At 34.2% G+C, this 57671-nt stretch carries 55 protein-coding genes; 25 read left to right on the top strand and 30 right to left on the bottom strand.

Features of this window, described 5'->3' with window-relative positions:
• The 3 genes from H601_RS15525 to H601_RS0109025 form a co-directional block, all read right to left on the bottom strand.
• Positions 1 to 1850 (bottom strand): DUF4397 domain-containing protein (locus tag H601_RS15525; RefSeq protein WP_156900377.1); only part of this gene is annotated, 1850 nt, incomplete at its 3' end.
• Positions 1851 to 2138: 288 nt separating this feature from the next.
• Positions 2139 to 2492: a DUF2200 domain-containing protein gene (locus tag H601_RS0109020; protein ID WP_026711210.1), complete on the bottom strand. Its 354-nt coding sequence runs from the start codon at positions 2490 to 2492 to the stop codon at positions 2139 to 2141.
• A gap of 46 nt (positions 2493 to 2538) precedes the next feature.
• The gene (locus H601_RS0109025) at positions 2539 to 3447 is read right to left on the bottom strand and encodes a hypothetical protein (RefSeq protein ID WP_035655794.1); all 909 of its coding nucleotides are present in this window, start codon (positions 3445 to 3447) and stop codon (positions 2539 to 2541) included.
• A gap of 275 nt (positions 3448 to 3722) precedes the next feature.
• Here H601_RS0109025 and gyrB point away from each other — a divergent pair, with 275 nt between their 5' ends.
• The 4 genes from gyrB (at position 3723) to secDF (ending at position 10770) form a co-directional block, all read left to right on the top strand.
• Positions 3723 to 5663, top strand: coding sequence for a DNA topoisomerase (ATP-hydrolyzing) subunit B (gene gyrB / locus H601_RS0109030; protein WP_026711212.1), 1941 nt, complete (start codon positions 3723 to 3725; stop codon positions 5661 to 5663).
• Complete coding sequence (locus tag H601_RS0109035) at positions 5656 to 6660, top strand: DUF6588 family protein (RefSeq protein WP_026711213.1); 1005 nt, start codon at positions 5656 to 5658, stop codon at positions 6658 to 6660. The genes gyrB and H601_RS0109035 overlap by 8 nt, the downstream gene beginning before the upstream one ends.
• Before the next feature lie 20 nt (positions 6661 to 6680).
• Positions 6681 to 7616, top strand: coding sequence for a malate dehydrogenase (gene mdh, locus H601_RS0109040; protein ID WP_026711214.1), 936 nt, complete (start codon positions 6681 to 6683; stop codon positions 7614 to 7616).
• Positions 7617 to 7806: 190 nt separating this feature from the next.
• Positions 7807 to 10770, top strand: a complete 2964-nt coding sequence (gene secDF / locus H601_RS0109045; RefSeq protein WP_026711215.1) for a protein translocase subunit SecDF — start codon at positions 7807 to 7809, stop codon at positions 10768 to 10770.
• 72 nt (positions 10771 to 10842) lie between these two features.
• Here secDF and H601_RS0109050 read toward each other — a convergent pair whose 3' ends face one another.
• Entirely contained in the window at positions 10843 to 11568 is a 726-nt protein-coding gene (locus H601_RS0109050; protein WP_026711216.1) for an LOG family protein, read from the bottom strand.
• A gap of 31 nt (positions 11569 to 11599) precedes the next feature.
• The gene (gene uvrA / locus H601_RS0109055) at positions 11600 to 14431 is read right to left on the bottom strand and encodes an excinuclease ABC subunit UvrA (protein ID WP_026711217.1); all 2832 of its coding nucleotides are present in this window, start codon (positions 14429 to 14431) and stop codon (positions 11600 to 11602) included.
• A gap of 115 nt (positions 14432 to 14546) precedes the next feature.
• On the opposite strand from uvrA, the gene H601_RS0109060 reads away from it, so the two are divergent.
• Entirely contained in the window at positions 14547 to 15068 is a 522-nt protein-coding gene (locus tag H601_RS0109060) for a hypothetical protein (protein WP_026711218.1), read from the top strand.
• 69 nt (positions 15069 to 15137) lie between these two features.
• On the opposite strand, the gene H601_RS0109065 is transcribed toward H601_RS0109060, so the two are convergent.
• The 5 genes from H601_RS0109065 to H601_RS0109085 form a co-directional block, all read right to left on the bottom strand.
• On the bottom strand, positions 15138 to 16094 hold the full coding sequence (locus H601_RS0109065; protein WP_035655797.1) for a Fic family protein: 957 nt from the start codon (positions 16092 to 16094) through the stop codon (positions 15138 to 15140).
• 61 nt (positions 16095 to 16155) lie between these two features.
• On the bottom strand, positions 16156 to 17970 hold the full coding sequence (locus tag H601_RS0109070) for a chloride channel protein (RefSeq protein ID WP_026711220.1): 1815 nt from the start codon (positions 17968 to 17970) through the stop codon (positions 16156 to 16158).
• Positions 17971 to 18000: 30 nt separating this feature from the next.
• Complete coding sequence (locus H601_RS0109075; protein ID WP_026711221.1) at positions 18001 to 18678, bottom strand: DNA alkylation repair protein; 678 nt, start codon at positions 18676 to 18678, stop codon at positions 18001 to 18003.
• 9 nt (positions 18679 to 18687) lie between these two features.
• Entirely contained in the window at positions 18688 to 20370 is a 1683-nt protein-coding gene (gene ggt / locus H601_RS0109080; protein ID WP_026711222.1) for a gamma-glutamyltransferase, read from the bottom strand.
• The gene (locus tag H601_RS0109085; protein WP_026711223.1) at positions 20367 to 20951 is read right to left on the bottom strand and encodes an acyl carrier protein phosphodiesterase; all 585 of its coding nucleotides are present in this window, start codon (positions 20949 to 20951) and stop codon (positions 20367 to 20369) included. The genes ggt and H601_RS0109085 overlap by 4 nt, the downstream gene beginning before the upstream one ends.
• A 117-nt stretch (positions 20952 to 21068) precedes the next feature.
• Between H601_RS0109085 and glmM the strand changes: the two genes are divergently transcribed.
• Positions 21069 to 22469, top strand: a complete 1401-nt coding sequence (gene glmM, locus H601_RS0109090) for a phosphoglucosamine mutase (RefSeq protein ID WP_026711224.1) — start codon at positions 21069 to 21071, stop codon at positions 22467 to 22469.
• Position 22470: 1 nt separating this feature from the next.
• Positions 22471 to 23118, top strand: coding sequence for a peptide deformylase (gene def, locus H601_RS0109095; RefSeq protein WP_026711225.1), 648 nt, complete (start codon positions 22471 to 22473; stop codon positions 23116 to 23118).
• On the opposite strand, the gene H601_RS0109100 is transcribed toward def, so the two are convergent.
• The gene (locus H601_RS0109100) at positions 23115 to 23534 is read right to left on the bottom strand and encodes a 5-fold beta-flower protein (protein WP_026711226.1); all 420 of its coding nucleotides are present in this window, start codon (positions 23532 to 23534) and stop codon (positions 23115 to 23117) included. The genes def and H601_RS0109100 overlap by 4 nt on opposite strands.
• Positions 23535 to 23639: 105 nt before the next feature.
• Between H601_RS0109100 and H601_RS0109105 the strand changes: the two genes are divergently transcribed.
• On the top strand, positions 23640 to 25121 hold the full coding sequence (locus tag H601_RS0109105) for an aminotransferase class V-fold PLP-dependent enzyme (protein WP_026711227.1): 1482 nt from the start codon (positions 23640 to 23642) through the stop codon (positions 25119 to 25121).
• Here the strand turns inward: H601_RS0109105 and H601_RS0109110 are convergent.
• Complete coding sequence (locus H601_RS0109110; protein WP_026711228.1) at positions 25118 to 25993, bottom strand: lysophospholipid acyltransferase family protein; 876 nt, start codon at positions 25991 to 25993, stop codon at positions 25118 to 25120. The two genes, H601_RS0109105 and H601_RS0109110, sit on opposite strands and share 4 nt — an antisense overlap.
• Before the next feature lie 100 nt (positions 25994 to 26093).
• On the opposite strand from H601_RS0109110, the gene H601_RS0109115 reads away from it, so the two are divergent.
• The 5 genes from H601_RS0109115 to H601_RS0109135 all read left to right on the top strand — a co-directional run bounded on the left by H601_RS0109115 (position 26094) and on the right by H601_RS0109135 (position 32708).
• Entirely contained in the window at positions 26094 to 26735 is a 642-nt protein-coding gene (locus H601_RS0109115; RefSeq protein ID WP_026711229.1) for a rhomboid family intramembrane serine protease, read from the top strand.
• 61 nt (positions 26736 to 26796) lie between these two features.
• On the top strand, positions 26797 to 27480 hold the full coding sequence (locus tag H601_RS0109120; protein ID WP_026711230.1) for an SIMPL domain-containing protein: 684 nt from the start codon (positions 26797 to 26799) through the stop codon (positions 27478 to 27480).
• A 170-nt stretch (positions 27481 to 27650) separates the two neighbouring features.
• Positions 27651 to 29507 (top strand): DNA topoisomerase IV subunit B, encoded by a 1857-nt coding sequence (locus H601_RS0109125; RefSeq protein ID WP_026711231.1) that lies wholly within the window; start codon positions 27651 to 27653, stop codon positions 29505 to 29507.
• A gap of 69 nt (positions 29508 to 29576) precedes the next feature.
• Complete coding sequence (locus tag H601_RS0109130) at positions 29577 to 29951, top strand: GxxExxY protein (protein WP_342663350.1); 375 nt, start codon at positions 29577 to 29579, stop codon at positions 29949 to 29951.
• 57 nt (positions 29952 to 30008) lie between these two features.
• Positions 30009 to 32708: a DNA gyrase/topoisomerase IV subunit A gene (locus H601_RS0109135; RefSeq protein ID WP_026711233.1), complete on the top strand. Its 2700-nt coding sequence runs from the start codon at positions 30009 to 30011 to the stop codon at positions 32706 to 32708.
• A 73-nt stretch (positions 32709 to 32781) separates the two neighbouring features.
• Here the strand turns inward: H601_RS0109135 and H601_RS15530 are convergent, their stop codons facing one another.
• The 7 genes from H601_RS15530 to H601_RS0109175 form a co-directional block, all read right to left on the bottom strand.
• Positions 32782 to 33219, bottom strand: a complete 438-nt coding sequence (locus H601_RS15530) for a DUF4252 domain-containing protein (protein ID WP_051220711.1) — start codon at positions 33217 to 33219, stop codon at positions 32782 to 32784.
• 71 nt (positions 33220 to 33290) lie between these two features.
• Positions 33291 to 34070, bottom strand: coding sequence for a TerC family protein (locus tag H601_RS0109145; RefSeq protein ID WP_026711234.1), 780 nt, complete (start codon positions 34068 to 34070; stop codon positions 33291 to 33293).
• 32 nt (positions 34071 to 34102) lie between these two features.
• Positions 34103 to 34471: a hypothetical protein gene (locus tag H601_RS0109150; RefSeq protein WP_026711235.1), complete on the bottom strand. Its 369-nt coding sequence runs from the start codon at positions 34469 to 34471 to the stop codon at positions 34103 to 34105.
• Positions 34472 to 34660: 189 nt separating this feature from the next.
• Complete coding sequence (locus H601_RS0109160; protein WP_026711237.1) at positions 34661 to 34885, bottom strand: DUF6095 family protein; 225 nt, start codon at positions 34883 to 34885, stop codon at positions 34661 to 34663.
• Between the two features lie 53 nt (positions 34886 to 34938).
• Positions 34939 to 35754 (bottom strand): N-acetylmuramic acid 6-phosphate etherase, encoded by an 816-nt coding sequence (gene murQ, locus H601_RS0109165; RefSeq protein WP_026711238.1) that lies wholly within the window; start codon positions 35752 to 35754, stop codon positions 34939 to 34941.
• Between the two features lie 172 nt (positions 35755 to 35926).
• Complete coding sequence (locus H601_RS0109170) at positions 35927 to 36661, bottom strand: ZIP family metal transporter (protein ID WP_026711239.1); 735 nt, start codon at positions 36659 to 36661, stop codon at positions 35927 to 35929.
• Positions 36661 to 37425 carry a class I SAM-dependent methyltransferase gene (locus H601_RS0109175; RefSeq protein WP_051220712.1) on the bottom strand — a complete coding sequence of 255 codons (765 nt, stop codon included), beginning with the start codon at positions 37423 to 37425 and terminating at the stop codon, positions 36661 to 36663. The genes H601_RS0109170 and H601_RS0109175 overlap by 1 nt, the downstream gene beginning before the upstream one ends.
• Before the next feature lie 71 nt (positions 37426 to 37496).
• On the opposite strand from H601_RS0109175, the gene H601_RS0109180 reads away from it, so the two are divergent.
• Together H601_RS0109180 and H601_RS0109185 are read left to right on the top strand one after the other, a co-directional pair.
• The gene (locus H601_RS0109180) at positions 37497 to 38666 is read left to right on the top strand and encodes a THUMP domain-containing class I SAM-dependent RNA methyltransferase (RefSeq protein WP_026711241.1); all 1170 of its coding nucleotides are present in this window, start codon (positions 37497 to 37499) and stop codon (positions 38664 to 38666) included.
• 3 nt (positions 38667 to 38669) lie between these two features.
• Positions 38670 to 38861, top strand: a complete 192-nt coding sequence (locus H601_RS0109185; protein ID WP_026711242.1) for a hypothetical protein — start codon at positions 38670 to 38672, stop codon at positions 38859 to 38861.
• A 153-nt stretch (positions 38862 to 39014) separates the two neighbouring features.
• On the opposite strand, the gene H601_RS0109190 is transcribed toward H601_RS0109185, so the two are convergent.
• From H601_RS0109190 to thrA, 4 genes are all read right to left on the bottom strand, one after another.
• Entirely contained in the window at positions 39015 to 39356 is a 342-nt protein-coding gene (locus tag H601_RS0109190) for a HepT-like ribonuclease domain-containing protein (RefSeq protein WP_026711243.1), read from the bottom strand.
• Positions 39346 to 39633: a nucleotidyltransferase family protein gene (locus H601_RS0109195; RefSeq protein ID WP_026711244.1), complete on the bottom strand. Its 288-nt coding sequence runs from the start codon at positions 39631 to 39633 to the stop codon at positions 39346 to 39348. The genes H601_RS0109190 and H601_RS0109195 overlap by 11 nt, the downstream gene beginning before the upstream one ends.
• A gap of 30 nt (positions 39634 to 39663) precedes the next feature.
• Positions 39664 to 40584: a homoserine kinase gene (locus H601_RS0109200; RefSeq protein ID WP_026711245.1), complete on the bottom strand. Its 921-nt coding sequence runs from the start codon at positions 40582 to 40584 to the stop codon at positions 39664 to 39666.
• Between the two features lie 100 nt (positions 40585 to 40684).
• Positions 40685 to 43132 (bottom strand): bifunctional aspartate kinase/homoserine dehydrogenase I, encoded by a 2448-nt coding sequence (thrA, locus tag H601_RS0109205; protein WP_026711246.1) that lies wholly within the window; start codon positions 43130 to 43132, stop codon positions 40685 to 40687.
• 270 nt (positions 43133 to 43402) lie between these two features.
• Here thrA and H601_RS0109215 point away from each other — a divergent pair, with 270 nt between their 5' ends.
• Positions 43403 to 44899, top strand: coding sequence for a bifunctional ADP-dependent NAD(P)H-hydrate dehydratase/NAD(P)H-hydrate epimerase (locus tag H601_RS0109215; RefSeq protein ID WP_026711247.1), 1497 nt, complete (start codon positions 43403 to 43405; stop codon positions 44897 to 44899).
• Between the two features lie 114 nt (positions 44900 to 45013).
• Here the strand turns inward: H601_RS0109215 and H601_RS0109220 are convergent, their stop codons facing one another.
• From H601_RS0109220 to H601_RS0109245, 6 genes are all read right to left on the bottom strand, one after another.
• Complete coding sequence (locus H601_RS0109220; RefSeq protein ID WP_026711248.1) at positions 45014 to 46543, bottom strand: flotillin family protein; 1530 nt, start codon at positions 46541 to 46543, stop codon at positions 45014 to 45016.
• 11 nt (positions 46544 to 46554) lie between these two features.
• Complete coding sequence (locus tag H601_RS0109225) at positions 46555 to 47118, bottom strand: NfeD family protein (protein WP_026711249.1); 564 nt, start codon at positions 47116 to 47118, stop codon at positions 46555 to 46557.
• A 65-nt stretch (positions 47119 to 47183) separates the two neighbouring features.
• A complete protein-coding gene (locus H601_RS0109230) occupies positions 47184 to 47765 on the bottom strand; it encodes an anthranilate synthase component II (RefSeq protein ID WP_026711250.1) in 582 nt (193 codons plus the stop codon).
• A gap of 100 nt (positions 47766 to 47865) precedes the next feature.
• Positions 47866 to 48435: a YceI family protein gene (locus H601_RS0109235; protein ID WP_026711251.1), complete on the bottom strand. Its 570-nt coding sequence runs from the start codon at positions 48433 to 48435 to the stop codon at positions 47866 to 47868.
• A 25-nt stretch (positions 48436 to 48460) separates the two neighbouring features.
• A complete protein-coding gene (locus H601_RS0109240) occupies positions 48461 to 49093 on the bottom strand; it encodes an NAD(P)H-dependent oxidoreductase (protein ID WP_026711252.1) in 633 nt (210 codons plus the stop codon).
• An 11-nt stretch (positions 49094 to 49104) separates the two neighbouring features.
• The gene (locus H601_RS0109245; RefSeq protein ID WP_026711253.1) at positions 49105 to 49560 is read right to left on the bottom strand and encodes a MarR family winged helix-turn-helix transcriptional regulator; all 456 of its coding nucleotides are present in this window, start codon (positions 49558 to 49560) and stop codon (positions 49105 to 49107) included.
• A 133-nt stretch (positions 49561 to 49693) separates the two neighbouring features.
• Here H601_RS0109245 and H601_RS0109250 point away from each other — a divergent pair, with 133 nt between their 5' ends.
• The 7 genes from H601_RS0109250 (at position 49694) to priA (ending at position 56147) form a co-directional block, all read left to right on the top strand.
• A complete protein-coding gene (locus H601_RS0109250; protein WP_026711254.1) occupies positions 49694 to 50230 on the top strand; it encodes a TlpA disulfide reductase family protein in 537 nt (178 codons plus the stop codon).
• Between the two features lie 11 nt (positions 50231 to 50241).
• Complete coding sequence (locus tag H601_RS0109255; protein ID WP_026711255.1) at positions 50242 to 50850, top strand: thioredoxin family protein; 609 nt, start codon at positions 50242 to 50244, stop codon at positions 50848 to 50850.
• 148 nt (positions 50851 to 50998) lie between these two features.
• Positions 50999 to 51313 (top strand): rhodanese-like domain-containing protein, encoded by a 315-nt coding sequence (locus H601_RS0109260; RefSeq protein WP_026711256.1) that lies wholly within the window; start codon positions 50999 to 51001, stop codon positions 51311 to 51313.
• Positions 51314 to 51382: 69 nt separating this feature from the next.
• On the top strand, positions 51383 to 51598 hold the full coding sequence (locus H601_RS16355) for a YgaP family membrane protein (protein WP_084139965.1): 216 nt from the start codon (positions 51383 to 51385) through the stop codon (positions 51596 to 51598).
• A 113-nt stretch (positions 51599 to 51711) separates the two neighbouring features.
• Positions 51712 to 52569 (top strand): carboxylating nicotinate-nucleotide diphosphorylase, encoded by an 858-nt coding sequence (nadC, locus tag H601_RS0109270; RefSeq protein ID WP_026711258.1) that lies wholly within the window; start codon positions 51712 to 51714, stop codon positions 52567 to 52569.
• 176 nt (positions 52570 to 52745) lie between these two features.
• Entirely contained in the window at positions 52746 to 53672 is a 927-nt protein-coding gene (locus H601_RS0109275) for a YihY/virulence factor BrkB family protein (protein WP_026711259.1), read from the top strand.
• Between the two features lie 24 nt (positions 53673 to 53696).
• Positions 53697 to 56147: a replication restart helicase PriA gene (gene priA / locus H601_RS0109280; protein WP_026711260.1), complete on the top strand. Its 2451-nt coding sequence runs from the start codon at positions 53697 to 53699 to the stop codon at positions 56145 to 56147.
• Here priA and H601_RS0109285 read toward each other — a convergent pair.
• Positions 56144 to 56839: a LytR/AlgR family response regulator transcription factor gene (locus tag H601_RS0109285; protein ID WP_026711261.1), complete on the bottom strand. Its 696-nt coding sequence runs from the start codon at positions 56837 to 56839 to the stop codon at positions 56144 to 56146. The genes priA and H601_RS0109285 overlap by 4 nt on opposite strands.
• A 169-nt stretch (positions 56840 to 57008) precedes the next feature.
• On the opposite strand from H601_RS0109285, the gene rpsF reads away from it, so the two are divergent.
• Positions 57009 to 57347: a 30S ribosomal protein S6 gene (gene rpsF, locus H601_RS0109290; protein WP_026711262.1), complete on the top strand. Its 339-nt coding sequence runs from the start codon at positions 57009 to 57011 to the stop codon at positions 57345 to 57347.
• A gap of 5 nt (positions 57348 to 57352) precedes the next feature.
• Entirely contained in the window at positions 57353 to 57649 is a 297-nt protein-coding gene (gene rpsR, locus H601_RS0109295) for a 30S ribosomal protein S18 (RefSeq protein ID WP_026711263.1), read from the top strand.
• Positions 57650 to 57671: the final 22 nt, after the last annotated feature.

Raw genomic sequence — 57671 nt, forward strand, 5'->3', positions numbered from 1 at the left:
ACAGAAGTTTCAACTACATCCACAGTTGGAGCATCTGGCGAACCATGATTAACCAATACATCTGTGTTAGTCGCAACAGTAGCCGCTTCACGTCCTTGAGCAAATATAGAAAGTGCAAAGTTAGGAGCAGTTGAATAGCCTGTTGGCGATACAATTCCGTTGGCAATAGCAATATAGGTTTCACCCTCAGCTAAAGTAGTAGTTAAGTTATATAAACTCTCAGCAGCAGAAGTACTGTTACCTGGAGCCACATCAATACTTAAGGCCACTCCGGCAGGTACATCCACAAATGGAGTAGCCGTTCTAAAAGCAAAGTCATCTAATAAAATTTCACCGTTTACATATACGTCAACAGTAGTAGCCGCTAAATCAGGTGAATTGTGAATTACTTGTAAACGTGCAGTAGGTGTTTCTATTAAAGGTAGAGGAATTAGTGGACCTCCAACAGCTCTCGCCACCCATAATCCAAAACCGGGACCATCACTGTTTTGTGAAGGGTCTAAAAATCCACTCGCCACAACTGTTACTGCATCAAAATTCAAAAATAAGTCAGCTAAAGGAGCAGAATAGGTAGCCACTGTAGTTGCTCCACTTTCATCTCTAACATCTATTATATAATTTGCAGTAAGTAATTCTAAATAAGAAGAAAAATTACCGTAGGATAAGTTGTTAACTAATGTTCCTGCTGGTACAGAAGTTTCCACTACATCTACAGTAGGTGCATCCGTTGAACCATGAAAAACAATAACATCAGTATTATCTCCGTTGGATGTTCCCTCACGACCACCGGTTAAAATGTTTAAACCAAAAGGAGTATTCGGACTATATCCCGTGGGTGAAATAATACCATTTGCAATGGCAATATACGTTTGAGAAGGTGCTAAAGTGGTTGTTGCAGTAAATAATGTTTCAGCTACTGAACTACTATTACTTGGTGCAATGTCTATGGTAATAGCAACACCCGCAGGAGCATCAATAAAAGGAGTAGCCGTTCTGAAAGTAATATCATTTAACAAAATTTCACCATTAAGATAAACATCTACCGTAGAAGCGGCTAAATCAGGTGAATTGTGAATCACTTGCAAACGTGCTGTAGGGTTGTGAAACAAAGGCAATTCTAAAAGCGGTCCGCCTGAAGCTTTCGCCACCCACAATCCAAAACCGGGACCATCACTGTTTTGTGAAGGGTCTAAAAATCCACTCGCTACAACAGTAACCGCATCAAAATTCAAAAATAAGTCAGCTAAAGGAGCAGAATAGGTAGCAACAGTGTTGGTGCCACTTGCATCACGAATAGCCAAAACATAATTGGCAGTAGTCAACTCTAAATAAGAAGAGAAGTTGCCATAAGCTATATCATTAACAATTGTTCCGGCTGGCACAGACAATTCAACAACATCTACAGCAGGAGCATCAGGTGAACCATGAAAAACAATTACATCTGTATTGTCTCCGTTAGACGTTCCCTCACGGCCTCCAACTAATACATTAATCCCAAAGGGTTGATTCGCAGCATAACCACTGGTCGAAACAATACCGTTCGCAACTAAAATATACGTCTCAAATTCAGTCAACGTAGTGGTTAAATTGTAAAAGCCATCATTTACTGATGAACTTGACGAAGGGGCAACATCTATCGAAATAGGTACACCTGCAGGTACATCAACAAATGGGGTAGCTGTTCTAAAATGAAAGTTATCCAACAATAACTCACCATCCAAATAGACATCTACAGAAGCGGCAGCCAAGTCAGGTGAATTATGGATCACTTGAACCCTCGCTGTTTGTGCCATACTCGTCATACTCACACAGACCAGTAAAAGCCAAATTAAATTAGTAATTCTTTTCATGCTATATTGATTTTTTGTTTAAGATTATAAAGTTAATGATAAACAAAAAAAAGAAGGACTAATTTAACGTTTGTTAGTGGATTTTTAACAATTGTTATTTTTTATAAGTAATTATAAATGAGGAAATAAAAGTGAATAATAGTTGTTAAATTTACCATTTTACAATATATTTAAATAATAATTTTGTTTATTTATTGTTTAATATTATTAAACAAATAATATAAAATTGTGAAATGTAGGCTTTAATGTTTAGCAAAATTGAAGAATCTAAGTTGAATTGAAGCTTTTCTAACTTCTCAAAATCTTGTTCATGGCTTTGCCTTTTGCTAATTCATCAATCAGCTTGTCTAAATAACGTATTTTTTGCATCAACGGATCCGTAATTTCTTCTACACGATACCCACAAATAACACCGGTAATTTTATGAACATTTGGGTGAAGCAGTGGAGCATTTCCAAAAAAATCTTCAAAATTTGTTTGTTCCTCCATCACTTTTTGTAAACTAACTTCATCATAGCCGGTTAACCAAAAAATAATTTCATCTACTTCCGCTTGCGTACGATTTTTTTTAACCGCTTTGTTAACATAGTGCGGATAAACAGAAGCAAAAGACATTTTAAAAACGCGGGTGTTTGGATTCATTATACGATAAAAACGTTACTAAAGAGTAGAGTATAAATTAAATAAATTAAAATTTAAAACTATATTCTAGGTTTGCAATGAAACTTCTTGTTAAGCCATCTGGCCGAGTATCTCTCACCATAAAAGGCATTCCTAAATTTAGTTGAATATCACTTTTGCTATTAATTTTATAATCTAAATAAACATTTCCATTCAATGTGATTCCTTGTGAACCTTTAATTTCTCTTTCAATATTTAATTCATCTTTATATTTATCGTTCGCCAAATGATAAATGGGTAAGATGCTTGGGGTAAGTTTAAGTTTTGAAGTCAAATCAAAAGGATAGGATACTCTTATTAACACATCTCCACTTCTAATAAATCCTCTTGTAGATTGAAAAGAACTAATTTCTGATTGTAATGGAAAATCAGATGCCAAAAATTCATTATCATTTTGCGTCAGAGGTTGTTGAAGTGCAGCAACAAATTGAAATTTTTTAATTTCATAACCAAAACCCAATAACAAGTCAAATGTACCTAAACTCGATTGATAATCCATAGGTAGAGGCAAGTCACCTTCTTTGTTAGTAGAATTATTTAATGGAATTTTAGCTCCAAATGTAACTTTAGCTTTTTCATTTATTTTATAATTAGCATTTACATAGAGGTCTGAAAGACCAAAAGTTGAAATTCCATTTCCGTTTTGTGCCAATGTTGTTAGCTTAGTATTAAGGACAAATCGATTATTCAATTGTCTGTTGTATTCTACATAATTACCATATACCGTAATTGAGTTGTCTGCATTTCCATAAAAAGCTCCAAATTTTACTTGGTTTTTAAATTCATTTATACTGTCTGCACTATTGGGTTTAAAAGTGCTTATTGTACAAAATCCAGCATCACTACAACCTTGACCATAAAAATGATTCCAATTAAAGAGAACCATCAACAATAAAATAATTTTCAAATTTTTCATATCATTTTTTTTAAGAGCTAATTTCGATAATTGAATGTCGATATATTATTTTTTAATTCAATTTTAACGTTTCTCTTTATCAAAAAGTATTTTTTTTTGAAAAAATTTAAATTATAAGAGTATTGATTAAAACTTAAAATAAAACTTTTTTGAGCAATATCAAAAATCAACAGTTTGTTAATAACTTATACACTTTGGAATGAGTTAAGTTTTAAAAATCCTTTCAAAAAACGTATATTTGCGTGTTTTAGTCCAAAATAGATTTACCTTATAATATGAGCGAAGAAAATAAAAAGAATAATTATTCAGCAGACAGTATTCAAGCCTTAGAAGGCATGGAACACGTGAGAATGCGTCCTTCCATGTATATCGGTGACACGGGTGTAAGAGGTTTACATCACTTAGTATATGAAGTTGTCGATAACTCAATCGATGAGGCTTTAGCCGGTCATTGTGACACCATTTCAGTATTTATAAATGAAGACAATTCCGTTACCGTAGAAGATAACGGTCGTGGTATTCCGGTAGATATGCACAAAAAAGAAGGCGTTTCTGCTCTGGAAGTAGTAATGACCAAAATCGGTGCCGGTGGTAAATTCGATAAAGATTCCTATAAAGTTTCCGGTGGTTTGCATGGAGTAGGAGTTTCCTGTGTGAATGCTCTTTCCGACCATTTAAGAGCGACCGTTTTCCGTGAAGGAAAAGTATATGAACAAGAATATGAGCGTGGTAAAGCCATGTATCCGGTAAAACAAATAGGCGAGACGACCAAAAGAGGTACAATGGTGACCTTTAAACCGGATTCAAGTATCTTTACCCAAACAACCGAATATTCGTATGATACGCTAGCCGCACGTATGCGTGAGTTGTCCTTCTTAAACAAAGGAATCACCATTACGTTAACGGATAAACGTAGAACAGACGACAAAGGAGAATTTGTGAGTGAAGTGTTTCATTCCAAAGAAGGTTTGAAAGAGTTCGTTAAATTCTTAGACGGTAACCGTGTGCCAATCATCGCCTCTGTTATCAGCATGGAAAATGAAAAAGGAGAGGTTCCGGTTGAAGTTGCCTTAATTTACAATGAAAGTTATTCTGAAAATATCTTTTCTTATGTAAACAATATTAATACCCACGAAGGTGGAACGCATTTACAAGGTTTCCGTATGGGATTAACCCGTACCTTGAAAAAGTATGCCGATAACTCCGGATTATTAGAAAAATTAAAGTTTGAAATCTCCGGTGATGATTTCCGTGAAGGATTAACAGCCATTATTTCCGTAAAAGTAGCCGAACCACAGTTTGAAGGACAAACCAAAACCAAACTAGGCAACAGAGAAGTAGTTTCTCCGGTGAGTCAAGCAGTGGCAGAAATGTTGGAAAATTATTTAGAAGAAAATCCAAACGATGCCAAAATCATTGTTCAGAAAGTAATTCTTGCCGCTCAAGCCCGTCATGCAGCCAAAAAAGCACGTGAAATGGTGCAACGTAAAACCGTTTTGGGTGGTGGTGGTTTACCGGGTAAATTATCCGATTGTTCTGAACAAGATCCGGCAAAATGTGAAATATTCCTTGTCGAGGGAGATTCTGCGGGTGGAACGGCTAAACAAGGTCGTGACCGTGCTTTCCAAGCCATTTTACCTTTGCGTGGTAAGATTTTAAATGTGGAAAAAGCCATGCACCACAAAGTCTTTGAAAACGAAGAAATCAGAAACATCTTCACTGCTTTGGGGGTAACCATCGGAACAGCAGAAGATTCAAAAGCATTGAACTTAGAAAAACTGCGTTACCATAAAGTAGTCATCATGTGTGATGCCGACGTCGATGGTAGCCATATCTCTACCTTAATTTTGACCTTCTTCTTTAGATTCATGAAAGAATTGATAGAAAACGGTCACGTGTATATTGCAACACCACCTTTATATTTAGTAAAAAAAGGAAACAAAAAAGAGTATGCGTGGAACGATGACCAACGCGATATGATTAATCAACGTTTAGGAGGTTCAGCGGCAATTCAACGCTATAAAGGTTTGGGAGAGATGAATGCAGAACAGCTTTGGGAAACTACCTTAAATCCTGATTTTAGAACATTACGTCAAGTAACCATTGATAGTTTAGCGGAAGCTGATAGAATTTTCTCCATGTTAATGGGTGATGAAGTTCCGCCACGTAGAGAATTTATTGAAAAGAACGCCGTTTATGCCAATATTGATGCGTAAGTTCTTTTCCGCTTTATCGATTATGGTTGTATTGGGTATAACGAATACTCAAGCTCAAACCGCTACACAATTAGAACAAGTTGGGTATCTCTTAGGAGATGCCCTTTTTTATGCTGATAAGTATATTACTCCAATAACAGATGCGGCAGTTTATCAAGCTTCTTCCTCTTGGATGCTATCACCCGAAAAGAAAAAAACAGGAACGGTAACGTTTGGATTACACGCGAATATGTTTTTTGTACCCAAAAGTGATCGAAAATTCAACATTAGCAATGATGATTTTTTGTTTTTCGAAATAGAAAATCAAACGCAAGCTACAGTTCCCTCAGCTTTAGGAAATGATTATACTACACATTTAATTGGTGATTTAGACGGAGAACAAATTCGTATTGAAACTCCCGAAGGTGTTGACATGGAAACAATTGTATATCCGTATTTAACAGCAGCAGTTGCTCTACCATACGGAACAGAATTGGTGGTTCGCTATTCAACCAAAACAAAATTAAAAAGGGGTTACTATCAAGTATATGGACTAGGAATACAACATAACGTAAGTCAGTACTTTTCCAAGTTAAAAGATAAAAATATTGATTTGGCCTATATGTTTATGTATTCCAATGAAGAAGTTAGTTTTGACTTTTTGGATGTAAATACACCTTATGGTAATTTAGGGATTAACAAAATTACCGGATTTGTAAATACGTGGCATTTTCAATGTTCTGCCTCTAAAACATGGGGTAAAACGCAAGTAATGGGTAGTTTAATAGGAAATAGAAGTTTCTTTGAATACAAAGTTTCCGGAAAAAAAGGAGAAATTGAAAACATTTTACCCGTTCAATCAACTATCAATAATTTGTTGACCACCATTTCAGACCCTAAGACTAATATATTAGGAGAAGTGTCGTGTCGATACCAAATTAGCAAAATTTATCTGCAAAGTTCAGTAGCTTTTGGTAAATTTGTAAACGCAAATATTGGAATACATTATCAATTATAAATATTTTAAACTAGAATAAAATGAAAGTTACTATTGTTGGAGCAGGAAATGTGGGAGCCACTTGTGCTGACGCAATTGCTTACAGAAGAATTGCCAGCGAAATTGTATTGTTAGACATCCGTGAAGGTTTTGCAGAAGGTAAAGCACTTGACATCATGCAAACTCAAACAACTTTAGGATTTAATACTAAAGTATCAGGAAGTACAAACGATTATTCAAAAACAGCCGGAAGTGATGTGGTAGTGATAACATCAGGAATCCCAAGAAAACCGGGAATGACTCGTGAAGAATTAATCGGAATTAATGCCGGAATTGTAAAATCTGTAGCCGAAAGTTTATTGCAACATTCTCCAAACGCAATTGTAGTAGTGGTTTCTAATCCAATGGATACCATGACCTATTTAACCTTAAAAGCGACCGGTTTACCAAAAAACAGAATCATCGGAATGGGTGGAGCATTAGATTCATCTCGTTTTAAATGTTACCTGTCAAAAGCATTAGACAAACCGGCAAATGATATTCAAGGGATGGTAATCGGTGGTCATGGTGATACTACAATGATTCCTTTAACTCGTTTAGCCTCTTATAATGGTGTACCTGTATCAGAATTTTTATCGCAAGAAGAATTAGATAAAGTGGCTGCTGATACAATGGTGGGTGGAGCAACATTAACCGCTTTACTAGGAACTTCAGCTTGGTATGCTCCCGGTGCTTCGGTTGCTTATTTAGTTGATAGTATTTTAAATGACCAAAAGAAAATGATTCCTTGTTCAGTGTTTTTAGAAGGTGAATACGGACAAAATGATATTTGTATTGGTGTACCTTGTATTATAGGTAAAAATGGAGTTGAAAAAATTGTTGATATAGCTTTAAATGACGATGAAAAAGCTAAATTCGCCAAAAGTGCAGATGCAGTTAGAGCAATGAACGGTGATTTAAAATCTGTTTTAGCATAACTAAAGTTATAGAATAGTATGAAAAGACTGCTTAGGCAGTCTTTTTTTTTGAGATTATGCCTAAATTAATTGGTTAATCTTATTCAGAATTATATATTTGCACGTTTTATAAAATGGCAAGAAGTCTCAATTTTTCTTTCCATTTGATAATCAAAAACATAACCAACAAAATTAATTAATTCGAGTAATAATGCAGAGTAAAGGACTTATTAAATTTTTCGCAATTTTATTTGCATTGGTATGTATTTACCAACTTTCTTTCACATTTGTGGCCAACAAGGTTAAAGCGGATGCAAAAGCTTTCGCAGGTAATGACCTTACGAAAGAAGTAAAATATTTAGACTCTATCGGTAGAGAAAAAGTATTTAACTTAGGTTTTGCCAGCTACACTTATAATGAAGTAAAAGATAAACAAATTAATAAAGGTCTTGACCTTGAAGGTGGTATTAACGTAATCCTTCAAATTTCTGTGAAAGACATTTTAAAAGGATTATCTAACAATTCTCAAGATCCTGTTTTCAATAAAGCTTTAGCAGATGCAACGGCTAATCAAAAAGGAAATCAAACCTATTTAGATGCCTTTTTTGAGGCTTTTGAAGCAGAATCAAAAGGAAAAGTAAAATTATCTTCTCCTGATATTTTCTTCAATAAAAATTTTGATACTGAAATTACAGGTAAAACATCTGAAAATGAAGTAAAAGCAATCTTAAGAAGAAAAGTAAACGAATCTACATTAAGTGCTTTTGAAGTATTAAGAAAAAGGATAGATAAATTTGGTGTTACGCAACCAAATATCCAACAATTAGGAGAAACAGGTAGAATTTTAGTAGAATTACCAGGAGCAAAAGATGTTGACCGGATTAAGAAATTATTACAAAGTACTGCTCAATTAGAGTTTTGGGAAGCCTATAAATTTGAAGAAGTGGCTCAGTATATCGGTAGTGTAAATGAAGCATTAAAAGCTACTGAAGTAAAAGTTGATGTAAAAGAAACAGAGAAAGCTAAAACAGGAATTGATTCATTGTTAACAGATGTTGCAAAAGATTCTACTGCAACAACAAAAGGAAATAATCCTTTCTTTGATAAAATGATTTCGTATGGTGGCGGACCAATTGTTGGTTATTTTGCTCCTAAAGATACCGCCAAGATTGGTGAGTATTTGAGAAGAGATGCTATGAAAGCAATGTTAACTCCTGAATTGCGTTATGTTAGATTCTTATGGGGAAAACCTACCACAATTACAAATGACAAAAAAGAACAAGTTGAAGCGATTGAATTATATGCTTTAAAAGGAAATCGCTCAAATGAAGCTCCAATCAGTGGAGGAGTAGTAGTTGATGCCAGAGATTCTTTTGACCAATTTGGTAAGCCATCTGTAACCATGCAAATGAATGGAAAAGGAGCTAAACAATGGGAAGATTTAACGGGTAAAGCGTACACTGATAAAAGCAGCATTGCTATTGTTTTAGATAATATCGTATATTCTGCACCAGGTGTTTCTTCTGGTCCAATTGCTGGTGGACGTTCAGAAATTTCAGGTTCTTTTACCATTGATGAAACAAAAGATTTAGCCAACGTATTAAGAGCCGGTAAATTACCTGCTGCTGCTGATATCGTTCAATCAGATGTGGTTGGACCTTCTTTAGGTCAAGAAGCGATTGATAACGGTATGTTATCGTTTATTATCGGAATGTTGTTAGTTGTTGTATGGATGATTCTTTATTATGGTAAAGCGGGTGTTTATGCTAATATTTCTTTACTTGTAAATATTTTATTCATCTTCGGTATTTTAGCCAGTTTAGGAGCTGTACTTACTTTACCAGGTATTGCCGGTATCGTTTTAACTATTGGTATGGCAGTTGATGCTAACGTAATTATCTTTGAAAGAGCTAAAGAAGAACTTGATGCCGGTAAAACGTTGGAGGAATCTGTAAACTATGCATTCACATGGAAAGGGGCTATGTCATCTATCTTTGATGCTAACATTACTACGGCTTTAACAGCAATTATTCTTTTGGTATTCGGAACAGGACCAATTAAAGGTTTTGCAACAACGTTGTTAATTGGTATTGGAACTTCTTTATTTACATCAATTTTCATCACACGATTAATGTTGGATTGGAGTTTAACTAAAAAACAAAATTTGACTTTCTCAACTCCAATGACACATAATTGGTTTAAGAATATGAATGTAGATTTCCTAAGTAAAAAGAAAGTAGCCTACGCAATTTCAAGTGTCTTAGTAATCGTATCCTTAGTATCATTATTCTTTATCAACGGATTAAACCAAGGAGTTGATTTTGTGGGTGGACGTACTTTCCAAATCCGTTTTGCAAATGAAGTTAAAGCAGCCGAAATAAGTTCTGCTTTAACAGAGGCTTTCGGAACGAACGTAGAAGCAAAAACTTTTGGTACTGATAATCAGTTGAAAATTACAACTAAATATAAAGTTAACGAAGAGGGTGAAGGTATTGATACAGAAGTGAACCAAAAATTATATGAAGGTTTAAAATCCTATTTCCCAACTACTTCTTATGAAGAGTTTGTAACAAATTATGATGGTAAAGAAATAGGAGTTTTACAAGCATCTAAAGTAGGGCCAACTATTGCTGAAGATATCAAAACCAACTCTTATTGGGCTGTACTAGGATCTTTATTAGTTGTGTTTTTATATTTATTAATCAGCTTCAGAAAATGGCAATTCTCTCTTGGTGCTGTAGGTGCAGTATTCCATGATGTGATTATTGTTTTAGGGGTTTATTCTTTATTCTGGAAATACTTACCATTTAACATGGAAATTGATCAAGCGTTTATTGCTGCAATTCTAACGGTAATTGGTTATTCTTTGAATGATACAGTAATTGTATTTGACCGTGTTCGTGAATATTTAAATGATCATGAAGGTGGTACTTTCAATCAGGTTGTGAATAAAGCTTTAAATACTACAATCAGTAGAACAATCAATACTTCATTAACAACTTTAATCGTTTTGTTTGCAATATTTATTCTTGGTGGAGAAACCATTAGAGGGTTTGTATTCGCTATTCTAGTAGGTATTTTGGTAGGTACATATTCATCTTTATTCATTGCAACGCCAATTATGGCTGATACAATAAATAAACAAGATAAAAATAAATCAAATCCTGAAGCATAATTTCAGAATTGTTCATAAACAAAAAAAACCAATCGAAAGATTGGTTTTTTTGTTTTTAATGGAAAATATGAATTAGAAATTCGGACTCAAATTGTATTTTTTGTAGAAACGATCTAATTCTTCAACAACTTCTTCTTCCGTATCAACAACTTTTATCAGATTCATGTCTTCCGGACTGGCATTCTTTTGCTTATCAATCATCACATTTTTAATCCAATCAATCAATCCGGACCAATATTCAGTTCCAACCAATATAATTGGGAATTTACCAATCTTTTTTGTTTGAATCAAGGTTACTGCTTCAAATAATTCATCTAAGGTTCCAAATCCACCCGGCATTACTACAAATCCTTGTGAATATTTCACAAACATAACTTTGCGAACAAAGAAATAATCAAAATTCAAATTTTTATCTTTATCAATATACGGATTGAAATGTTGCTCAAATGGCAATTCAATATTCAATCCCACCGAAGTTCCTTCTCCACGATGAGCCCCTTTATTTCCGGCTTCCATAATTCCGGGGCCACCACCGGTAATCACACCATATCCGGCTTTACTGATTTTAAAAGCAATACGTTCAGCTAATTCATAATATTTATCTTCCGGTTTTGTTCTTGCTGAACCAAAAATGGATACACAAGGCCCAATTCTAGACATACTTTCATATCCGTTTACAAACTCGGACATGATTTTAAAAATCGCCCAAGAGTCATTGGTTCGTATTTCATTCCAAGTTTTTTGTTTGAACTTATCTTGGATTCTGTGATCTTCATTTTCGTACTGATCTACTGCCATTTTTCTTTTCTTTTAAAATTAAACAAACGTGCTAAAATAATTCTTTTTTTAAGAATTGAGCGGTTAAACTCTTTTTGTTTTTCACAATTTCCTCCGGCGTTCCTTTACAAACAATTTCGCCACCGCCTTTTCCGCCTTCTAATCCAATATCAATAATATGATCGGCCAATTTTATTACATCCATATTATGTTCAATAACTAGCACGGTATTTCCTTTGTCCACTAGTTTGGTAATAACTTCCATTAACACACGAATGTCTTCAAAATGCAAACCGGTGGTGGGTTCGTCTAAAATGTAAAAGGTGTTTCCCGTATCTTTTTTTGATAATTCGGTAGCCAATTTAATCCGTTGGGCTTCGCCACCCGAAAGGGTTGTGCTTTGTTGTCCTAAGGTTATGTAACCCAAACCAACATCTTGAATCGTTTTTACTTTTCGATAGATTTTTGGAATGTTTTCAAAAAAGTCAACCGCTTCATCCACCGTCATATTCAATACATCCGAAATGGATTTTCCTTTGTAACGAATTTCCAATGTTTCTCGATTAAAACGTTTTCCCATACACGTTTCACATTCCACATAAACATCCGGTAAGAAACTCATTTCGATCGTGCGAACACCCGAACCTTCACAAGTTTCGCATCTTCCGCCGGCCACATTAAAACTGAAACGTCCGGCTTTGTATCCACGTATCATGGCTTCGGGAGTTTGCGTAAACAAACTTCTGATTTCTGAAAAAACATCGGTATAAGTAGCCGGATTACTTCTTGGTGTTCTTCCAATCGGACTTTGGTCAATGTCAATTACCTTATCAATATGCTCTAATCCTTCAATTTTTTTGAACGGTTGTGGCTTTTTCACCGCATTGAAAAAGTGTTCGTTTAGAATAGGATAGAGCGTTTCATTAATCAAAGTCGATTTTCCACTTCCTGAAACTCCGGTCACACAAATGAGTTTTCCCAAAGGAAATTCAACAGTCACATTTTTTAAATTATTTCCGGTAGCTCCTGATAATTTCAATACTTTTCCGTTTCCTTCCCGACGCTTTTTAGGAACTTCAATTTTCATTTTTCCACTCATGTATTGAGCCGTCATGGTGTTTTCTAACAACAATTGTTTTGGCGTTCCTTCACTAATAATTCTTCCACCAAAACGACCTGCTTTCGGACCTATATCGATGACCCAATCCGCTCGTTCAATCATGTCTTTGTCGTGTTCTACAACCAAAACGGAATTGCCAATATCTCGCAAATTTTCTAACGAATTAATCAATCGTTCATTATCGCGTTGGTGTAAACCAATACTCGGTTCATCCAAAATATATAAAACCCCAACTAGTTGCGAACCAATTTGTGTTGCCAATCGAATCCGCTGTGCTTCACCACCCGAAAGCGATTTAGAACTTCGGTTCAACGATAAATAATTCAATCCTACATCCAACAAAAATTGCGAACGAGCTTTGATTTCGTTTGTAATTTCAACTGCAATCGCTTTTTGTTTATCTGACAAATTTTCGTCCAAATTTAAAAACCATTCATTCAATTCCGAAATATCCATTTGCGACAAATCGGCAATATTTTTTTCATGGATTTTAAAATAAAACGCTTCTTTTTTCAAACGAGAACCTTCACATTCGGGACAATCAATTTCATCCATAAATTCTTTCGCCCAACGTTTGATGGAAGTTGAACTGCTTTCGTCAAATTGATTTTTGATGAAATTGGAAATCCCTTCAAACTCAATTTTATATTCTTTGGTAATGCCTAATGTTTTAGATTCGACTGAGAATTTTTCTTTTCCGCCATGCAAAATCATTTCCATTGCCTCTTCCGAAATAGTTTCAACGGCATCAGTCAATTTAAAACCATATTTTTCACCAATCGTTTCCAATTGCTTGAAAATCCAATTCGATTTGTATTCACCTAACGGAGCAAATCCACCCTGTTTGATACTTATTTTTGGATTGGGAATAATTTTTTTCAAATTAATTTGATTGATGTTTCCCAAACCATTACAACATTCACAAGCTCCTTTGGGCGAATTGAATGAAAAATTATTCGGTTCCGGATTTGGATACGAAATACCCGAAGTTGGACACATCAATGTTCTACTGAAATAACGCACCTCTTTACTTTCATGTTCAATCACCATCATCACATCATCGCCGTGATGCATCGCCGTTTTGATGCTTTCAGTTAATCGTTTATCTGTTTCTTCATTGGATTCAATCTGCATCCGATCAATTACAATCTCGATATCGTGGGTTTTATACCGATCTATTTTCATACCGGAAACTATGTCCTGAATCTCGCCATCAACCCGAACTTTCACAAAACCTTGTTTGCCAATTTGCTGAAATAATTCGGCGTAATGACCTTTACGGGAACGAACAACCGGAGCTAAAATATTGATGCGTTTTCCTTTGAAATTTTCAATGATTAAGGCTTTGATTTGCTCATCAGAATAAGAAACCATTTTTTCGCCCGTATTGTAACTATACGCTTCACCGGCTCTGGCAAACAACAAACGTAAGAAATCATAAATTTCGGTAATGGTTCCAACAGTGGAGCGTGGACTTTTGCTGGTTGTTTTTTGTTCGATGGCAATAACAGGTGAAAGTCCGTCAATCTTATCCACATCCGGACGTTCTAATCCGCCCAAAAATTGTCGGGCATAAGCCGAAAAAGTTTCGATGTATCTTCGCTGTCCTTCGGCATAAATGGTATCAAAAGCCAAGGATGACTTTCCCGAACCTGAAAGTCCGGTTATGACCACCAGTTTTTCTCTGGGAATCCGTACGTCAATGTTTTTGAGGTTGTGAGCCCGAGCACCAATTATTTCAATCGTTTCGTCTGAATGTTGCATGATTTTTTCGCAAAACGCAAAGTTACAATTTTAACAGCAAGATTTATATAGACAGATAAGAAGAATTTGTTAAACAATTTCTATTTTTGAAAAAATTAAATGTTAAACTTGAATTATGAAAATACTAGGAATCGGTTCCAGAATTAAACATGCCGAATACGGATTAGGCGTAGTAACCAATGTAACTTCCAAACATTATTGGGTAACTTTTATTGAAAATGGATTAGAAACTATCGACGTTGATAGTGAATTTGAAGTTATAGAAGCATTGGAAGACGAAGTAGATTCGGTAAGTTTTTATGAAGTGGAAAAAACCTTAAAAAATCTATTGCAAAAATGGTCAGATGTTTCCCAAATTGTGCCGATAGCGGATAAATGGAAAGGTGGAAAACTCATTTTAGAACCGGGAACCGCAACGCAAAATAAAGAAGTGCCAATCGATACGTTCTTTCATAAAATCATCATGGTTCGTGACCGTTTAAGAGTAATGGAACAAAAAATTAACGCTAGTAATTTAGATGAAGCCGAAAAAATTGATTTGCAACAATATATTACACGAATTTACGGAAGCTTAACCACATTTAATGTATTGTTCAAAAGTACGAATGATTATTTTGTGGGAGAGAAAACAAAGTAGAGTTCAGTAATCAGTTTTTAGTGTTCAGTTTATAATGCTAACTGAATACTAAAAACTGAATACTGCCAACTATCTCATCCTTTTCCTATTCGCCATATATTCTTCAATGGCTTTCTTGGTTGTAAACCAATTTCTACCTTCTTTGTGAGCATCAATTTTTCCTTGACGTGCTAACAAACTGATGTATTCCTGACCGTAAGGCAATTCATTAGGTTCACTGACAATATTGGAAATTTTCTGAAAATCATAATCATTATCGGGTAAGGAACTAAAGTAAATATTCAACGTTCTTTCCAAAGCCTGACTCATCAATAATATCAATTTTTGATAATTGCCTGAATTGGCTTGATTGAGTGCTTCATAATATTTTTTTCTATCATTTTTTAAAATAATAGCAGGCGGAAATCCTTTTCGCATCAACAATAAATTCATGGCTAAACGAACGGTTCTTCCGTTTCCATCAAAAAAAGGATGAATCCAGACTAACTTATGATGAAAAACAGTTGCCAGTTCAATATCATTCAAATCTAGTGGGTTTGAATTGACAAAATCAATCAACTCATCCAATAAATCAGAAACTTTATTGGCATTTGGCGGAACAAAATTGGCTCCGGTAATTCGCACACCACCATTTCTGATTCGTCCGGCAAATTCATCTTCAATCATTCGCAAAACCAATTCATGCAATGATAAAATATCAATACTTCGTAAAGTATAATTTTCATTCACTATGGAATACAAATATTCAATCGCTTTTTCATGGTTTTTGGCTTCAAAATGTTCCCGAAGTGATTTTCCTTTTACGGTTATTCCTTCTTGTAAAACCATTTGCGTTTCCCTAAGAGTTAACGTGTTTCCTTCAATACTGTTGGAATTATACGTCCATTCGATGGTTAACGATTCTTTGATTTTTTGTAAAGCAATAGAAGGCAATGGTCTGCTTTGTTGTAAAACAGCCAATTTATCATACAATCGTTCAAATGTCGATTGAAATTCGGGTCGGTATGATGTATCAATATTCCACATAATAGAACAAAGATACAATTATCGTTTGGATATAAAAAATATTCTATCCGATATTAAGAAATTATTCGATAATCATATTTTTCAATCGAACACGATAAGCTTCTAAAATTGAGGATTTTGATAACAATCCAATAACTTGATTGTTTTTTAAAACCGGAAGAAATTCTTCCTGCGATCGATCAAATTTTTCCATGATGGTATCCATCGTTTCATCATAATTGATTTGCTCTTTTGGCGGACGCATGATATCCTGAAGTGGTGTGAATTTTACTTTATAACTATTGAATAAATAGGGTCTAATTTCTTCAAAATTGACAATACCAATCAATTCATTAGTATCATTTATAATTGGAAAAACAGATTGATTGTAATTCGATACTTTCTGAACCAATTCTTCTAATGAATTGGATAATTTCAATGTTTGAATATCCATCCTGATTAAATTGGATGGCGTAATTCCGGAGAGGATATTTCGATCTCTGTCTTCGGTAAATACATCTCCTTTGGCAGCCAAATTTTTTATATCAAATGAATACGGTTCATAGCGTTTAGAAATAGCAAAGCTAATAGAAGAAACCACCATTAGTGGGACCATCAAACTATAACCACTCGTAATTTCTGCAATTAGGAAAATAGCAGTAAGCGGAGCATGAAACAAACCACTTAAAATACCAGCCATTCCAACCAAAGTAAAATTACTTACCGGAAGTTTAAACCCAATTTGATTGAAAAATGTGGCCACAACAAAACCCAAATACGAACCCACAAATAGGGAAGGAGCAAAGTTGCCTCCGTTTCCACCACTTCCAATGGTAATACTCGTGGCATATACTTTTATGAGCATAGTAGCTCCCACAAAAAGGAGTAAAATCCAACTGTTTTCTTTGAAATGTTGCAAAACAGTATTGTCTAATATTTGTTGTGGATTGGTGTTGGCTAATATTTTGATACTTTCATATCCTTCACCAAATAAAGTGGGAAAAAAGAAAATGAGTATCGCCAAAAGGAAAGCACCAAATAAAGCTTTACGGATGGGTTTTATTTTTAACTTTTCAAAATAATGTTCAATTTTACGAAAAGTACGAGCATAATTTATCGATACAAATCCGGCAAAAACACCCAATAAAACATAAAAAGGTAAGTTGTGATAGTCAAAACTCAATTGTTTACTGAATGAAAATAAGATTTCATCTTTCAACAAAATTGTGGATACAATCGCACCTGTTGCTGAGGAAATCATAATGGGAATAAAAGCAGTGATGCTCACATCCATTAAAACCACTTCAATGGCAAAAAGCACTCCGGCAATGGGAGCGTTAAAAGCAGCAGCAATTCCGGCAGCCACTCCACACGCCAAAAGCAGCGTTCTGTCTTTGTAACTTAATCGATAATTTTGAGCAAAATTACTGCCAAATGCCGCACCGGTTATGGTAATAGGTGACTCTAATCCGGCCGATCCACCCATACCAACGGTAAGCGAACTCGTAACTATTTGTGCATACATTTGCTTTTTGGGCATGATTCCCGATTTTTTAGCCACCGCATACATGATTTGCGAAGTCCCTTTTTCAATAGAACCATCTAACACTTTTTTAACTACAATTGCAGTAAGAACAATTCCAATGATTGGTAGTGTACTATTACTGTAGGGCAAATGCAAAATCGAATCGATGTATTGAGCAAAAATATAGACCCAGTGGGCAAATGTTTTCAATACAATTACAGCAATTGCGGCTGAAACTCCCACTAAAAAACAAGCCAAATAAATAAATTGTCGAGGAGTAAGAAATGATTTTAAGTAAAAAATAAATACTTCCAGTCTTCTGAAATTTTTTCTGAAGAAGTTTTTGAAAGGCGATTTTTTATGGTTTGTCATTTGTCAATAATGAATTACAAATGTAAATAATTATGTCCATTTTTGTAGGTTTCGAATAGCTTCCTTTCTACTTAATGGTTTTAAATTCGTGCTATTTACGTAAATCGTAACGCCAATTGAGTTATACCTACTGTAATCTCTAAGAGCCCATCCAATGGCTTTTTGAATAAAAAATTCATTTGAATGTTTATGTTTTTCACATTCTGATTTCAACAATTCAAAATCAGTTTTCTTTTTATAATTCAATTGAAATAAAATGGCACTTCTGTTCAGCCACAAATTTTCTGAATTAGAAAATCGCTCAATAACTTTAAATGTTTGTTCCGGAAATTTTAAAAGATAATTTCCCAAAAGGTATTTTGCCAATAAATCAACACTATCCCACCAAGAATGGGTTGTGAGCCATTTTTCAATTAATAAATCGTCTTCTTTTTTATACTGTCTTTTTATTTCTTGAATCAAGATTTCCATTCCACAATAATGAAATTCGCGTTCTTTTTTATTGAAAAGAGACCAACATATTGACCTAAAATCAGATTTTATTTCTGGATGGTTTTTTTTCCATAAATGTTTTAAAATTGCTCTTCTGTTCTCAGTTTTTATTCCCAAAAATGTAAAATTATTTTTCATATACGCTTCCATTTTAGTTGCGTTTTCTGCATTGTAATGAACAAATAATTCCTTTTCAAGTTCTTGAATAAAATTCATTATATTAATTTAAAATCCAACCGCATTATCATCGCCTCTTTTGTCTGCTCCACCTTCATATTTTCCATCAGGCAGCACTAAAATAGCGTCCACTTTTCCGAGAATTGGTGTGGCTTTTTCGTTGATTAGATATTTTTTCATTTTTAACGATTCTAACAAATCAGATGAAAAGCAATTGGGTTCAAAAATGACTTCATCAGGCAACCATTGGTGATGAAAACGAGGAGCGTTTACGGCTTCTTGCATACTCATATTGAATTCGGCCACATTTAAAAACGTCTGCAAAACCGAAGTGATAATGGTTGAACCACCTGGAGTTCCCAAAATCATAAAAAGCTTTCCTTCTTTTTCCACAATTGTAGGTGTCATCGAACTCAACATTCTTTTTTGAGGAGCAATACTATTGGCTTCAGAACCCGTTAGTCCAAACATATTAGGTTCACCGGGTTTTGCTGAGAAATCATCCATTTCATTGTTTAAAAAGAATCCTAATTCGTCACAATATAATTTTGAACCATAGGCATCATTAATAGTGGTAGTAGCAGAAACAGCATTCCCAAATTGATCTACAATTGAATAATGAGTTGTTTCCGTACTTTCGGAAAATTGAACGTTTCCATGTGAAATTTCATTAGATTTGGTAGCTTCTTCAAACGAAAAAGTTGACATTCTGTTTTTTAGATAAGCATCATCCAAAAGTTCTTTACTCGGAATTTTTACAAAATCAGGGTCGCCCAAATAATGATTTCTGTCGGCGTAAGCTCTTCGTTCCGCTTCCACCAAAAGTTGAATATATTTTTCTGAATGATGTTCCATTTTATCGACTTCATAGGGTTCAATCATTTTTAAAATTTGACCTAAGGTAATTCCGCCACTGCTGGGTGGAGCCATTGAAATGAGTTTATAATCTTTATATTGAAAGGTAATAGGGTTTCGCCAAATCGCTTCGTACTTTTCTAAATCTTCAAGTGTAATTATTCCACCTTTCGATTGAATATAATTGACTAAAGTTTTTGCTGTTTCGCCTTTGTAAAATTCATCTCGACCGTTTTTGGCAATTTGTTCCAACGTATTGGCTAAAGCAAAATAACGAATCGTATCTTTTTCTTTAAAAACTTTGGCAAACAGTGTTTTATCTCCATTTGCTTTAACAATAGCTTCACGATATTTGTGTAATCGTTCTTCTTGTTTTTGGGTTACTACAACTCCTTTTCGGGCTAATTCAATAACCGGTTTTAAAATGGTCTTTATTGGTAATGTTCCAAATTTTTCATGTACAGCAAAAACGCCGGCAATCGTTCCGGGTACTCCAACACTTTTAGCAGATTCGGTGCTTAAACCTTTAATTACATTTCCGTTTTCATCCAAAAACATAGTTGAAATAGCGGCCAATGGAGCTTTTTCACGGTAATCTAAACTTCCAACTTTACCATTATTTTTTCGATACACCATAAATCCGCCACCGCCAATATTTCCGGCATAGGGATAGGCTACAGCCAAAGCTAATTCGGTGGCAATCATCGCATCAAAAGCATTACCACCTTGTTTCATAATTTCTATTCCAATTTGAGAAGCTTCCTCTCGGGCAGAAACCACCATGGCTTTTTCGGCAACTAATCCGGTTGGAGTAATGGTTTGCTCCGTTTTGCATCCCATCAAAATCAATAAAAATAGAAATGAAATATTTCTCATAAAGTAGCTAGTTTTTCTTGGCAATGGATTTGTAATTCTTCAAAAAAAGTAGTGAATTCTTCTTCAAAATCGATATAAAATTCTTTTAACTCATTGATAGATAGATGCATATCAACTCGGTTTTTAGTGCGATGATCCATTTGAAACAAAATCATCGATAATCCTTCAATGGAAGCATAACTCACCAACCAATTTCGGGCAATCATGTAAGGCATCATTCCTTTGGTTTTATCAGTTAAGATGTCATAATGATTTCGCAAATTTTCATAAAAATCATTCGCCACTTTTTCTAAAGATTCATTAGCATAATTGTTCCAATTCTTAGCCAAAAAATGATCATAAAAAATGTCAATAATTACACCGGAATAATGTCCGTATTTTTCGTGCAAACGGTGTTTACTTTTTCTAAATATATGATGAGCATCGGTAAAGGTATCAATTGCTCTATGCAAAATGATTCCTTTCTGAACTTCAGATGGATAATTCAAATAATCGTGACCACGAATGCCATCGGCCATAAAGTTGCCAATTTGAATCAATTCATTATCACCGGAAAGAAAAATGTGAGCTAAAAAATTCATTTGTCTAAAGTAGGAATTAATTCTTAAAAAATTGAATTTTAAATCACATTTACACCATTTCAATTCTTTATCTTTGTCCTGTTTTGAATTAAAAAGTATTAAAAAAAGATATATTCTATGACATTAATTAAATCAATTTCAGGAATCAGAGGAACAATTGGCGGAAAAGTAGGAGATAATTTAACTCCGGTGGATGCGGTAAAATTTGCTTCGGCTTATGGGACATTTTTAAAAGCGGGAAGCGGGAAGATGGAAGCCGGAAGAAAGCTGAAAGTTGTAATTGGTCGTGATGCCCGAATTTCCGGTCCGATGATTCATAATTTAGTGGTGAATACGTTGATTGGTTTAGGTATTGATGTCATTGATCTAGGACTTTCTACAACACCAACCGTTGAAATTGCTGTTCCACTAGAAAAAGCAGATGGTGGAATTATTTTAACTGCATCCCACAATCCAAAACAATGGAATGCATTGAAATTATTGAATGCAAAAGGTGAATTTTTAAGCGGAGCTGAAGGGGCTGTGATTTTAGAAATTGCTGAAGCAGAAGCATTTGATTTTTCGGATGTGGATAGTTTAGGCGAAATTACTGTGAACGATGCGTATATGGATATTCATATTGATGAAGTGTTGAATTTACCTTTGGTAGATGCAGAAGCCGTTGCCAAACGTAAATTTAAAGTGGTGGTTGATGGCGTAAATTCTTCCGGCGGAGTTATCATTCCTAATTTATTGGAACAAATGGGTGTTGAAGTTGTGAAATTATACTGCGAACCAAACGGTCATTTTCCACATAATCCGGAGCCATTGAAAGAACATTTGGGTGATATTTGTGAATTGGTTGTGAAAGAAAAAGCCGATTTCGGTATTGTAGTTGACCCAGATGTAGATCGTTTAGCTTTCATTTCGAACGATGGAGAAATGTTTGGCGAAGAATACACACTGGTTGCTGTAGCTGATTATGTGTTGAGTAAAACTCCTGGAAATACAGTTTCTAACATGTCGTCTTCAAGAGCGTTACGCGATATTACCGAAAAACACAACGGAAAATACCAAGCTAGTGCTGTTGGCGAAGTGAATGTGGTAGAATTGATGAAAGCGACAAATGCCATTATTGGTGGCGAAGGAAACGGCGGAATCATCTATCCGGAGTCGCATTATGGACGTGATAGTTTGGTTGGAGTGGCTTTGTTTTTAACACATTTAGCGAATTTAGATGTAACGGTGGCGGAACTTCGTGCTTCGTATCCTCAATATTACATGAGCAAAAACAAAATTGAACTAACTCCCGAAATTGATGTGGATGCAATTTTGGTGGCGATGACGGCAAAATATGCTCACGAACAAATTTCGACTATTGATGGTGTAAAAATTGATTTTGCTACAGAGTGGGTGCATTTGCGAAAATCGAATACAGAGCCAATTATTAGAATTTATACAGAAGCTCCAACACAAAAAGAAGCAGATACATTGGCTTTACGAATCATTGACGAAATTAAAGCCGTAATTGTTAAGTAAGATGAAAAAATCGATTTTGGTTTCGTTTTTGTTGATTTCGATGGTAACTTTTTCGCAAAAGTTGACCAAAGAAGAAACTGATTTGATTCTGTCAGCCGATTCAACCCAAATGTTTAAAGTAATTCAAATTACTGAACCAAAAGAGTTTACAATTTTGAAAGCCGTTTCAACGGATGTTAACCCAAAAGACAAATTGCTACCAATTATTGCTAAAAGAATGTATTTGGCGATGCGAAATCCCGAAAATCCGGGAATAGGGATTGCCGCTCCGCAAGTGGGAATTAATCGAAATTTATTTTGGGTGCAACGCTTTGATAAACTGGGTGAACCATTTGAATTTTATATCAATCCGAAAATTGTTTGGCGGTCAGAATTACTACGTAAAGGAATTGAAGGTTGTTTGTCTATTCCTGAAGATAGGGGTGATGTCTATCGAAATTATACTATCAAAATCACCTATTTTGATTTAAAAGGAAATTTTAAAGAAGAAATAGTGGAAGGTTTTACAGCCGTGGTTTTTCAACATGAAGCCGATCATTTAAACGGAATTTTGTTTACCGATAGAATTATTGAACAGTCTAAATGGGACGTTCAATCGATAAATAATGATGTGAATTTGTTTTTGAAAAAGAAACTAAAACGCAATTAATTGTCAAATTTAAAAAAGAAAAATACCACGGCAGCCCATTCTTTTTTGATACCTTTTGCATAACCAATTGTGGAATAATTATTATTTTGAACGGTTCCATCGTCTTTAATATATCCTAAAGTAGAATAGTTGTTGTTTTGAACTGTTCCGTTTTCTTTCACATAACCAACCGTTGAATAATTATTGTTTTGAATGGTTCCGTCTTTTTTGATGTAACCAATGGTGGAATAATCGCTATTCTGAATTGTTCCGTTTTCTTTGATGTAGCCAACGGTTCTGTAATTGCTGTCTTGAATTGTGCCGTCGTTTTTAATGTATCCGGTTGTTCCGTAATTTTTGTTTTGAATAGTCTGCCCAAAGGAAATAATTCCATTTAATAAAAAAATAACCAAAAAAAACACTAAAGCTTTTTTCATCTTTTTAAATTTAGAATTATAAAGATACCTAAATTTTGTTTCGTAAAAGTGTAAGTTATTTAAAAATGGAGTAAAAAATGTATATTTGTACAAATCTTTTTTCGCATGACTACAACGGAAGAAACTACACAATTGGAATTGTATTTTCAGCAATTTCGTGAAAATATAATTGGAATCAATCAGGAATTTGTTTCGCCTTTTGGCAAGCAAAAAATGGTTTATACTGATTGGACTGCTAGCGGAAGACTGTATCGACCAATTGAAGAAAAATTGATGAATGATTTTGGTCCGTATGTAGCCAACACGCATACCGAAACTACGATTTCAGGAACGGCGATGACGATGGCGTATCATCAGGCAAGAAATATTATCAAAAAACATGTGAATGCCAATGAAAATGATGTGTTGATTACTGATGGAACAGGAATGACCGGAGTAGTCAATAAGTTTCAGCGAATTTTAGGTTTACGAATTGCTGAAAATTTAAAAGAGTTTACCGAAATTCCAAAAGCAATTAAACCTATAGTGTTTATTTCACACATGGAACATCATTCAAACCAGACTTCTTGGTTGGAAACGATTGCCGATGTTGAAGTAATTCCTGCAGATGAAGAAGGCCTTTTTTGCCTAAATGAATTTAAAAAATTAGTCGAAAAATATAGTGATAGAAGTTTCAAAATTGCTTCCATCACATCTTGTTCTAATGTAACGGGAATTAAAACACCTTATCACGAAGTAGCTAAAATTATGCACCAAAATAACGGTGTTTGTTTTGTTGATTTTGCTTGTTCCGGACCGTATGTTGATATTGATATGCATCCGGATAATGAAGGTTATTTAGATGCTATTTTCTTTTCGCCACACAAATTTTTAGGCGGACCAGGAACCTGTGGAGTGTTGATTTTCAACAAAAATTTGTATAAAAATAATGTGCCTGATTGTCCTGGAGGTGGAACTGTTTCATGGACAAATCCGTGGGGCGGACACAAATACATCGACAATATTGAAGATAGAGAAGACGGAGGAACACCTGGTTTTTTGCAAGTTATTAAAACCGCATTAGCGATTCAGTTGAAGGAAAAAATGGGTGTTCAGAATATTTTGGATCGCGAACATGAATTGGTTGAATATGTTTTTGAGCAACTTGGAAACGTTGAAAATTTAACCATTTTAGCCAATCAACACAAAAACCGTTTGGGAGTAATTTCATTTTACATTAATGATTTACATTATAACTTAGGTGTAAAAATTCTTAATGATAAATTTGGAATTCAAACACGAGGAGGTTGCAGTTGTGCCGGAACATATGGTCATTATTTATTACATGTGGATGAAGAAACTTCGAATGATTTGATTTGCCAAATTACCTCGGGCGATTTAATCAAAAAACCGGGATGGATTCGAATGTCAATTCATCCGACTACAACAACAGAAGAAATTAAATTTGTGTGTGAAAGCATCAAACAATTAGCTGCAAATCATTCGGATTGGGCTATTGATTATGTTTATGATGGAAAATCAAACAACTTCCGTCACAAAAACGATTTGGTTTTAGAAAAGGAAATGGTGAAAAACTGGTTTATCTAAGAAGATTTTCGATGTTTAAATCGTTTGTGCGTCCACAAATAATACTCAGGTGCTTCTAAAATTTGTTTTTCTGCCATGTTCATATACAATTGAGAAATTTCATAATCAGGAAATGATCGTGGTTGGTCTGTAATTACTTCAAAAGTTGCTTCATAAAAGCCCCTTTTTACTTTTCGAATGTGCATGTACATCATCGTCATGTCAAATTCTTTAGCCAAAGCTTCTGCACCGGATTGCAAAGGTGTTTCCACACCAAAAAAAGTTCCCCAGTTTCTAATTTTGGCCGCTTTTGGCGATTGATCACTAGCAAATCCATACAGTGAAGGAATATTATTTTTATGGTTTTCTTTCATTTTATCAACAGTTTCCTGAGTTGTCAATAAATTGGCTCCAAATTTTGATCTAATTTTTCGTGCCAATTTGTCAAAATATTGATTGGCAATTTTTTTATAAACCAAATACGATTCAAAATTAAGTTTATTGTTAATGGAAACAGACCATTCATAACTAGCATAATGGCTGGTCATCAAAATGATACTTTTTCCTTTTTTTTCCATTTCTTGCATCAAAGCTATATTTTTAACTGTAAAATGCTCATCCATCGTTTTTTCAGAAATAGTCAAGGTTTTGATCATCTCTAAAAATAAATCACACATGTGATGATAAAACTTTTTTTCAACAATTAATCGCTCTTTTTTAGTCGCTAAAGGCATTGCTATCGACAAATTTTGACGCACAGTTTTTTTTCGGTAACCGATAATATAGTATACAATTACAAACACAAAATCAGAAAAAATATAAAGTAGGCGAAATGGTAAGATGGAAATAATCCAAAGTATCGGATAAACAAGTAGGTAAGCGATGAATTGCATGATTTATTTTTTGCAAATATACGGTATTTACTATTTTATAACGGTTTTATTGACAATAGATAGGGAAACAATTACTATTTTTACGGTTTAAATTTTAGCTATGAGTATTGCATTAATTGTCTTAATTGCTGCAAATGTTTTAATCAGTTTTAAAGCATTTGAAGATGAATATTTTTTTCGAAAATATGAATTTCACATTGGAAGTATTCGGGCCGGACAACATATTAGAATGTTGAGTTCAGCATTTTTACATGTGGATATTGCACATTTGGCATTTAACATGCTTACTTTATATTTCTTTGCTCCGGTGGTTACCAGTTTTTTAGGAACTCCTTCCTTTTTAATGATTTACTTGGGAAGCTTACTTTGTGGTAATTTGTTAACACTACAATTTCACAAAGATGAATATCATTATCGAGCAGTTGGAGCTTCAGGAGCCGTTACCGGAATTTTGTATTCAGCTATTTTATTGCAACCGGGAATGAATTTGTATATGTTTTTTATTCCTATTCCCATTCCGGCATACATTTTTGGAATTGTTTATTTATTATATTCTATTTATGGAATGAAATCCAGAACAGATAATATAGGTCATACGGCTCATTTTGGTGGTGCAATTGGAGGTTACTTAATTACGTTGTCAAAAGAGCCTCAGTTATTTACAGAAAATACGTTGATGGTTATTTTATTGGCTATTCCAATTGTAATATTATTCATCATGGCTAAAATGGGTAAAATTTAAATTTTAATTTCATTTTTGGCATATAAATTGACTATGTATAATCAACTTTAAAATTAACATCATGAAAAAGTCTATTTTTCTATTACTAACTATTTTTGTAACAAACATGAATGCACAAGAAAGCAAGTTTACCCCTCATATTGCTGTTACCGGAGAAGGCAAAGTTACTGTTCAACCTGATCAAGCAGTAATCAATTTTGGTTTTCAAAATACCGGAAAAGATGCCGCTGAAGTTAAAAAAATGAATGATGAAACGGTAGATAAAGTAATGAAGTTTATCAAAAAGTTTGGTATTCCTTCAACTGATGTGCAAACTACAAATGTGAGTTTACACAAATCGTATGATTATGATAAAAAGAAGCACAATTATCAAGCATCCCAATCTATTACCATTACTCTAAAAGAGTTAAAAAAATATGATGAACTAATGATGGGATTGGTTGACAATGGCATTAATAACATTAGCAACGTTGAATTTAAATCTTCCAAAATAGAAGAACACAAAGTAACAGCCAGAAAGCAAGCTATTTTGGACGCGAAGAAAAAAGCCGAAGATTTTGCAACGGCTTTGAATCAAAAAGTGGGTAAAGCAATTGTCATAACGGACAATTCACAGCCAATTTATCAACCTCCGATGTACAAATCAGTAAATTTTGCTAGAGATGAATCATCATCTCAAGAAACATTAGCAATAGGTGAAATTGAAATCTCTACAAATGTTTCTGTTACTTTTCAACTCGATTAATTTGAATTCATATTAACTACACAAACTGTTGAAGAAATTCAGCAGTTTTTTTGTTTTTAATAGACTGATAGGAATGAATAGTGTCAATATTATTCTTAATAACTTTCATGTTTTTTGTTTTTAAAATTTTGCTTTATCCGCTATATTAGCAGAAAATCCATATTTCCGCTATGTCAGAGCAAAATCAATATAATGAAGACAATATCCGTTCCCTCGATTGGAAAGAACACATCCGAATGCGACCCGGTATGTATATCGGAAAACTCGGAGATGGTTCGTCGCCCGATGACGGTATTTACATCTTACTCAAGGAAGTACTCGATAACTGTATCGATGAATTTGTCATGGGTGCCGGAAAAACCATCGAAGTTACGATCAAAGATAAGCTAGTTACGGTTCGCGATTACGGTCGTGGAATTCCGTTAGGAAAAGTCGTTGATGTTGTTTCCAAAATGAATACCGGAGGAAAATATGACTCCAAAGCCTTTAAAAAATCTGTAGGTTTAAATGGAGTGGGTACCAAAGCCGTCAATGCGTTATCCAATTATTTCCGTGTAGAATCGGTTCGTGATAACCAGCAAAAAGCGGCGGAATTTTCGGCTGGAAATTTAACGATAGAAGAAGACGTTCAAGAATCAACCAAACGTCGCGGAACCAAAGTTGCGTTTGTTGCCGATGAAGCGATTTTTAAAAACTATAAATACCGTAATGAGTATATCATCAAGATGCTCAAAAATTATTGTTACCTCAATACGGGTTTGACAATTTATTACAACGGTGAAAAATATTATTCCGATAACGGTTTAAAAGATTTATTGGAAGAAAATATTACCGAAGAAGATATGATTTATCCAATCATTCATCTTTCGGGTGATGATATTGAAATTGCCTTAACGCACAGTAAATCGCAATATTCCGAAGAATATCATTCCTTCGTAAACGGACAAAATACCACGCAAGGAGGAACGCATTTGAACGCATTTCGTGAGTCGATTGTGAAAACGATTCGTGAGTTTTACAAAAAAGATTTTGATCCGTCAGACATCAGAAAATCAATTGTTTCGGCTATTGCAGTTAAAGTAGAAGAACCGGTTTTTGAAAGTCAGACCAAAACGAAATTAGGTTCTACTGATATTGGTCCGAGTGGGCCAACAGTACGAACATTCATTAACGATTTCGTTTCCAAAAAGCTGGATAATTTTTTACATAAAAATCCGGAAGTAGCGGATGCTTTGTTGCGAAAAATTCTTCAAGCAGAACGAGAACGTAAAGAACTTTCCGGTATACGGAAATTAGCCAAAGACCGTGCGAAAAAAGCGAGTTTACACAACAAAAAATTACGCGATTGTCGTGTGCATTTAACCGATGCTAAAAATCCTAGAAGTTTAGAAAGTACTCTTTTTATTACCGAGGGAGATTCGGCTTCGGGTTCTATTACCAAAAGTCGTGATGTAAATACGCAAGCTGTGTTTAGTTTACGTGGAAAGCCTTTGAATTCGTATGGAATGACTAAAAAAATTGTGTATGAAAACGAAGAATTCAACTTATTACAAGCTGCTTTAAATATTGAAGAATCAATGGAAGATTTGCGTTACAACAACATCGTAATCGCTACCGATGCCGATGTTGACGGTATGCACATTCGCTTGTTGTTGATTACGTTTTTCTTGCAATTTTTCCCCGAGTTAATCAAAGACGGACATTTATATATTTTGCAAACCCCGTTATTCCGTGTTCGAAATAAAAAGGAAACCATTTATTGTTATTCGGAACAAGAACGAGTGGATGCCATCGAAAAATTAAAACCAAAACCGGAAATCACCCGATTCAAGGGATTAGGAGAAATTTCGCCCGATGAATTTAAGAATTTTATTGGCGAAAGTATTCGATTGGATCCGGTTATGTTGGATAAAGCCACTTCCATCGAAACCTTGTTGGAATTTTATATGGGTAAAAATACGCCGGATAGACAAGAGTTTATTATCAATAATTTGAAGGTGGAGTTAGATGTTGTTGAGAAGTCTTAGTAGCACAAAGTTGCACAATGTTTGGCACAAAGTTGCACAAAAAAATTAAGAAAACGGAATTAAACTACTATGATTGAAGAAAATGATATTAGCAGAATTGTTTTGGATTGTGCTTTCAAAGTACATACTAAATTAGGTTCTGGCTTATTTGAAAAAGTTTACAGAGAATGTTTAGCTTATGAATTACAAAAATGCGGTTTGAAAGTTGAACAAGAAAAATCATTTCCAGTGATTTATGAAGAAATAAAAATGGATTGTGGTTATAGAGTAGATTTAATTGTTAATAATAAGGTTATTGTTGAATTAAAAGTAGTTGAAGATTTTACAATTGAACATACTGCTCAGTGCTTGACTTATATGCGACTTTCAAAATGCAAATTAGGCTTGTTATTAAATTTTTATAAAAAATCATTAAAAGACGGTATTAAAAGATTAATTATATAAACATTGTGTTACATCGTGATAAACTTAGTTAAACTTTGTGCTACAAATAAATCATAAATGAACGAAGACGAAGAAAACATCATCCCAGACGATGAAAACGAAGAACTGAACGAGTCGAGCGAGGAACAAGGTTTTGACGACGTTCGCATGTCGGGTGGAAAGCATTTTTACGAAAACGACGAAAATCCCGAAGATACCATTACCAAAGTAACCGGAATGTACAAGGATTGGTTTCTCGACTATGCTTCCTATGTAATTTTGGAGCGTGCGGTTCCGGCTATTGAAGACGGTTTTAAACCCGTGCAACGCCGTATCATGCACTCTATGAAAGAACTTGACGACGGTCGTTACAACAAAGTGGCGAATATCGTTGGTCATACCATGCAGTATCACCCTCACGGAGATGCGAGTATTGGTGATGCCATGGTGCAAATTGGTCAGAAAGATTTGCTCATCGACATGCAAGGAAACTGGGGAAATATCCTAACCGGAGATAGTGCTGCAGCTTCTCGTTACATTGAAGCCCGAATTTCAAAACTAGGTCACGATATTTTATATTCTCCAAAAATTACAGAATGGGGAATGTCCTATGATGGTCGTCGTGCAGAACCCGTAAATCTTCCGGTGAAATTCCCACTTTTGTTAGCTCAAGGGGCAGAAGGTATTGCCGTTGGTTTATCCACGAAAGTGCTACCGCACAATTTCAACGAATTAATTGATTGCTCGATAAAGGTTTTGAAAAATAAACCGTTCACGTTATATCCCGATTTCCCTACTGCCGGAATCGCTGATGTTTCCAACTACAACGACGGAATGCGTGGCGGTCGTGTTCGTGTGCGTGCCAAAATTTCGCAATTGGACAAACAAACGTTGGTAATTACGCAAATTCCGTTTTCCACCAACACAGGAACGTTGATTGACAGTATTCTGAAAGCTAACGAAAAAGGTAAAATTAAAGTCAAAAAAATTGAAGATAACACGGCTGCCGAAGTTGAAATTTTAATTCATCTTCCGCCAGGCGTTTCTCCTGATAAAACGATAGATGCGTTGTATGCGTTCACCGCATGCGAAACTTCGGTTGCTCCGTTAGGTTGTGTAATTGAAAACCATAAACCGTTGTTTATCGGTGTTTCGGATATGTTGAAAATTTCAACGCATCGAACGGTGGATTTACTAAAACGAGAGTTGGAAATTCAATTGGATGAATTGGAAAACAAATGGCATTTTTCAACGTTGGAAAAAATCTTCATTCGTGAAGAAATGTACATTGATTTCAAAATGTATTCCGACCGAGAATCGTTATATGCGTATATGTATGATCGATTTAAACCGTTTTTAAATTCTTTTGTTCGAGAAATTAATGATGATGATTTGCAGAAATTAACGCAAATTCCGATGATTCGTATCACGCGTTTTGATTCGGATAAAGCCGATGATGCTATTGCAAAGTTAGAAGCAGAAATGGAACAAGTGAAACATCATTTGGATCATATTATTGATTTTGCGGTGGATTTTTTCCTTAAATTAAAAGATAAATACGGAAAAGGAAGAGAACGTCTAACGGAATTGCGAAGTTTTGATACGATTGAAGCAACGAAAGTAGTTTTGCGAAACACGAAATTATACGTAAACAAAGAGGAAGGTTTTATGGGAACCGGACTCAAAAAAGACGAATATGTGGCCGATTGTTCCGATATTGATGATGTGATTGTTTTTCTCCGTGATGGAAAAATGATGGTGACGAAAGTAGATGACAAAAAATTCATAGGAAAAGACATTATTCACATTGCCATTTTTGATAAAAATGATAAACGTACCATTTATAATATGATTTATCGTGATGGAAAAAATGGTTCCACATTCATCAAACGATTCAATGTTTCCGGTGTTACGAGAGATAAATTCTATGATTTAACGCAGGAAAAAGCCGGTTCAATGGTTTCCTATTTTTCCGCAAATCCGAATGGTGAAGCGGAAGTAGTAACGATTTTACTTCGTCAAGTTGGAAGCATCAAAAAATTGAAATGGGATTTGGATTTTGCTGATATTGCCATTAAAGGAAGAGCTTCTCGCGGAAACACCGTAACCAAATATCCAATTAAGAAAATTGAATTAAAGGAAAAAGGAATATCCACTTTACGGCCAAGAAAAATTTGGTTTGATGACACGGTTCAACGTCTGAATGTAGATGGAAGAGGGGAGTTGTTGGGTGAATTCCGTCCGAATGATCGAATTTTAGTTGTAAATCAATCCGGAAAATTGAAAACCATTATTCCTGAACTCACAACACATTTTGATGAAGATATGGTGGTGTTGGAAAAATGGCATCCTAAAAAACCGATTTCAGCTATTTATTATGATGGCGAAAAAGATCGTTATTATGTGAAACGATTTTTGGTTGAAAATGAAAATAAGGAAGAAATTTTTATTTCGGAACACGAAAAATCGCAATTAGAAATTGTCTCCACCGATTGGCGTCCGGTTGCCGAAGTAATTTTTGCCAAAGTAAAAGGTGTACAAAAAGAAAATCAAACAGTTGATATTGAACAATTTATAGCTGTAAAAGGAATCAAAGCACTTGGAAATCAATTAACTACAGATAAAATTAAGCAAATCAATCTGTTAGAACCCTTACCTTTTGAAGAACCGGAAGAAGAAGCTCCCGAAGAAATGGAAGTTGCGGGCGAAGACAATGTTTCCGATGATATTCAAACCGAATTGGATGATGATGGACAGATAACGTTAAGTTTGGATTAGTATATATTCTTAAACAAGAAAAAGGTTCGCACCGAAAATAATTTCTTGCGAACCTTTTTAATATAAATAATAATTAACTCAACGAAAGTTGAAAAATGACCGATTCGTTATCACCGGAACCTTCTACAAACATAATGAGTTCTGAAATTTCATCTTTTTTTCCGCTCTTTACTAAAAATTCTACTTCTTTTCCTCCGTCATTTATTCGCATTAATTCTTCAAATTCTTTCGATTTACGGTACTTTCCGGCAATTGCTTTCATTTCATTGCGTTGCGAATTTCCGGTAGAAGTGTACATTTTAAACGATTTTATTCGATCAATAAAATCCATTACTTTTTTGTCTTCAGTAGTCAAGTTTTTCTTGTCGGATACTTTTCCAATAAGTGAAAATAATCCTTTGCTTACTACAACTTTGGTTACATTTTCATCTTTATCTAATTTTTCAAAAGATTGAGCTTGAGCAGAAAAAGCTAGAAAAGCTAAACAAAAGCTTACGATTAATTTTTTCATAATGAGTTGTTTTTTGATTAATAAAAGGGAGACGATTCAGCTTTTATTTTGTTACAAACTCATTTCAAAATTTATTTTAATTCGTTTTTCTTTCGCATTTTCATATTAATAAACTCCACTGCTAGTGAAAAAGCAATAGCAAAATAAAGATAACCTTTTGGAACGGCTCCCACGTGTTGTCCGACTAATTCTGCATTAGATAAGTGCATACTTTCGGTAATCAACATAAATCCGATTAAGATTAAGAAAGCCAAACCAAGGATTTGAATAGATGGATTTGCGTTTACGAAATTACCCACCGGAATAGCAAAAAGCATCATTACACCAACCGAAATGACTACTGCTGTTACCATAATATACAAAGCACCTTCAACACCATTCGTCATTCCAACTGCGGTTAAAATACTATCCACAGAAAAAATTAAGTCAATCAAAAGAATTTGAAAAATCACATTTCCAAATGATTTTGCGGCAGAAGTTTTTAATTCTTTTTCTTCAACACCTTTATGATCAACTTTTTCGTGAATTTCTTTCGTGCTTTTATAAATTAAAAATAATCCACCAAAGAAAAGAACCATGGCTTGACCAGTAAAACTTCCACTAAACCAACCCCAATCGACGGAAAACCAAGGAGCTTTCATGGCAATCAAAATAGTGATTCCGAAAAGTAAAGCAATCCGCATGAACATGGCTAAAAATAAACCTAAACGTGTGGCTTTTTTGCGTTTTTCTTCCGGTAATTTTCCGGTTACAATGGAGATAAAAATGATGTTATCGATACCTAGAACAATTTCTAGAAAGGTCAATGTTAAAAGAGCAACCCATGCATCGGGATTTGCAAATACTTCCATAAATGTGATTTATTTTATGTTTTTTTACGCAATTAATTCACTTTTGTTACAACGCCTTTTTGTTTGTTGGAATCGCCCACAAATGAATATTCAAATGTATAACTTTTTTCCTCTGTTGTTAAGATTTTCATGTGTATGGCTTTTTTTTCTTTCATGCCTTTAGGATGAAGCTTTTGCAAGACAAATTCACAATCATTAATCCATCGAACAGAGGAAGTATCTGTTTTGCCTCGGAAAGTTTCTATTTGTAAGCTATCGTTTCGTTCAAAGACTGAAATTTCTTTTTTGCCATCAATTTCCTGCTCAAATTGAAATTTTCCGGTTTTAAAATCGGTGCAATTGCGTTCTTGTTGGTAGCAGGAAATGAATAGTAAGCTTAAAATTGGTAATATTTTTTTCATTTTAATTGTAATATAGAAAGAACATTATAATAAGTATTAAAATCAATAAGTTAAATAATCCATAGGTAATTAAATTACGGTTTTTATATTTTTCAGACATTTCATCATTTAATTTTGATTGACAAAATTTGATTAAAATCCAATAAATTAAAGCACCTATATCAGCAAAAAAATGTGTATTACCTATTTTCATAGATTTTCATCAAACAAACTTTTCATGATAATTTGAATTCCTTTGAACATTAGATAAACAGAAGTAATACATATTAAAATTCCCATACCTAAAACGATATAATGTATCCAAGTATGTTTATTCATAAAAGCATTGTGTATGAGAATTGGTCCCAAAAACATTAATGGAATCGCTCCAACGCTATATTTTAATCCTTTAAAAAGGAGTTCTTTGTTGTCCATATTTTTAAGTTGCTAAGGTTCAGAGTGACTGAGTTTCTGAGGTTGATTACTATTTACTGAGACTGATAACTCTCCACCGCTTTCCGTACACTACCAAACTTCTCCAATAAAACTCCTGCTTCTTCATAACTCACCGGAATTTCACTCATAATCATTCGAATACCACGATCCACTAATTTGTTGTTGCTCAATTGCATATCCACCATTTTGTTGCCTTTCACTTTTCCAAGTTGAATCATCGTAGCGGTTGAAATCATGTTTAAAACCAACTTTTGAGCCGTTCCGGCTTTCATGCGTGAACTTCCGGTTACAAATTCCGGACCAACCACAACTTCAATTGGAAATTTAGAAACGTGTGAAAGCGGACTTCCTTCGTTGCAAGTAATACAACCGGTTGGAATGTTTTGCTGATTGCATTTTTCCAAACCACCAATAACATAAGGCGTAGTTCCGGAAGCGGCAATTCCAATTACAAAGTCATTTTGATTGATTTTGAAATCCAATAAATCTTTCCAAGCTTGTTCTGTATCATCTTCGGCAAATTCTACTGCTTTCCGAATGGCTTTGTCGCCACCGGCAATAATTCCTACTACCAAATCAAATGAAACTCCAAACGTTGGCGGACATTCCGAAGCATCTACAACGCCCAATCTACCTGAAGTTCCGGCTCCAATATAAAAAAGTCGTCCGCCATTTTTTAATTGACTAACTACTTTTTCAACCGTTTTTTCAATTTGTGGCAACGCTTTTTCAACCGCTAATGGAACGGTTTTATCTTCGTTATTGATGCTTTGCAATAATTCGGAAACCGACATCTTTTCCAGATGTTCGTATTTTGAGGATTGTTCGGTGGTTTTGGTAAAAGACATAGTGCAAAATTTCACTCAAAGATACGAGATTTTCATTTCTCGCAAAGAAGCTAAGTCGCAAAAGAAAGTTGCTGAGTTACTGAGTAGCTGAGAAACTTAGGTTTTTTAGTTTTTGAAGATGAAATTTAGCGTAATTACAAAAACCGACAACTGACAACCGATAACGGGTAACTCAATGCGAATGCCCCATTTCCATCACATAAGCCAATAAAAATCCTAACACAATCATCGTGATTTTGGCTAAATTGAATTTGTGACCTTCATTACTTTCAAAAATAATAGTAGAAGAAATATGAAATAATATACCCACCACAATAGCCGAAATTTCTTTGGAATAATGTTGTGCAAAATGCAATTGTTCCGCTAATAATGTTCCTAGTGGTGTCATTAATGCAAATGAAAACATAAAGGCAAAAACCATCATTTTATTCATCTTTGCATTCACAAAAAATAGCGTTAGAATAATAGCAATAGGGAAGTGGTGTACCGCAATTCCATACGCCAAATTGGTGTTTTCGTGAATCGGAAAACCTTCTAACAACGCGTGAATACACAAACTGATAAACAACAACCACGGAATATGATGTACTTCATTATTTTCATCAGTATGCACGTGAACGTGACCGTGTTCGGCACCTTTGGAGAAAAATTCAAGAATGATTTGGAATAAAATCCCAATCATGATAAAAACACCAACCGGAAGTGTGTAATGTTTGTGTTCGCCTTCGTGTACGTGGTGATGACCTTCGTGAAATAACTCAGGTAACAAATGCAAAACAGTTAGTGAAAGCAAAAAAGCTCCACTAAAAGCTAGTAATAATTTGATGTTTTTTTTCTTCTGCGGTTTTAAAAATAATGCGATTAAAAACCCAAAAATAACGGCCGAAAAAGTGATAATGTATTGCATTATTTAAAAATCATAATTAAACGTTCAGATTGCGATTTGTAGAATTTTCGGAGTTTATAGTCGCCAAAAACATCTAATAAATAGATTCCGGCTTCATCCATCATTTTTTCAAAATCAGAAAGGCGAAGAGCTTGTACTTTTTCGGTAAAATGAAATTCTTTTCCTTGATCCGAAAACGAAATTTCTTTATAGATATGATTGTCTTTTTCATATCGCTTAATATGAAAATCGATCCCTTCTACAGTTTTAGTTTCTTTCGGTATTAAATTTTCCAAAACAAAATCTACATTCATAAAATCAATCACGGCAAATCCATATTCCGTCAAACTATCTCGAATGGCTTTTAACGTAATTAAATTATCAGCATCATCCTCAAAATAGCCAAAGCTGGTAAACAAATTGAAAATGGCATCGTATTTTTCATCAAAAGGGATTCGCATGTCATGCACTTTGAAATGCAATTTTTCATTAGAAGATTTTGAGGCTTCTGTAATGCTGTTCTCAGACAAATCAGCCCCGGTAACATCATAACCTAATTGATTCAAATAGATGGAATGACGTCCTTTTCCACAAGCTAAATCTAAAATTTTGGCTTCTTCCGGTAAGTTCAAATATTCGGTAAGATTATCCATAAACAATTGAGCCTCTGCATAATCTCTATCTTTGTAAAGAATGTGATAATAAGGTGTATCAAACCAAGAGGCATACCAATTATCAGTAATTGGAAATGGGTTTTGAGGTATGAGTGGTTTCGATTCTGACATTAATTGGTTAGATGCTTTAAGAACGTGCAAATTTAGTGTATTTTTGCCAAGTTTTACAGTTTTATACAATCATGGAGAAGAATTTTAAGATGGTGGCCAAGACCTTTTTTGGTTTTGAAGAAATTTTAGCGAAAGAAGTGCAACAATTAGGCGGACAAGATGTACAAATCGGAACGCGTGTGGTAACTTTTTACGGTGATAAAGGATTTATGTATAAAGCTAATTTGTCGTTGCGTACAGCCCTTAAAATTTTAAAACCTATCAAAGGATTTAAAGTATTCAATGAGAAGGGGTTATATGACAGTGTTTCAAGTATTGATTGGAGTCAATATATGAATGAACATCAAACTTTTGTGGTGGATGTTACGTTGTATTCTGAAGCGTTTAATAACTCCCAATTCGTGGCTTTAAAAACCAAAGATGCAATTGTAGATCAATTTAGAGCTAAAACCGGTGTTCGTCCGAGTATTGATAAAGATTTTCCGGATTTGCGAATACACATTCATTTAGACCGCGACCAATGTACGGTTTCTTTGGATACTTCCGGTGATTCGTTACACCACAGAGGATATCGCTCAGCTACGAATATTGCTCCCATAAACGAAGTTTTAGCCGCAGGAATGTTATTGTTATCCGGTTGGGAGGGAAAATCTCATTTTTTGGACCCAATGTGCGGTAGCGGAACTATTTTAGCGGAAGCCGCCATGATTGCGTGTAATATTCCGGCAAACATCAACCGAAAAGAGTTTGCTTTTGAAAAATGGAACGATTGGGACAATGATTTATTTGATCAAATTATTGATAGTTTGATGAAGAAAACCAGAGAATTTCATTATACCATCAAAGGTTTTGACAAAGCTCCAAGTGCCGTTCGTAAAGCCCAAGATAACATTCAAAATGCCAATTTGGAAGATTACGTTACCATTGAACAAAAAGATTTTTTTGCATCAGAGAAACAAACGGAAGGTCCGCTACACATGGTTTTTAATCCACCGTATGGGGAACGATTGGATATTAATATGGAAAGATTTTATAGAGAAATTGGCGATACATTCAAACAAAGTTATCCTAACACACAAGCTTGGTTTATTACCGCCAATTTGGAAGCCTTGAAATTTGTGGGTTTAAAACCTTCCCGAAAAATCAAATTATTCAACGGAAAATTGGAAGCCCGATTGCTGAAATATGATATTTACGAAGGTAGTAAACGAACAAAGTTTCAGAATAGGGAAGAGGAATAATTGATGGCGACAAAAGTTTACGAATTAAGAAAGAAACCGAAACTATTATTTACTTTAAATGATAGTGATTTTCATTTGATTGATGAAGATCATCCTTCAAATAATGGTGAATTCAAATTTAATTCAATTATTTCGGTTGATTTAGTTAAAGGAAAAACTAATTTGGATTGTATCATTTTTCAGTTTAGTAATTGATTTTATTTTTGATTCAACTAGTTTTAATAATTATAAAGAAAAAGACAAATTATTCGTTCAACTGAAGAATTCAAAAATTGAAATTTTATTATTTAAAGTTGATAAAAAGGAAGTTGAAGATTTGATTTCTAATCTAAAAGAATCAATACAAAATTAAAGTTGATTTAGAAGATTTTGAATTTGGTTTTTAAACGTTGGAATAGTTTCAAAAATGGTTTCCCAAACAAAATTTAAATCCACAGAAAAATATTCGTGAACTATAAAATTTCTCATCGACTTTGCACCTCGCCAATCAATTTCAGAATTTTGCAATTTAAATTCTTCATCAATTTGAGCCACAGCTTCACCAATAACAATAAAGTTTTTCAAAACGGCATCTTGTTTGAGCCAATCGGATAGAAACTCATCTTTAGAATATGTTTTAGCAATTAACTCTAACTTGTTTATTGCTTCCAAAATATGAAGGAAGTAAAGTTTATTTGAATCAGTTTTCATAAAAATAAGTAGCTTCTTTTAAAACTTTCTCCTTAATAAACTTATTTAATCCATTTTCAGATATTAAATCAACTTTTTTTTGAAGTTTCAATTCTAAATCATCGTGAATTTTTGCCAAAGTAAAAAAACCGATAGGTTGGTGTAATGAAAATAAAATATCAATATCACTGGATTCTTTTTCTTCATTTCTAGCAAAAGAACCAAACAAACCAATACGTTTTGGATTGTAAGGTTTTAAAATATCAATGATAATTTGTATTTGATTCTTTGTTAACATAAAACAAATGTAGTGAAATTAGTAATATAATTAAACAACTTTCACACCCATATCACATACTTTAGAAACATACACATCAAATCCAATTCCGGTTTTGGTATAGATTTGTTTCATTTGGTTGCCTACATTTTCAGCGGTATCTTTTCCTTTACTCATCGCAAAAATAGAAGGTCCCGACCCCGAAATTCCACAACCTAACGCACCATTTTCTAATGCTATTATTTTAATCGTATCAAATTCCGGAATTAAGTTTTTTCGGTAAGGTTCTGCTACAACATCTTGCAAGCAACGGCTCATCAAACCATAATCTTCGGTATATAATCCGCTGATGAATCCGCCTAAATTTCCCCATTGAGTAATAGCCGTTTTTAATGGAATTTCTTTCGGCAAAATAGTTCGTGCTTCGGAAGTTTTAACTTCAATATGCGGATGAATGATGGTTAAATAAATATCCTTCGGACTATTAATTTTGATAACTTCCAACGGATCATAACCACGAACCAACGTAAATCCGCCTAAAATGGCCGGAGCAACATTATCAGCATGATAACTTCCGCTGGCTAAAAATTCGCCTACCATAGCAAACGAAATCAATTCTTTTCGAGACAACGGATTACCTAGGATTTCATTGATTCCTACCACAATTCCGGCGGCACTGGCAGAACTGCTTCCGATTCCGCTTCCGGCTTTGATATTTTTATGGATTTCAATTTCAAATCCGAATTCTAAATCCAAGTGATTTAATAATGCCATTCCGGCTACACCAGCCACGTTTTTTTCGGTTTCTAAAGGCAAATCGGCTCCGGTTATTTTGGTAATTCGAAGTCCTTTTTGCTCGCTTTTGCGAATAATCATTTCGTCGCCAATACCCTCTAAACATAATCCTAACACATCAAATCCACAGGATAAGTTGGCTACGGTGGCAGGGCAGAATATTTTTATTTGGTTCATTTTTTTCTGAGTTACTGAGTGCCTGAGTAGCTGAGATTCTGAGTTAAACTCTGAATTAAAAAACTCAGGCACTCAGATTCTCAGCTACTCAGCACCTTTATTAAACATTTCCAATCCGAATTACATCTGCAAAAATACCAGAAGCAGTAACGGCAGCTCCTGCACCGGCTCCTTTGATGATTAACGGTTGATCAACATAACGATCGGTGAAAAATTCTACGATATTGTCTTTTCCTTCGAGATTGTAAAACGGACTTTCCTTTGGAATGAATTGCAAACCAACGCTTGCTTTTCCGTTATCGAATTTAGCGACAAATTTCAATCGGCAATCTTTTTCTTTCGCTTCTTTCAATAGATTTTCAAAATGACTGGCATGTTTGGTTAAAGATTTAAAGAAGTCTTCATTGTTGGTGGTTTCCATACATTCTTTTGGTAAAAAAGAGATATTTTCGATGTCTTCCATTTCCATTTGATAACCGCTTTCGCGAATGAGAATCAGAATTTTTCGGGCTACATCTACACCACTTAAATCAATTTTTGGATCGGGCTCCGTGAATCCTTGGACTCCGGCTTCTTTCACCACATCATGAAAATTGTAGGTTTCACTGAAATTATTAAAAATAAAGTTCAAACTTCCGGATAAAACCGCTTGAATTTTATGGATTCGATCTCCGGAAGCTATCAAATGTTTTAACGTATCAATAATGGGTAAACCGGCACCTACATTGGTTTCAAACAAAAAGGGTGCATTGTACTTTCGTGACAAGCGTTTTAAATTCAAATAATTATCGTATTCTGATGAACAAGCAATTTTATTACAAGTTACCACGGCAATATTTTTACGAAGATACTGTTCATAGGTTTTTGAAACTTCGGCATTGGCCGTAATATCTACAAAAATACTGTTGCGAAGATTGAGTGCTTTTGTTTTTTCAATAAAATCAGCTTTTGATGCTTTTTCACCACCATCTAAAGCAGTTTTCCAATCTTTTAAGGCAATTCCTTCTTCCTCAAAAACCATTTTTCTTGAATTAGAAAGAGCAATTACTCGGAGATTTATTTTTAAATTTTCTTTTAAGAATTTCTTTTGTTGGTGAATTTGTTCAATAAATTTTTCGCCTACATTTCCAACACCCATTACAAACAAATTCAACTGTTTGGTTTGTTCTTCAAAAAAGCGTTCATGTAACGTATTCAGAGCTTTTTTTACATCATTTTCATTAATTACCACAGAAATATTTCGTTCCGAAGCACCTTGAGCAATCGCCCGAATATTTACGTTATTTTTGCCTAACGTACTAAACATTTTACCACTAATTCCTTGGTGATTTTTCATTTGCTCACCAACCAAAGCCACGATGCACAAATCTTTTTCAACTACACACGGATTGATTTTTTGTTGTGCAATTTCCAGTTCAAAGATTTTGTCAATCGCCGTTTTTGCCAAATCGGCATCAGCATTTAAAATTCCGATACAAATAGAATGTTCTGAAGAAGCTTGTGTGATGAAAATGACATTGATGGCATGATTGGAAAGTACTTCAAACAAACGTTTTGAAACTCCGGCAACACCCACCATTCCTGAACCTTCCAATGTAATCAAGCTAATTTTATCGATATGCGAAATTCCTTTAATCGGATTTCCATTTGTAACAGATTGTGATGAAATGAACGTTCCAAACGCTTGCGGTTCAAAGGTATTTTTAATCCAAATCGGGATGTTTTTGCTTAAAACCGGTTGGATGGTCGGGGGATAAAGCACTTTTGCACCAAAATGCGATAATTCCATTGCTTCTTCATACGTGATTTTCTCAATGGGCTGTGCTTGTTTTACAATTTTCGGATTGGCAGTAAACATACCATTCACATCAGTCCAAATTTCTAATTCTTCAACATTTAAAGCGGCAGCTACAATTGCAGCAGTGTAATCGGAACCACCACGACCCAAAGTAGTTGTGTTATTGTTCATTGACGATGCAATAAAACCGGGTATAATCGTGACTTGAGTAGTATTCTCTAGAAAATAATTGCAAATGGTTTTATTGGTAATTTCAAAATGAACTTCTGCTTTTCCAAAGTTATTGTTGGTTTTGATGAGTTCGCGACTGTCTTTAAAATTGCAATTGGCTACCTTTTGTTTCATCGCTTCTGCAATAATATAAGAAGATAATAATTCCCCAAAACTGACAATCATATCCGATGTTCTGGAAGTTAATTCGCCTAATAAATAACAACCATCTAACAAGGTTTCTAACAACGAAATGTTCTTTTTACAATAGTGCAACAAGGCCGTTTGCTCATTTGCAGGAACTAATTCTTTTATGGCTTCGAGGTGTTTTTTCTCAATTTGTAAAACAACCTCGCGATATGAATTATCTTTTGAGGCAGCTTTTTGTGCCGCTGATAGTAACAAATCGGTAACGCCGCTAAAAGCAGAAACTGCCACGATTAATTTATCGTCTTTCGATTTCTGTTGAACAATATCGAGAACTAACTTTATATTTTGAGCATTGGCAACCGAAGTTCCGCCGAATTTTAATACCTTCATTTGATTATTTTTTACTGGAAAACATAGATTTTATTTTATTCTTTCGAATAAGCATAGATGCGGATGATATGTGAAAATTATACCCCGAATGGGGTTGTAGTTGTAGAAGATGTGCCAAAAGAAAATCCGTTCAATAAATTGAAGGATGGTTTTGAATAAAATATGTTCTTTTGTGATTTCATCTGAAACAAATGTAATAAATTTACGTAAAGGAAAAAGTAATTTTAATCTTTTTACGAATTTTTCAATAAACACTACTATCTATTACAAATGAAAATATTTAATGCAGAAAAAATTAAAGAACTTGATAAATTGACAATTGAAAAGCAACAAATCACTTCTTTAGATTTGATGGAAAGAGCCGCTTTACAAGCTTTTTTATGGTTAGTTAATCATTTTCAGGATAAAAAAACGGTGTATCATATTTTTTGTGGCGATGGAAACAATGGAGGAGATGGACTGGTGATTGCCCGATTGCTAAAACAAAATTACTTTGATGTTCACGTGTACATTGTTCCGTTTAATGAGAACTTTTCAACCGATTTTAATTCAAATCTTGGCCGTTTAAAGGAATGTAACCTCGAGTATGAAGTGATTAGCGAAGCTACAGAGTTTCCTAATATTGGCGAAAATCATATTATTATAGATGCTATTTTTGGAATTGGATTAACGAGAGAATTAGCGGGTTGGATTCAAAAATTGATTCAAAAAATAAATTATCATCAGTCGTTTAAAGTTTCTATTGATGTTCCATCCGGCTTATTTTTAGATAAAAAAACAACGATTGCCATTCATTCTGATGTTGTTCTCACGTTTCAGTTTCCAAAACTTGCTTTTTATCTGCCTGATAATGAAAATTTTATTGCTGAAATTGTTCTGCTTCCTATTGATTTGGATGTAAAATCTATCGAATCAATTCCTTCTACTTATTATTACACGGATTTGAATAAGATAAAAAAGCGATACAAACCTATTTCAAAATTTTCGCATAAAGGAACACAAGGTCATGCTTTATTAATTGGCGGTTGTTTTGGCAAAATAGGAGCAATGGTTTTGGCCTCGCAAGCGGCTTTGCGTTCCGGTTGTGGTTTAGCAACGGTTTTTGTTCCGAAATGTGGTTATGAAATTATGCAAACTGCAACCCCGGAAGCCATGGTAATTACCGATGAAAATTATCATAAAATAACTAACATTGAATTTAATTTTCAGCCAAAAGCAATCGGTATTGGTATGGGAATTGGTCAAGATGACGAAACAACTCAAGCTTTTCATCATTTTTTAAAAAATAATTCCATTCCGTTGGTGATTGATGCCGATGCTTTGAATATTCTTTCTGAAAATCAAAATTGGTTGAGTTTAGTGCCTAAAAATTCCATTTTAACTCCTCATCCAAAAGAATTAGAACGACTAATTGGATCATGGAATGACGATTTTGATAAAATTGAAAAAGTAAAAACTTTTGCTAAAACCTATCATTTGGTCGTTTTAATCAAAGGTGCTTATACTTTAATAATTGATGAAAAAAATGTATATGTCAATTCTTCAGGAAATCAAGCTTTGGCAACTGGAGGAAGTGGAGATGTTTTGTCAGGCATGATTACGAGTTTTCGAGCTCAAGGTTATTTAGCTGTTGATGCAGCTCTTTTAGGGGTTTATTTTCATGGACGAACTGCCGATATTGCCATGAATGATATGGGTTATGAAGGTTTTATTGCTTCGGATATTATAAAGTATTTAGGGAAAGTTTTTTTGGAGTTGAAATCGTAATAAATTGTTTAATATTTTTATTTTTCAACTTTATTAAATACTGTAATCTTCTATTTTAAAATAAAAAATCCCAAAACCAATTTGATTTTGGGATTTGTAAAGAAACTATTTTAATTATTTTACTTCTTCGGTAGAAGTGTTATCATACGAATTTGAGTTTGCTTTTCCGTCTTCCACTTTATCTTCACCTTTTAAATAAGTTGGTAAATTCAATCCGGCCATGTTGAATAAATCATTCAACGGCGGAACGGTTTTCATCATACCGGAAACAAAATTGGCAGTAGAACCGTTTCCATCGATATTATTTCCTGAGTCCCAAACAGTAATTTTATCAATTTTGATGTTTTTAACGGCTTCCACTTGCGTTTTTACCAACTCAGGAAGTTTTTCAATTAACAACAACTGAAACGCTTTCGTTGGATCGCCACCGGCAGCATTTACCACATCACGGTAACCTTCTGCTTGCTTGGTCAAGATTTCATACAAACCTTTTGCTTCGGCTTCCATTTTGGCAAAAATGGCATCAGCTTCGCCTTTGGCTTGTACTCTGATTCTTTCGGCTTCGGCTTGAGCATCAATAATAGCTTTTTGTTTCGCAATTTCTGCCGGAATTACCACGTTAGCATTTTGAGTTGAACGTTCTCTTTCCGCACGTGCTTGTTCTGCTTTTTGCTCAGCAACATACGATTCTTCCAATGCTTTTGCTTGTTGCACTTTTTCAGATGCTAAAGCAATACGTAATGCTTCTGCTTCTTTTTCTCTTCGGGTTGCTTCTGATTGTGCAATGGCAATTTTAGCTTCATTTTCCCCTTGAATAGCAATTGCATTCGCTTCAGAGGTTTTTACACGCGTATCTCTTTGGGCTTCTGCTTTACCAATACTTTCATCTTTAAAGGCTTCTGCAATACTTACTTCTTTGTCTTTGTTAGTAATAGCAATTTTCACGTCACGATCTCTATGTGTTTCGGCAATTTGCACGTCTTTTTCACGATCGGCCAATGCTTTTCCGGTTTCCCCGATTTTTTCTTGCTCGGCTACAGAAATTTTTGCTTCGTTTATTGCTTTTGCAGCGGCTTCTTTTCCTAATGCAGCAATATAGCCGGATTCGTCTTTAATGTCAGTAACATTCACGTTAATTAATTTCAATCCGATTTTTTTTAATTCAGAATCCACGTTTTTAGAAATGTTATCCAAAAATTTATCACGGTCGGAGTTGATTTCTTCAATGGTCATGGTGGCAATTACCAAACGCAATTGACCAAAAAGAATATCTTTTGCTAACTCTTGAATTTGCTCCGGAGAAAGTCCTAAAAGACGTTCTGCAGCGGTATTCATACTATCTGTTTCTGTTGAAATGGCAATCGTAAAACGACAAGGAACATCCACACGAATATTTTGTCTGGAAAGAGCATTCGTTAGATTGGCTTCAATAGAAAGCGGTTTTAAATCTAAATATTGATAATCTTGAATAACAGGCCAAATAAAGGCACCACCACCATGAACACATTTGGCGGAAGAACCACCCGTTTTACCATAAATAACCAAAATTTTGTCAGACGGACATCGTTTATAACGTGAAACTAGCGTTACGAATAAAACAAAAAATACAAAAACAGTAACAACAATAATAATAAGTTCGGTCATAGAATAAGGATTTAAAGTTTTTCGACAATTAATATAGAATTTTCAACAGCTGAAATTTTTACAACACTTCCGGTAGGAATTTTTTCAACAGATTCGGTCATCGCTTGTAGTTCATGAACAGAACCTTTTACACTTATTTGTACTTTTCCAACGCCTGATTTTGATTCCGGAATAGTTAAATAAACCGTTGCTGTTTGATTGATTGTCTGTTCAAATTTAAATGAATTGTCTTCACCTAATTTTAAAATTTGTTTAATAATAAAAAAGAAAAGGCCAATAAATATGACTCCGATAACAACGGAAAGAATAATTAAGAACGTTTTGTTTTCAATGGTATTATATAACGAGATTCCGGTCCAACTGAAACCTAAAAGAAAATTGATTAAATTTCTTAATGAAAACAATTCAAAAGGAGCATCCCCGGAATCGTGACCTTCAACAATATCCAATTCTGCATCTCCACCAACACCCATAAATGTCATAATAGTTTGCAAAAGAAAAAAGATACTGGTAGGCAGAGCAATATACCAATAGGTTTTAAGTAACGGATCTAATCCTTCAAAAAATTCAGTCATGTTATGTTAAAGTTTAGTTACAACTTTTATACGTGGAGTTTTACAAAATGTTACAAAAAAAGAATTCATTTGTAAGATGATGTTAATTCTACCCAATTTTTTAGTATTGTTTTTCCATCCGGTGTTAAAATACTTTCCGGATGAAATTGCACGCCTTTAACATCTAAATTGTTATGTTTGATGGACATGATTTGTTGTTCTTCATCAATTGAAGTTACTTCCAAAACTTCAGGAACAGCATCAGGATTCATCACCCATGAATGGTATCTTCCAACAAGAATATTTTTAGGTAAACCATTAAAAAGTGAATCTTCTGATACAAGGGTAATTTCAGAAGATTTTCCGTGATGTACTTTATTTAAATTAAGTAAATTACCTCCAAATACTTCTGCAATTGCTTGAAGTCCTAAACAGATGCCTAATATACTTTTTGACGGAGCATAGTGTTGTATTACTTCTTTCAATAATCCGGCTTCTGATGGCAAACCCGGACCAGGAGAAAGCAATATTTTATCGAATTTTTCAAGTTCATCCAATTCAAATTCATCATTGCGATAAACGGTAACTTGACAATTTAAATCCTCTAAATAATGTACTAAATTATAGGTGAAACTGTCGTAATTGTCGATGATGACTACTTTTTTCATATTGAATTTTAGAAAAGTAAAAGTAGCAATAAATTAACCTATAAAACAAAAAAATCCTGACACTTTCGTATCAGGATTCTGCAATTTTTCCCATTTATGATTAGTACACTAAGGTAACCGTCAATTCGAAATTGTCATCGATAGCTTTATCGCCTAAATTATCAAAGAACGAACCTGAACCATATTTAATGTCATATTTTGTTCTGTCCACTTTGAATGAAGTTCTAGCAGTTCCAGCACCAATTGCAAGGTCAAAAGTTACAGGTAATGTTTTTCCTTTGATGGTTAAATCAGCCGTAACGGTATAAATATCGCTTCCTTTTGCAGCAATTTTTTTGAATTCTAAAGTTGAAGTACCAAATTTATCTACTCCGAAGAAATCATCTGCTTTCAAGTGACCTTCTAATTTTTCTTTTCCTTTTCCGGCTGCTAAGTCAGCTACCGCAATAGAATTCATGTCAACCACAAAAGAACCACCTTTTAATTTGTTTTTTTCGAAAACCAATGTTCCTGAGCTAAAGTTGATGGTACCATCATGTTGTCCTGTTACTTTTTTTCCAACCCAAGTAATTTTACTTTTTTCAAGGTTAATTTTTTTGTTTTGAGCAGTAGCCGTTAATGTGGTTGCTGCTACAAATAAAGCTAATGCAATTGTTTTTAAATTTTTCATTGTTTTCTAGTTTTAAAGTTATTGATTATAAATTGATAAATAATTCGTTAATAGGTTTACGCACTTTTGCATAATGTTGCGTGGCATCTTCTTCATGACGATAACCGATTGTGGCTAATAAAGAGGCGTTCAATCCTTTTGCGGGCAAACCTAAAATTTCATTCACTTTTTCCGGTTCAAAACCTTCCATTGGAGTAACATCAATTTTTAATTCAGCAGCAGCATTCATTAAATTAGCTAATGCTAAGTAGGTTTGTTTTGATGTCCACACATTGCGTTGTTCTTCCGGTAAACCTGTAATTTTCATTTTCATGAAATCGGCATAACCTTTCACACTTTCAACAGAAATTCCTCTGGTTTCTGACATTAAGTTGATGTAATTGTCAATTTCAGTTTCTCCAAAGTTAGTGATGTTGGCAAAAACCAATAGGTGAGAAGCATCCACAATTTGGGTTTGGCCCCAAGCAGCCGGTTGAATTTGTGCTCTTACTTCAGGATTTTCAATAATTAAAATTTTATAAGGTTGTAAGCCATAAGAAGAAGTGCTCAATTGAATGGCTTCTTTTAACGTTTCAAAGTCCTCATTTGAAATTTTTTTGGAAGCATCAAACTTTTTCGTAGCATAACGCCATTTTTGATTGGTAATAAAATCGCTCATTTTTTTTTAAGTTAAATTGTTCTGTATTTTTCTAATAAATTGTTCAAATTTTCTAATTCTTTTGAAGATAAATTATTGGAAAACAACCTCTCGTGTGCTTCAATTTTGGGATCTAACTCCGCTAATAGTTGTAAACCTTTTTCAGTAATGGTCACTTCCATTTTGCGTCTGTTTTCTTCGCAAATTTCTCTGTTTACTAATCCTTTTAAAAGTAATTTATCTACTAAACGTGTCGTGTTACTCGTTTTAGCAATCATGCGTTCTTGTATCACACACATGTTGGCAGGTTTTCCTTTTTGCCCACGAAGAATACGCAACACATTAAACTGTTCAACTGACAAATCAAAGGATTTTAAAATCTCATTAAACGCATCCGCAATCACATTTTGAGTGAACATAATGTTTAACACTGTTCGCTTTTCAACGCTGATGGGAGAATTGGATTTGATGATTTCTTCTATCTTCATTTGTAATTACAAAATTTGTATGTACAAATGTAGTGGTTTAAATTAATTGTATATACAAATGTCTATTAAATTTTTGTTAAAGATTTTTTAGCAGAGCGGTGAAGGCTTAATTTTATGGGATAATTGTACTGTAATGAAACGATATAAAACAATAATTTTATTAATTCTGTTTCAATTTGTATGCATTTTGAATGGTTTTTCACAAGAGAAATCTATTCCTAAATCATTAAAAGTATACGAAAAAGACGGAATTAAAGCAAAATCGTTTACTTTTGAGGGTATAGAATCGTATTTAAATCAAAAGAATGATACGCTTTATGTGATTAATTTTTGGGCCACTTGGTGTGTACCGTGTGTGAAAGAATTGCCTCATTTTGAAAAGCTAAACCAAAAATACAAAAACGGAAAGTTTAAAATGATTTTAGTAAGTTTAGATTTTCCAAAAATGATTGAAAGCCGAGTGATACCATTCATTAAACAAAAAAAATTAAAAGCAGAAGTGATTGTTTTGAATGATCCTGATGCCAACAGTTGGATTGAAAAAGTAGCCAAAGAGTGGTCGGGAGCCATTCCGGCAACGGTTATATATAGAAATGATACGCGAAAGTTCTATGAACAATCCTTTACCGAACAAGAATTAGAAACAGAAATACAATCATTTATTAACTAAAAATTGAAACGATGAAAAAATTTAAAATTGCTTTTTTTGTATTGACTATTGGAGTTATAACGGCTTTTACAACGTTGAATCCAAGTGGTTATGAAATTGGATCAATCGCCACCGATTTTTCACTTAAAAATGTAGATAATAAAAAAGTCTCATTAAAAGATTTTGAAGATGCCAAAGGTTTTATTGTCATTTTTACCTGCAATCATTGTCCGTATGCTGTGGCCTATGAAGATAGAATTATCGAGTTAGACAAAAAATATAAAAAGTTAGGTTATCCGGTTATTGCTATTAATCCGAATAATCCGGAAAAACAAAAAGATGATAGCTTTGACAAAATGAAAGTCCGTGCCAAAGAAAAAGGATTTACATTTCCGTATTTATTTGATGATGGACAAAAAATTTATCCGCAATACGGAGCAACCAAAACCCCACATGTTTACATTCTACAAAAAACAGAAAAAGGAAACGTAGTCCAATATATTGGTGCCATCGACGATAATCACAGTGATGCATCAGCCGTAAAACAAAAATACGTGGAAGAAGCAATTGATGCATTATTAAAAAATCAAGAAGTAAGAATAAAAACAACCAAAGCGATAGGCTGTTCGATAAAAGCATAGAAGAGGTACTAAGGTGCTAAGGCACTGAGGGACTAAGGTAAATTTACTAAATTTGTATTTTATAACACTTTCTCCTCAGAACCTCAGTATCTTAGAACCTTATGACCTTAGTCCCTTAGAACCTTAGTAAATCAGCACCTCAAAAAAAATGAATCTACAACAACAACAATGGTGGGCCGATGCCCTAAACGATGAAAACGCAGTCATTCTAGATGTGCGTACACCGGAAGAATTTGAAAACGGAATGATTCCAAATGCCATCAACATCGATATTTATAAAGGACAAGGTTTTATATACCTATTGGAAGAATTGGACAAATCAAAAACGTATTACGTCTATTGTCATGCCGGTAGCAGAAGTGCAAAAGCGTGTGAAGTCATGCAACATCTAGGCTTTGAAAAAACATTCAACCTTTTAGGTGGAATTTCAGCATGGAACGGTCCGGTTGTTGAACCAAACTAATTGATAAAATCGTATTTTCTATTCTTTTTTTTCATAATTTTATAATCAATAACCCAAAAAATAATCTTTATGAAAAAAAATGTAGGCAATACAGATCGCTTTGTTAGAGTCATGTTTGGCATCATACTGTTGATTTTATTTATGTCTGGTGCAATAGAAAACAACCTGGTACAATGGATTGTCTTGGGCGTAAGCTTAATTTTAATCATTACGGCTTTTGCCACTTTTTGTCCGTTGTATGCTTTGGTGGGTAAAAACACTTGCGAAGTGAAGAAAAAGAAATAATTTATGGCTACCATAAAGAACTGAACCACGGATATTCGTGGTTTTTTTATGCAAAAAAGTGATAAAATAAGCAAACGATTTCCTATTTTAGCGATTCGATTCAATTACAGTTTATGATTACAGAAGCCCAATTTCAACACGAGTTAAACCTTATCATTCAAAACGGAATCAGAGAAGATATAGGCGAAGGCGATCATAGTTCCTTAGCTTGTATTCCAATCTCAGCGACCGGAAAAGCGAAATTATTGGTAAAAGATGAAGGAATTATTGCCGGAGTTGAATTTGCTAAAATGATTTTTAATCATGTGGATGCCGATTTAAATGTGGAAACTTTTATTCAAGATGGAAGTTCTGTCAAGTATGGCGATGTTGTTTTTTTTGTTTCAGGAAGTTCGCAATCGATTTTAAAAGCGGAACGGTTGGTGCTCAATTCGATGCAACGCATGAGTGCGATTGCCACCAAGACCAAAAAATATGTGGATTTATTGGAAGGAACCCAAACAAAAGTATTAGACACCCGAAAAACTACTCCCGGATTTCGTGCAGCAGAAAAATGGGCCGTGAAAATTGGTGGAGGAGAAAATCATCGGTTTGCGTTGTATGATATGATTATGCTGAAAGACAATCACAATGATTTTGCAGGCGGAATTTCAAAAGCAATTCAAAAAACGAAAGATTATTTAACCAAAAACAAATTGGATTTAAAAATCATTGTGGAAGCCAGAAATCTTGGTGAAGTAGAAGAAATCCTTAATAGTGGTGGTGTTTACCGTATTTTATTAGACAATTTTGATTATGAAATGACAAAAGCTGCCGTTGCTTTAATTGGAAATCAATGCCTAACCGAAAGTTCCGGGAACATTAATGAAAAAACTATTCGTCACTACGCTGAATGTGGGGTGAATTATATTTCATCCGGTGCGTTGACCCATTCGGTGTATAATATGGATTTGAGTTTGAAGGCTTTTTAGGAGTTGGGAGTGTTCAGTCGAAGTTTTCAGTCGCAGTCGCAGTTTTCAATTATAGAAGTAATTTGGGAATTAAGAAATCAGTTTTAACCAGCGTTTTGCTTTAGCAAATCTGTTCCGATAGCTATCGGAATCTGCGTTTCAAAACAATTAAAAATAATAGTTCATAAGACAAAAACATGTCATTAGAAATAGAAGAAAAACTCGAAAAAATTCCGGTAATTAACCATTTGGTCAGGTTGATGAAAAATATCAAATTACCTTGGTTAGAGGGTTTGTCGTTTTATGATTTGATTGAGTTATATATTTTAGGTATTGCCAAAGGTGCTTTTTCATATCGTGCCGGTGCCATTGCGTTTAGTTTCTTTATGGCATTGTTTCCGTTTGCATTATTCATTTTGAATTTAATTCCGTTTATTCCGATTGACAATTTTCAAGTTGATTTTTTACATTTCGTAGAAGATGGTGTTCCGCCCAATACGTTTGAAGCCATTAAATCCATTATTGATGATATTTTGAACAATAGTTATAAAGGATTACTTTCTTCCGGTTTTATTTTGTCCATTTTTTTAATGTCGAATGGAATTAACGCTATTCTTGGCGGATTTGAAACATCTTATCACATTACCATTTCCCGCAGTTTTATTCGACAATATTTGATTGCATTAGGAATGTCGATACTATTTTCTCTTATTTTAATCATCACAGTTGCGGCCATCGTAGTTTCAGAAGTATTCATTCAGAAAATTCAATTGCATGAAATCGTTGATACCGATATATCATTGATTCAAATTATTCGATTTGGTTTTGTTATCTTAATGATTTTAATCACGACATCGTTGCTGTTTAAATTCGGAACCAAACAAACGTCAAAAATTGCTTTCATTAGTATTGGTTCGGTATTTACAACGATTCTAATTATTTTATCTTCCTATGTTTTCGGAATTTATGTGGTGAAATTTGCTAAATACAACGAACTTTACGGTTCAATCGGAACCTTGTTGATTTTAATGTTTTACATTTGGATAAATTGCATGGTTTTATTGTTGGGTTTTGAACTCAATGCGACTATCAATAAACTTAAAAGAAAAAACCTTTACGATTAATTTTCAACGCCAAAAAACGAATATATGCCTTATTTTGTTGAAGTAATATTGCCACTCGCACTCGATAAAACTTTTACCTATCAAATTTCGGAAACAGAATTTCAGTTTATTCAACCCGGAATGCGAATTGCCGTTCCGTTTGGGAAAAATAAAATTTTCACGGCTCTTTCTATTGATACGCATGAAAATCCGCCAACCTTATATGAAGCAAAAGAAATTCATCAGATTTTAGATGAAGTACCAATTGTTAATTCATTTCAAATCAAACATTGGCAATGGATTGCTTCGTATTATATGTGTAGCATTGGCGAGGTTTATAAAGCGGCTTTACCATCGGGTTTTTTGTTGGAAAGTGAAACCATTATTTCCTTACGATCAAATGAGAACATCAACGATACTGAACTTTCTGATGATGAATTTTTGGTATTTGAAGCCCTTCAACATCAAAGTTCCATTAAGGTAAATGATGTGGTTTCGATTTTGAACAAAAAGAATATTTTCCCCTTGTTGCAAAAGCTTTTGAACAAAAATATCATTCAATTGCAGGAAGAGATTCATGAACAATACAAACCGAAGTTGGTTCGCTACATTAAACTTCATCCAAATTATAACGACCATGAAGCGTTGAATGTTTTATTACAAACCTTAAAAGCGGAACGTCAAAAAGAATTGATTTTAGGATTTTTTCAATTATCAGCTACAGATAAAAAACCAATTTCGGCTAAACAATTGCTTGATTTTACAAAAGTGGATTCGTCTGTTTTAAAAAAATTAGTTGAAAAAGAAATTTTTGAAGAATATCATTTGGTACAAGATCGAACAGATTTTAGTTCTGATGAAGCAGAAAAATCAATCACGCTAAGCGAAATACAACAAAAAGCATTCGACGAAATCAAACAACAATTCCTTTCAAAAGAAGTGTGTTTGTTGCACGGCGTAACATCCAGTGGAAAAACAGAAATATACAGTCAATTGATTTGGGAATATCTCGAAGCCGGAAAACAAGTCCTTTTTTTATTACCTGAAATTGCTTTAACGACTCAATTAGTAGCTCGACTGCGTCGTTTTTTCGGTAATAAAGTTGCCGTTTTTCATTCCAAATACAGCAATAATGAACGGGTAGAAGTTTGGAATCAAGTGTTGGAAAACTCCCCAAAAGCTCAAGTTGTGATTGGTGCTCGGTCGGCCATGTTTTTGCCTTTTTCTGATTTAGGATTGGTAATTGTTGATGAAGAACATGAGCCCAATTTTAAACAAACTGATCCGGCTCCTCGTTATCATGCTCGAGATGCCGTGACGGTTTTGGCAAAATTTCACCATTCAAAAGTGCTTTTAGGTTCTGCAACGCCAAGTTTGGAAACCTATTACAATGTGCAAAATCAAAAATACGGTCTGGTTGAGCTTTTTCAACGCTACAATAATGCACCATTACCGGAAGTAGTTTTGGTTGATTTGAAGGATAAATATTTCCGAAAACAAATGAAAGGACATTTCAGTGATACGTTGATAGAAGAAATTTCAGCCAGTTTATCGTTGGGAGAACAAGTGATTTTGTTTCAGAATAGGAGAGGGTATGCACCTTTATTGGAATGTATGACGTGCGGTCACGTTCCTCAATGTCCGAATTGTGATGTGAGTTTGACCTATCATAAATTTAAAAACCAGCTCCGTTGTCATTATTGCGGACACTCGATTGCGAAACCAACCAATTGTCATCAATGTTCCAGTGTAGATTTGACTACCAAAGGTTTTGGAACAGAACAAATTGAATTGGAATTAGCCACGCTTTTCCCTAATAAAAAAATTCAACGAATGGATCAAGATACCACTCGTGGAAAATTTGGTTATGACAAAATCATTGATAAATTCCAAAATCGGGAAGTTGATATTTTAGTAGGTACGCAAATGCTCGCCAAAGGATTGGATTTTGATAATGTAAGTTTGGTAGGCATTTTAAATGCAGATAACATGTTATTTTTTCCTGATTTCAGAGCTTTTGAACGGAGTTATCAAATGATGGCACAAGTGTCGGGAAGAGCAGGACGTTCGGATAAAAAGGGAAAAGTTGTCATTCAAACGTACAATCCAAATCACAATACGATTCAGCAAGTAACACACAATAATTATGTTGGAATGTTTAAAGAACAAATTTATGAGCGTCAAATTTTCAACTATCCGCCTTATTATCGATTAATCAAAATTACGCTGAAGCACAAAGATTTTGAAAAAGTCAAAGAAAGTGCCCAATGGTTATACCAAGTGCTGTCTCAAAATATGAAAATTCCAGTTTTAGGTCCGGAAGAGCCAATGATTAACAGAATCAGAAATGAATATTTGAGAACCATTTTGATTAAACTACCTGAAAACGTGTCACAAGCAGAAACAAAAAAAACTATCCAGAAAATACTGAATAGTTTTGATGTGATTCCGCAATATCGTTCTGTAAAAAGAACGGTAAACGTTGATTTTTGTTAAGCGATAGCTAATGCTTTTTTCAAATCGTCTTTTTTGTTTCGGCTTAACGGAATTTTAGTTACTCCGATTTCAGCAAATTTACTATTGAAGCGTTCAATTTTGTCAATATTCACGATAAATGATTTGTGAACACGTAAGAAACGATCTTTAGATAAATCATTTTCAAAGGATTTCATGGTAGAAAGTACTAAATTACTATCTTCATCGGTTACAACTTTTACATAGTCACCATACGCTTCAATCCATTTGATTTTAGAAGTATAAACTTTTAACTTTTTCAGATTACTTTTAATAAAGATGTAATCACCTTCTTCTTCGGTTACTTCATGACGCAATTTGTGCAATTCAATTGCTCTTTTTACAGCTGAATCAAAACGCTCTACTGAAATTGGTTTTTGTAAGTAATCGGTGGCATCATAATCAAAAGCTTTAACGGCATAATCCGCTTTTGAGGTGATAAAAATAATCTGAGGTTTGTTTTTTAGACCATCAAGGAAATCAAAACCATTAATAATTGGCATTTCAATGTCCAAGAAAATTAAGTCAACAGAGTGTATAGACATACAACTCTTTGCTTCTATAGCATTAGAAAAATCACCTATTAATGTTAGGTTTTGGTGATTATTCACTAGTTTTGTAATGATCATTCGTTGAATCGAACTATCATCTACGACAACACAATTTAGTTTCATAATACGATTAATTATAGATTTGGTGAGACAAACATAGTGCATTTCATCGATAAAAACTAATTTTTTTCGGTTTTTTTTGCGTTATGTCGATTTTTGTTGATTTATGGTTGTTAATTAAAAAGAAATGATTACTTTTGCACCCAATTTAACATTTTTAAAGTAAATTATTATGAATCATTATGAAGCTGTTTTCATCTTGAATCCCGTTTTATCTGAACAACAGGTAAAGGAAACAGTAAGCAAATTCGAAGATTTTCTTACGTCCAAAGGGGCACAGATGGTATCAAAAGAGGATTGGGGTCTAAAAAAATTAGCCTATGAAATCCAACACAAGAAAAGTGGTTTTTACCATTTATTCGAATTCAAAGCTCCTGCAGATGCAATTTTAGGTTTTGAAACTGAATTAAGACGTGACGAAAGAATTATGCGTTTCTTAACGGTAAGTTTAGACAAACACGCTGTTTCTTGGGCAGAAAGAAGAAGAGAAAAATTAAAAGTTAAAGCGTAATCATTATGTCAACAATAGAGCAATCAGCAAAAGGAAAAAAAGAAGGAGATATTAGATATCTTACTCCTTTGAATATTGATACGAACAAAATTAAAAAATATTGTCGTTTCAAAAAATCCGGTATCAAATATATTGATTATAAAGATGCAGACTTTTTATTGAAATTTGTGAACGAGCAAGGTAAAATTTTACCTAGACGTTTAACAGGTACTTCTTTAAAATACCAAAGAAAAGTGTCTGTTGCTGTGAAAAGAGCAAGACATTTAGCGTTAATGCCATATGTGGCGGATTTATTAAAATAATAATTAATTAAGTTGTTGCCTC

Source organism: Flavobacterium filum DSM 17961, from assembly GCF_000425465.1.
In the GTDB taxonomy this organism is placed as follows: Bacteria; Bacteroidota; Bacteroidia; order Flavobacteriales; family Flavobacteriaceae; genus Flavobacterium; species Flavobacterium filum.

Bases quoted from the DNA above. Each gene is read 5' to 3' on its own strand.
- H601_RS0109020 (WP_026711210.1), bottom strand. From the start codon at position 2,492: ATGAATCCAAACACCCGCGTTTTTAAAATGTCTTTTGCTTCTGTTTAT.
- H601_RS0109025 (WP_035655794.1), bottom strand. From the start codon at position 3,447: ATGAAAAATTTGAAAATTATTTTATTGTTGATGGTTCTCTTTAATTGG.
- gyrB (WP_026711212.1), top strand. From the start codon at position 3,723: ATGAGCGAAGAAAATAAAAAGAATAATTATTCAGCAGACAGTATTCAA.
- H601_RS0109035 (WP_026711213.1), top strand. From the start codon at position 5,656: ATGCGTAAGTTCTTTTCCGCTTTATCGATTATGGTTGTATTGGGTATA.
- mdh (WP_026711214.1), top strand. From the start codon at position 6,681: ATGAAAGTTACTATTGTTGGAGCAGGAAATGTGGGAGCCACTTGTGCT.
- secDF (WP_026711215.1), top strand. From the start codon at position 7,807: ATGCAGAGTAAAGGACTTATTAAATTTTTCGCAATTTTATTTGCATTG.
- H601_RS0109050 (WP_026711216.1), bottom strand. From the start codon at position 11,568: ATGGCAGTAGATCAGTACGAAAATGAAGATCACAGAATCCAAGATAAG.
- uvrA (WP_026711217.1), bottom strand. From the start codon at position 14,431: ATGCAACATTCAGACGAAACGATTGAAATAATTGGTGCTCGGGCTCAC.
- H601_RS0109060 (WP_026711218.1), top strand. From the start codon at position 14,547: ATGAAAATACTAGGAATCGGTTCCAGAATTAAACATGCCGAATACGGA.
- H601_RS0109065 (WP_035655797.1), bottom strand. From the start codon at position 16,094: ATGTGGAATATTGATACATCATACCGACCCGAATTTCAATCGACATTT.
- H601_RS0109070 (WP_026711220.1), bottom strand. From the start codon at position 17,970: ATGACAAACCATAAAAAATCGCCTTTCAAAAACTTCTTCAGAAAAAAT.
- H601_RS0109075 (WP_026711221.1), bottom strand. From the start codon at position 18,678: ATGAATTTTATTCAAGAACTTGAAAAGGAATTATTTGTTCATTACAAT.
- ggt (WP_026711222.1), bottom strand. From the start codon at position 20,370: ATGAGAAATATTTCATTTCTATTTTTATTGATTTTGATGGGATGCAAA.
- H601_RS0109085 (WP_026711223.1), bottom strand. From the start codon at position 20,951: ATGAATTTTTTAGCTCACATTTTTCTTTCCGGTGATAATGAATTGATT.
- glmM (WP_026711224.1), top strand. From the start codon at position 21,069: ATGACATTAATTAAATCAATTTCAGGAATCAGAGGAACAATTGGCGGA.
- def (WP_026711225.1), top strand. From the start codon at position 22,471: ATGAAAAAATCGATTTTGGTTTCGTTTTTGTTGATTTCGATGGTAACT.
- H601_RS0109100 (WP_026711226.1), bottom strand. From the start codon at position 23,534: ATGAAAAAAGCTTTAGTGTTTTTTTTGGTTATTTTTTTATTAAATGGA.
- H601_RS0109105 (WP_026711227.1), top strand. From the start codon at position 23,640: ATGACTACAACGGAAGAAACTACACAATTGGAATTGTATTTTCAGCAA.
- H601_RS0109110 (WP_026711228.1), bottom strand. From the start codon at position 25,993: ATGCAATTCATCGCTTACCTACTTGTTTATCCGATACTTTGGATTATT.
- H601_RS0109115 (WP_026711229.1), top strand. From the start codon at position 26,094: ATGAGTATTGCATTAATTGTCTTAATTGCTGCAAATGTTTTAATCAGT.
- H601_RS0109120 (WP_026711230.1), top strand. From the start codon at position 26,797: ATGAAAAAGTCTATTTTTCTATTACTAACTATTTTTGTAACAAACATG.
- H601_RS0109125 (WP_026711231.1), top strand. From the start codon at position 27,651: ATGTCAGAGCAAAATCAATATAATGAAGACAATATCCGTTCCCTCGAT.
- H601_RS0109130 (WP_342663350.1), top strand. From the start codon at position 29,577: ATGATTGAAGAAAATGATATTAGCAGAATTGTTTTGGATTGTGCTTTC.
- H601_RS0109135 (WP_026711233.1), top strand. From the start codon at position 30,009: ATGAACGAAGACGAAGAAAACATCATCCCAGACGATGAAAACGAAGAA.
- H601_RS15530 (WP_051220711.1), bottom strand. From the start codon at position 33,219: ATGAAAAAATTAATCGTAAGCTTTTGTTTAGCTTTTCTAGCTTTTTCT.
- H601_RS0109145 (WP_026711234.1), bottom strand. From the start codon at position 34,070: ATGGAAGTATTTGCAAATCCCGATGCATGGGTTGCTCTTTTAACATTG.
- H601_RS0109150 (WP_026711235.1), bottom strand. From the start codon at position 34,471: ATGAAAAAAATATTACCAATTTTAAGCTTACTATTCATTTCCTGCTAC.
- H601_RS0109160 (WP_026711237.1), bottom strand. From the start codon at position 34,885: ATGGACAACAAAGAACTCCTTTTTAAAGGATTAAAATATAGCGTTGGA.
- murQ (WP_026711238.1), bottom strand. From the start codon at position 35,754: ATGTCTTTTACCAAAACCACCGAACAATCCTCAAAATACGAACATCTG.
- H601_RS0109170 (WP_026711239.1), bottom strand. From the start codon at position 36,661: ATGCAATACATTATCACTTTTTCGGCCGTTATTTTTGGGTTTTTAATC.
- H601_RS0109175 (WP_051220712.1), bottom strand. From the start codon at position 37,425: ATGTCAGAATCGAAACCACTCATACCTCAAAACCCATTTCCAATTACT.
- H601_RS0109180 (WP_026711241.1), top strand. From the start codon at position 37,497: ATGGAGAAGAATTTTAAGATGGTGGCCAAGACCTTTTTTGGTTTTGAA.
- H601_RS0109185 (WP_026711242.1), top strand. From the start codon at position 38,670: ATGGCGACAAAAGTTTACGAATTAAGAAAGAAACCGAAACTATTATTT.
- H601_RS0109190 (WP_026711243.1), bottom strand. From the start codon at position 39,356: ATGAAAACTGATTCAAATAAACTTTACTTCCTTCATATTTTGGAAGCA.
- H601_RS0109195 (WP_026711244.1), bottom strand. From the start codon at position 39,633: ATGTTAACAAAGAATCAAATACAAATTATCATTGATATTTTAAAACCT.
- H601_RS0109200 (WP_026711245.1), bottom strand. From the start codon at position 40,584: ATGAACCAAATAAAAATATTCTGCCCTGCCACCGTAGCCAACTTATCC.
- thrA (WP_026711246.1), bottom strand. From the start codon at position 43,132: ATGAAGGTATTAAAATTCGGCGGAACTTCGGTTGCCAATGCTCAAAAT.
- H601_RS0109215 (WP_026711247.1), top strand. From the start codon at position 43,403: ATGAAAATATTTAATGCAGAAAAAATTAAAGAACTTGATAAATTGACA.
- H601_RS0109220 (WP_026711248.1), bottom strand. From the start codon at position 46,543: ATGACCGAACTTATTATTATTGTTGTTACTGTTTTTGTATTTTTTGTT.
- H601_RS0109225 (WP_026711249.1), bottom strand. From the start codon at position 47,118: ATGACTGAATTTTTTGAAGGATTAGATCCGTTACTTAAAACCTATTGG.
- H601_RS0109230 (WP_026711250.1), bottom strand. From the start codon at position 47,765: ATGAAAAAAGTAGTCATCATCGACAATTACGACAGTTTCACCTATAAT.
- H601_RS0109235 (WP_026711251.1), bottom strand. From the start codon at position 48,435: ATGAAAAATTTAAAAACAATTGCATTAGCTTTATTTGTAGCAGCAACC.
- H601_RS0109240 (WP_026711252.1), bottom strand. From the start codon at position 49,093: ATGAGCGATTTTATTACCAATCAAAAATGGCGTTATGCTACGAAAAAG.
- H601_RS0109245 (WP_026711253.1), bottom strand. From the start codon at position 49,560: ATGAAGATAGAAGAAATCATCAAATCCAATTCTCCCATCAGCGTTGAA.
- H601_RS0109250 (WP_026711254.1), top strand. From the start codon at position 49,694: ATGAAACGATATAAAACAATAATTTTATTAATTCTGTTTCAATTTGTA.
- H601_RS0109255 (WP_026711255.1), top strand. From the start codon at position 50,242: ATGAAAAAATTTAAAATTGCTTTTTTTGTATTGACTATTGGAGTTATA.
- H601_RS0109260 (WP_026711256.1), top strand. From the start codon at position 50,999: ATGAATCTACAACAACAACAATGGTGGGCCGATGCCCTAAACGATGAA.
- H601_RS16355 (WP_084139965.1), top strand. From the start codon at position 51,383: ATGAAAAAAAATGTAGGCAATACAGATCGCTTTGTTAGAGTCATGTTT.
- nadC (WP_026711258.1), top strand. From the start codon at position 51,712: ATGATTACAGAAGCCCAATTTCAACACGAGTTAAACCTTATCATTCAA.
- H601_RS0109275 (WP_026711259.1), top strand. From the start codon at position 52,746: ATGTCATTAGAAATAGAAGAAAAACTCGAAAAAATTCCGGTAATTAAC.
- priA (WP_026711260.1), top strand. From the start codon at position 53,697: ATGCCTTATTTTGTTGAAGTAATATTGCCACTCGCACTCGATAAAACT.
- H601_RS0109285 (WP_026711261.1), bottom strand. From the start codon at position 56,839: ATGAAACTAAATTGTGTTGTCGTAGATGATAGTTCGATTCAACGAATG.
- rpsF (WP_026711262.1), top strand. From the start codon at position 57,009: ATGAATCATTATGAAGCTGTTTTCATCTTGAATCCCGTTTTATCTGAA.
- rpsR (WP_026711263.1), top strand. From the start codon at position 57,353: ATGTCAACAATAGAGCAATCAGCAAAAGGAAAAAAAGAAGGAGATATT.